We start from the raw sequence: 55,830 nt of genomic DNA, 5'->3' as shown, positions 1-55,830 counted from the left end.
ACGGTCGCTGTATCCCGTCGCCTCAATACAGTGGATGGTGAGATGATGGTGACGGTGGTGGGCGAAATCCCGATCGGCACTGCAGAACGTATCGCGTTGTCGGTGCGTGGTGAAAAAAAGCCAGCCGTCCAGCCGTGAGTCGTTAATCCTATGTTCATCCTGACGTTTCACTGTATTTGCATGCCAGGTTGGCTGCCGAGAGCATGAAATGTCTGGATCAGCATTTTCACTTGCAAAAATCTCTTATGTTTTTTATAGGTCAGGGCTTGTCGGCTCTGGCCTTGTTTTGTTCGCGGAACAAAGATGTCGGTCGCAGTTTTCGGCGTTTCTTGAACCCTGTCGCTCAACCCTGCTCGTCGTAACGGGAGCTGTATGTCGATACCACGTTTGAAGTCTTACCTATCCATAGTCGCCACGGTATTGGTGCTAGGTCAGGCCTTGCCCGCGCAAGCGGTCGAGTTGCCTGACTTCACCCAATTGGTTGAGCAAGCCTCGCCGGCCGTGGTGAACATCAGTACCACGCAAAAACTGCCGGAGCGCAAAGTCTCCAACCAGCAGATGCCGGACCTGGAAGGCCTGCCGCCGATGCTGCGCGAGTTCTTCGAGCGCGGCATGCCGCAACCGCGCGCCCCCCGTGGCGGTGGCGGTGGCCAGCGTGAGGCTCAGTCCCTGGGCTCGGGCTTCATCATCTCGTCGGATGGCTACATCCTTACCAACAACCACGTGATTGCAGACGCCGACGAAATTCTCGTGCGCCTGGCTGACCGTAGTGAGTTGAAAGCCAAGCTGGTGGGCACCGATCCACGTTCCGACGTGGCGCTGCTGAAAATCGAAGGCAAAGACCTGCCGGTGCTGAAGCTGGGTAAATCCCAGGACCTGAAGGCTGGGCAGTGGGTCGTTGCCATCGGTTCGCCGTTTGGTTTTGACCACACTGTGACCCAAGGTATCGTCAGCGCCATCGGCCGCAGTCTGCCGAACGAGAACTACGTGCCGTTCATCCAGACCGACGTGCCGATCAACCCGGGTAACTCGGGTGGTCCGCTGTTCAACCTGGCGGGTGAAGTGGTGGGGATCAACTCGCAGATCTACACCCGTTCCGGCGGATTCATGGGCGTGTCGTTCGCTATCCCGATCGACGTGGCGATGGACGTTTCCAACCAGCTGAAAAGCGGCGGCAAGGTTAGCCGTGGCTGGTTGGGTGTGGTGATCCAGGAAGTGAACAAAGACCTGGCGGAATCCTTCGGTCTCGACAAGCCGGCCGGTGCCCTGGTCGCGCAGATCCAGGACGACGGCCCTGCTGCCAAGGGCGGCCTGCATGTCGGCGACGTGATCCTGAGCATGAACGGCCAGCCGATCGTCATGTCGGCCGACCTGCCACACCTGGTGGGCGCACTCAAGGCCGGCAGCAAGGCCAAGCTGGAAGTGATCCGTGAAGGCAAGCGCCAGACCGTTGAACTGACGGTCGGTGCCATCCCTGAGGAGGGCGCAACCCTGGATGCCCTGGGCAACACCAAGCCAGGTGCCGAGCGTAGCAGCAACCGCCTGGGCATTGCCGTGGCTGAGTTGACCGCTGAGCAGAAGAAGACCTTCGACCTCAAGAGTGGCGTGGTGATCAAGGAAGTGCAGGACGGCCCTGCCTCTCTGATCGGCCTGCAGCCGGGTGACGTGATTACCCACCTGAATAACCAGGCCATCGACAGCACCAAGCAATTCACCGACATCGCCAAGGCGTTGCCGAAGAATCGTTCGGTGTCGATGCGAGTGCTGCGTCAGGGGCGTGCAAGCTTCATTACGTTCAAGCTCGCCGAGTAAGTCGGTAGAAACAAAAAGCCCCGCCTTCGTTGAATGAAGGCGGGGCTTTTTTGTGGGCGATGGAGTTAGCTCATCATCCCTTTGACCAGGCGTTCCTGTTCGATCAGCTCGCGTTGACGGGCGTCGATACGCGAAGACAATGGGAAGTTGTTGCCGGCGCGACGCTTGGCGAAATCCAACTGCTGGATGGCCTGCTGGAAATCCCCCACCAGCGCAAAGTACTCGGCGCGGGCTTGGTGCAGGCCGATAATGTTGCCGGACAAGCCGCGTGTCTCTGCGACCTGGTACCACACGTCAGGGTCGTCCGGACGAGATTTGAGCAAGCTGTCCAACGCCTTTTCCGCATCGGCGGTACGGTTCTGCTTGAGCAGAAGATCCACGCGTATCTGATTCAGCGGGTAGTTGCCCGGATACTGAGTCAGCATCTTGTCCGTACGTTGCTGGGCGTCAGGCAAGCGGCCGTTGTCAATGTCCAGCTGGATCTGCGCCAGGTTGTAAGTGATGTCGTTGGGTGTCTTCGCAAGCAGGGGCGCCAGGTTTTCCCGTGCCTGTTTGAACTGGGAGCCCTTGATCTGGGCAATGGCCAGGCCATAGCGCGCCACATCGTTCTTCGGGTTTTCGTCCAACTGCGCCTGGAAGCGTTTGGCGGCGAGGCCGGAGGTGTCTTCGTACTGCAGCTGCACCCGTGCGCGGATCAGTTGATAGCGCAGGCTGTCTTCCTTGCCGCCGGTTTTGGCTTGCTCGGCGCGGTTGCGGGTGTCGGCGATTCGCGATTCGGTCACCGGGTGCGTCAGCAGGAATTCCGGCGGCTTGGCGTCGAAGCGGTATTGACGCATCAGGCGTTCGAACATGGTCGGCATGGAGCGCGGATCGTAACCGGCTTTTTCGAGGTTGAGGATGCCGATGCGGTCAGCCTCTTGCTCGTTCTGACGCGAGAACCGGCGCTGTTCCTGGATCGCAGCCGCCTGAGTGCCAGCAATAGCGGCAATACCAGCGTCACCCGCGCCAGCTGCTGCGGCAATGATGCCGCCCAGCAGCGCGGCCATCATCGGGAGTTGCATGCGCTGTTGGGCTTCCACGCCACGGGCGAAGTGGCGTTGGGACAAGTGCGCCAATTCGTGCGCCAGTACCGAGGCATATTCCCCTTCGGTCTGGGCATTGAGGAACAGGCCGCCGTTGACCCCGACAATCCCGCCGGGCGCGGCGAAAGCGTTCAGTTGCGGGCTGTTGATCAGGATGAACTCCAGGCGCCGGTCGTTGACCTGGCTGGTCTCCACCAACTTGTAGACGCTGGTTTCGACGTAATCCTTGAGCTGCGGGTCGTTGAGTTGCGAGACCTGGCCCCGCAGGTACGCCAGCCAGGCGCGACCCAACTGGTATTCCTGTTGTGGCGAGACAATGGCAGAACTGGCGTCGCCGAGTGACGGCAGGTCGTCAGCGAAGCCTGGGGAGGCCAGCAGGCAAGCCAGCGTCAGCAGGGTGGGGCGCAAAAAAGTCATGCACAGAGCCTTTCGACAAAGAGCTTACTGTAGCCGGACACTGAGCTTCGGACCAGATATTCTAAGCATCCCCAATGCTTGCCCGGAGTAAACCATGACCGACGCTGTCGCCTTTGATGCCGAACTCGATGCCAGCGGCCTCAATTGCCCGTTACCCTTGCTCAAGGCCAAGCTGGAACTCAATCGTCTGGCCAGTGGCGCAGTGCTCAAGGTGATCGCCACGGACGCGGGCTCCCAGCGTGACTTCCGCACCTTTGCCAAGCTGGCCGGCCACACGCTGTTGCATGAAGAAGACGCCGCCGGTGTTTACCGTTACTGGTTGCGCAAGGCCTGAACCGTTCGCTCCACCACCCGAGGTTGATTGATGTTCAAAGTGTTACGAGACTGGATCCAGCGCTACTTCTCCGACGAGGAGGCCGTGGTACTGGCGGTCCTGCTGTTTCTGGCCTTCACGGCCGTGCTCACCTTGGGCGGCATGCTGGCGCCGGTATTGGCTGGGATGGTACTGGCGTATCTGATGCAAGGTTTGGTCACCACGCTGGAGCGTTTGCGCCTGCCGGGCGGAGCCGCCGTGGGGCTGGTATTCGCCTTGTTCATGGGGCTGCTGGTGCTGTTTATCGTGGTGGTATTACCGCTGTTGTGGCATCAGTTGATCACGCTGTTCAACGAGCTGCCGGGCATGCTCGCCAAGTGGCAATCGCTGTTGCTGCTGTTGCCGGAGCGCTACCCGCACCTGGTGTCGGACGAACAGGTGTTGCAGGCCATCGAAGCGGCGCGCGGCGAGATCGGAAAGTTCGGGCAATGGGCGCTGACCTTTTCCCTGTCCAGCCTGCCGCTGCTGGTCAATATCATGATCTACCTGGTGCTGGTGCCGATCCTGGTGTTCTTCTTCCTCAAGGACCGCGTCATGATCGGCCGCTGGGTACGTGGCTATCTGCCACGCGAGCGTGCACTGATTACCCGGGTGGCCGAGGAAATGAATCGGCAGATCGCCAACTACATTCGCGGCAAGGTCATCGAGATCATTATCTGCGGCGGCGTGACCTACATCGCCTTTATTGCCCTGGACCTGAACTACGCGGCCTTGCTGGCGTTGCTGGTAGGTATTTCGGTGGTGGTGCCGTATGTCGGCGCGGTGGTGGTGACTGTGCCGGTGGCGCTGATTGCGCTGTTCCAGTGGGGCTGGAGTGACCAGTTCATCTATTTGATGGCGGTGTACGGGATCATCCAGACGCTGGATGGCAACGTGCTGGTGCCGCTGCTGTTCTCGGAGGCCGTCAACCTGCACCCGGTGGCGATCATCTGCGCGGTGTTGTTATTCGGTGGGCTGTGGGGGTTCTGGGGGGTGTTCTTTGCGATCCCGCTGGCGACGCTGTTCAAGGCGGTGCTGGATGCGTGGCCACGGCAGGAGCCAGTGGTGGCGCCGTTGCTGTGATTTTTTGTGGTTGAGCGGGGCAAACCCGCTCACCACAAGAGCTCGCTGTGTTCAGCCTTTGCTCAGCGCCTGCGCTGCCGCCAGGACGGCATCCACATGCCCCGGCACCTTTACGCCACGCCATTCCTGACGCAACACACCCTCCTTGTCGATCAGGAAGGTGCTGCGATCCACGCCCAGGTATTCCTTGCCGTACAGCTTCTTCAACTTGATCACGTCGAACAGTTGGCAGACCGCCTCGTCCTTGTCGCTGATCAGCTCGAAGGGGAATGCCTGCTTGCCCTTGAAGTTCTCGTGAGACTTCACGCTGTCCCGCGACACGCCAAACACTTCGGTGTTAGCCGCTTTGAATGCTGCGTATTGGTCGCGAAAGCCCTGGCCTTCGGTGGTGCAGCCTGGCGTGCTGTCCTTCGGGTAGAAGTAGATCACCACTTGCTTGCCCTTGAGGGCAGCGAGGCTGAAGGTCTGGCCGCTGGTGGCCTGGGCTTCGAAATCGGCTACGGGTTTGTCGATGACTACCGCCATGAAAACTTCCTTACATTGGGTTCTGTGGGCGCCATGGCTCGATCAAGGCGTCGAGGTTCAGGGCATCGGCGAAATCCAGGAACTGGTCGCGCAGCCAGCTGATCTGCACGCCAGCCGGCAACGTCACGGTGAACGTTGCGTTCAGCATGGTGCCGCCGGTTTGCGGGGCCTGGTAGGTGTCGCAGGTCAGGTTCTCCAGCTCGACGTTGTGGTCGATGAAGAACTGGCACAGTTCGTTGACGATGTCCGAACGGTAGGCGGAACTGACATACGCTACATAAGGCAGGGCTTGGGGACGATTCTCCAGGGCGGCGCTGCGCACCACATTGACGGTGAAGTCGTGCTTTTTAGCCAGGCCTGGCAGGCCGGTCTCCAGGCGCGCCAGGGCATCCCAGGTGCCGGAGATCTGCAGGACCAACGCGCTGCACTCGCCATGGCGGGTGAGGCGGGAGGTCACGACGGCGCAGCGGTTTTCATGGCTGGCGCGGCACAGGACGTTGGTCAGCTCCATGGGGTTGGCGCCGAGGGCACTGATAACAAGGAATTGTTCGCGAACTGTGGGGGTGGACATGCAGCCTTCCTAAAACGATGAGCGGTCGATACTGTGCGGGCTGTATCGATCAAAGGATGAAGGGTAGCGAAAACCGTCGCCAAGGGATAGGAGGTGGCGTTTTCATTGCGTGATCGGCTCGATTTCATCGTGCTTCTGGGCAGGCTTTGGCCCAATGATGGCATTGCCCGTCGTTTAGTTGCGCCAGAACGCATCCTCAGGCGGTACTTCGCTTGTGCAAGCATCTTGGCGCCAGTACCATTACGGCTCTCTTTTTCCGGCAGGAGCGGTTGCATGATTGCGGGCAGTATGGTGGCACTGGTCACACCCATGGATGCACAAGGTCATCTCGACTGGGACAGCCTGGGCAAACTGGTGGACTTCCACCTGCAAGAAGGCACCAACGCCATCGTGGCGGTCGGCACCACCGGTGAATCGGCCACCCTCGATGTGGAAGAACATATCCAGGTGATCGAATTCGTGGTCAAGCGTGTCGCGGGCCGTATCGCCGTGATCGCCGGTACGGGCGCCAACTCGACGCGAGAAGCGATCGAGCTGACCAAAAACGCCAAGAAAGCCGGCGCCGATGCCTGCCTGCTGGTGACCCCGTACTACAACAAGCCGACCCAGGAAGGCTTGTACCAGCACTTCCGCGCGATTGCCGAAGCGGTCGATATTCCGCAGATCCTCTATAACGTGCCGGGTCGCACCGCGTGCGACATGCAGGCCGCGACCGTGATCCGCCTGTCCACCGTGCCGAACATCATCGGTATCAAGGAAGCCACTGGCGACCTGCAACGCGCCAAGGACATCCTGGCCGGCGTGAGCAGCGATTTTCTGGTGTATTCCGGTGACGACGCCACCGCTGTCGAGCTGATCCTGCTGGGCGGCAAGGGCAACATCTCCGTGACCGCCAACGTGGCCCCGCGGGCCATGAGCGAAATGTGCGCCGCCGCCATTGCCGGCGACGCCGTGACCGCCCGTGCGATCCACGAGAAGCTGATGCCGCTCAACAAGACACTGTTTATCGAATCCAACCCTATTCCCGTGAAATGGGCGCTGACTGAAATGGGCATGATGCCGGACGGTATCCGTCTGCCGCTCACCCGTCTCAGCGAAGCCTGTCACGAACCGCTGCGACAGGCCCTGCGCCAGTCCGGCGTCCTGGTTTAATTGAGGAAGCACTACGCATGAAGCGATTGGCCGGACTTTCCGCACTTGCCTTGATTATCTCCAGCACCAGTGGCTGCGGTTGGATCTGGGGCCCGGAAGGCTACTTCCGTGACCGCGGCAGCGATTACCTGGAAGCACACCCTACCAAACCTATGGAGCTGCCGCCGGGCGTCAACGTCGCCAAGCGACTTGACCCGTTGCTGCCGATTCCGCGCAATGTCGCCGACGACACCGCCAAGGGTGAGTACGTGGTGCCGCGTCCACAGCCGATCTCGGCCGTGGCGGATGCCAGCGACTACAGCCTGCAGAAGAGCGGTGACTCCCGCTGGATCGTGGCTCAGCGCCCACCTGCCGAAGTCTGGCCCGTGGCCGTGCAGTTCTTCCAGGACAACGGCTTCCGCATCGACGAGCAGCGCCCGCAGACCGGTGAATTCACCACCGCATGGCAGCAGGGCAGCGAACTGTCCGCTACCATGGCCAAGCGCCTGCAGGCCGGTGGTGTAGCCGCCGACAGCGAGGCCCGTGTGCGCGTGCGCATCGAGCCAGGCGTGCAGCGTAATACCAGTGAAGTCTATGTGGTCAGCGCCGAGCGTCCGGCCGGCAGCACCGCCAACGTTGATTTCACCAACCGTTCGGTCAACACCGGTGTCGACTCGGCACTGGTCGACGAGATGCTGGCCAGCATGAGCCGTATCTCCGAGAAGGGCGGTTCGGTTTCTCTGCTCGCCGCACGAGATTACGACACCCCAAGCCGCGTCAGCCTCACCGAAGATGGCAGCGGCAACGTGGTGTTGAACCTCGGTGAAGACCTCGACCGTGCCTGGGCCAGCGTTGGCCGTGCATTGGAACAGGGCCCTTGGCGTGTAGAAGACATCAACCGCAGTCTGGGCCTGTACTACATCAACGTGGCTGAAAAAGCCGAGCGCAAAGACGACGAGCCAGGTTTCTTCGGCAAGCTGTTCGGCAGCAAACCGACCAAGGAAGAGATCGAGACCCGCGCCGAGCGTTATCAGGTTCGTTTGAGCAAGGTAGGCGAAAGCGTGCAGGTCACCGTCGAGAAGAACATCAACACCGTTGCGCCCGCTGAAACAGCGCGCAAAGTGTTGGGCGTGATTCAAGACAACCTGGGCTGATCCGGTGCGTTTTGCCGTTCTCGGCAGCGGTAGCCAAGGGAACGGTACGCTGGTCGCCCACGACGACACGTACGTGCTGGTGGATTGTGGTTTCTCGTTACGGGAAACCGAGCGGCGCCTGCTGCGACTGGGGGTTCACCCCGCGCAGCTGAGCGCGATTCTGGTGACCCACGAACATGCCGACCACGTGCATGGCGTGGGTTTGCTGTCTCGGCGCTACAATCTCCCGGTGTACCTCAGTCGCGGTACCTTGCGCGGGATGCGCAAACCCATCGAACCTGCAGGTTTCCTGGCTGGTGGCGAGACACTGCAGATTGGTGCGTTGAGCATCAATGTGATTGCCGTAGCGCACGACGCCCAGGAGCCGACGCAGTACGTATTCAGTGACGGTGAGCGGCGTTTCGGCGTGCTCACCGACCTGGGTTCCTACTGCTCAAAGGTGCTGGATGGTTACCGTGACCTGGATGCATTGATGATCGAGTCCAACCACTGCCGAGACCTGCTGGCGCGTGGTCATTACCCGTACTTTCTCAAGCAACGGGTGGGCGGCGAGCTGGGGCATTTGAACAACCACCAGGCGGCGTACCTGGTGTATGAGTTGGGCTGGCAAGACTTGCAACACCTGGTCCTGGCCCACCTGAGCAGCAAGAACAACCTGCCGCAGCTGGCCCGGCAATGTTTTGTCGACACCCTCGGGTGCGACCCGGACTGGCTGCAACTGGCCGATCAAGATTCAGGGCTCGATTGGCGACACATCGCCTAGCCCACCATTTAGCAAGCGGAGCCCATCATGGAAAAACGTGAAGAACTCTACCGCGGCAAAGCCAAGTCGGTGTACAAGACCGACGACGCCAACCGCCTGATCCTGCTGTTTCGCAACGACACCTCGGCGTTCGACGGCAAGCGCATCGAACAACTTGATCGCAAAGGCATGGTGAACAACAAGTTCAACGCCTTCATCATGCAGAAACTCGAAGCGGCCGGCATTCCGACCCAATTCGACAAACTGCTGGGCGACAACGAGTGCCTGGTCAAGAAGCTCGACATGATCCCGGTTGAATGCGTCGTGCGTAACTACGCGGCCGGCAGCCTGGTCAAGCGTTTGGGCGTGGAAGAGGGCCTCAAGCTCAACCCTTACACCTTTGAACTGTTCCTGAAGGACGACGCCAAGGGCGACCCGTTCATCAACGAATCCCACGTCGTGGCATTCGGCTGGGGCACCGCTGAGCAACTGGCGCGCATGAAGGAGTTGTCCCTCAAGGTCAACGACGTGCTGAGCAAGCTGTTCGACGACGCTGGCCTGCTGCTGGTGGACTTCAAGCTCGAATTCGGGGTCTTCCACGACGGCTCCATCGTCCTGGGCGACGAATTCAGTCCTGATGGCTGCCGCCTGTGGGACAAAGACACCAAGAAGAAGATGGACAAGGACCGCTTCCGCCAGGGCCTCGGTGACGTCATCGAAGCCTACGAAGAAGTCGCCAACCGTCTGGGCGTACCGCTTTAATCGACGCAAGCATCTGATAGCACGGAAAAAAATCGCTTCGGCGCTTTGCTTTCCTGATCCACGCTGTTATGATGCGCGCCGTTGGAGAGATGCCAGAGTGGCCGAATGGGACGGATTCGAAATCCGTTGTACCTTCACCGGTACCTAGGGTTCGAATCCCTATCTCTCCGCCATATTTAAAAAGCCCCGAGCGCTTAACCGCCTCGGGGCTTTTTTGTGTTTGGGGGAATGCCTTCTCTTTCGCGCCCCCCAAGCACCCGCCAATATCCGTAAATCGCCAATTACGAGAAACGCGGTGACGCCTGGAGAGCCCAAATCCGTCGCAAAGGATAGAGGCGAGAAGGTTTCCGGCTGTCAGGGATTGAGTTATCGACGCTTCCCTTGCCGTCGGTTAATGGCTCCGAACGCCTTGATGCAGATCCCCGGTGCTGATCTCCGGGAATAGCGGTCATCGCTTACCCCCATTAAACGAAAAAGCCCGCCGAGTTCAACACCCAGCAGGCTTTTCAGTGACTACGTTCCCGGTCAGGCAGGCTGCGCTGCCAAGCTATTGCTCACATTCCGCCCCAGCACCAGCACCGTCACAAAACCCCCGCCTACCAATGCGGTCGCGAGGCTCAACAGCACGGCGCTGCCCATCTGGTCGACAATCCGTCCGCCGAAGAACGAGCCCAGCGCAATAATCACCTGGAACAACGCAACGAACAGCGGCATGCCACGCTCCACATCCTTGGGCGCTACGACAAACATCCAGATACTGGCGCAGGCCGGGAAGGCGCCGAAGGCGAAGCCCCAGAGTGCGATCAGCATGGCGGCGCCGGTCAGGCCGGTGGCGAAGTAGGGGAACAGGGCGGTGCTGGTGCCGATCATCAGCGCGACCAGCAGTAGGGTGTAGCGGACGCTGCGGTTGGCGGCGAAACCGGCAAAGATGTTACCTGCTACACCGGCCACGCCAAACATCAGCAGCAGCGAGCCGATGGTCGGACCATCGAAGCCGGAGCTGTTCTTGAAGAAAGGCGCGACGTAGGTGTACGCGGCAAAGTGCGCCAGACCGATCAGCAATACCGCGATCAAACCGACCCGAGCCCGTGGGTTGATGAACAACGCTGGCAGGTCGCTGACAAGAATGGGTTTTTCCGGCTTGAGGATGGGGAGCAGGAGGACCTGTGCCAGCAGCACCGGTAAGCCCAGCAACGCGGTGACCAGGAAAGTCATGCGCCAGCCCATCAAGCCACTTAGCCATGTGCCTACGGGCACGCCGAGTACGGTGGCCAGTGTCACGCCCATCATGATGATCGAGGTGGCCTTCGCGACATCCACGCCTTTGGGTGCCAGGCGGCCGCTGAGGGCGATGGCTGTGGCCCAGAAACCGCCGATGCTGATACCCAGCAATACGCGACCGAATAGCAGAAGGCTGAAATCACTGGCGAAGGCCACCACCATGTTGGCGATGATCATGATCAGCGTCAGGCCGATCAGCAGATAACGGCGGTCCATGGCGCCAATGATCACCGACAGCAGGGGCGCGGCGAGCGCGGCCATGATGCCGGGCAGGGTGACCATCAGGCCGGCGTGACCGGCACTGATGCCCAGGTCCGCAGCGACATCGTTGAGTACGCCCACTGGCAGAAACTCGCTGGTCACCAAGGCAAAGGCGCCCACGGCGACTGAGAGAATCGCCAGCCACTGCTGTTTGACGCTCTGTTGATTATGTTCGGGAAGGCCGCGAGGGGCCTGGCTGGCACTTGGCATAGTGTTGGGTTCCAGGGTGAACGTCGCCCGAAGCCAGGCGAGGGGGAGGGAATTAGGAAGCGATTATAGGAATCAGTGCTGAAAATCGAGCAGGCGCTCGTTTCGATAGTAATCATCAGTGCTATCGATGCGACGCTCTAGCACGCACTGCATGACCGATGCACCTTTCGCACGGACTTGCAAAACGTTGCCTACAGGCAGCGCATTGCAGTGGCTCCTGCAGTTTATTACGTTGTGATAGCGCACTCGATCAGGCGCTAACCACTGCAAAGGAATTGCATCATGAGCAAGAACACGAAAAAAACCTCCGGCAAGATAGCTACCCTGGCGGCCGACACCCTCAATAATCCAGACGCTTCGGTCATTGCCAAAAGCCTTGCCGCTTCAGCGTTGGCTCAGCGCAGTACCGAGAAGCAGACAAGCGCTGTGCTGGAGGAGAAGGCGGGGAAAGTGCTTCAAAGCGACCAGTACAGTGAGGCTGCAAAATCCCTTGCGGCCTCGGTTCTCTCTCAAGCCAATAAAGAACGGGGACGCTGAGTAAAAGGTTCCCTGTTGTTCTGGCTTGACCACTCCCTTCAGAGAGGCGTTCATCCACTTTTAGAAGCGTGCGCGCCGTGGTCAGCCAGGCGCGCTGTCAGGCTCTGAATAAACACGGTTTCCGCGCGGCTCATCTTCTGCTCTCGATTCCACAGTAGGTGAATGTCCACGTCCGTTATTCCCTCATCCGGCGGTAACCGCCAGAGCAGCCCGTTTTTCACATCATCCGCGACCACATGGATCGGCAGGCAGCCCAGGCCGAAGCCGGCGATCACCAATCGCCGCACTTCTTCCAGGCTTGAAGACGACGCCACAATCCGCCCACTGAACCCTTGCTGGTCGCGGAAAATCGTCAACGGTGAGAGCATCCCGCCAATCTGGTCGCTGGTAAAACTGACGAAGTTCTCCGATTGCAGGTCCCCCTCCGCCAAACCGATGCGCCCGAACAGCGGATGGTGTCGCCCACAAAAAAACGCATAACGCTGGCGCAGGAACAGGTGTTGTTCCAGACGTGGCTGTGGCCGACGGTTAAGGCTCAGGCCCAGCGTCGCGGTTTTTTCCAGGAGCGCGGCGACGATGTCCGAACTGCGCATCACCTCGACTTCCAGGTCTACCCGAGGGTGTTCACGATGAAAGTCCGCCAGGTATTCATCGAAGGTGTCCGAGTTGATCCGGCTGATCATCAGCAATCGCACTTTGCCGATCACTTCATCACCGGGTTTTTGCAGGGCGTTACTCATCTGCGACACCTGGCCATACATCTCGCCGGCGATGGCGAAGATCTGCTCACCGGCCTCCGTCAGCACAAAGCGTGGACCCCGGCGAACGATGAGTTGGCAATCGAGTTGTTCTTCCAGCCGCTTGAGTGCCTGGCTGATCGCCGGTTGGGTCAAGTGCAGACGGGCGGCGGCGCGGCTGATGCTCAGCTCCTGGCCGATCACGCGGAACGTGCGCAGCAGGTTCCAGTCCAGGCGGTCGTTGAGCAAAGGGTGAATGTCGCGGCGGGCGTCGGGCATGCTGCAGCTCGATAATAAGCAGGATTTATAATTGGAATAATAAATAGAAAATTGACTAATCATAGCCCCAAGACGATAAATCACCCTCAACAAGCGCCATCAGAGCGCATGCGTTCGACCTTTCTCCTGCCAAAAAAATAACCAAAGGAGCCAGCCCCATGAAGCCTTCCGCTTCGCCCCAGCCTCGCCGTGCTGCGGCCGCCGCTTTTATCGGCACCATGATCGAGTGGTACGACTTTTACATCTACGCCACCGCCGCGGCGCTGGTGTTTGGCCAACTGTTTTTCCCTTCTGACGACAAGCTCTTTAGCACCATGGCTGCGTTCGGCACCTTTGCCGTGGGTTTCTTTGCGCGGCCGTTGGGCGGCATTGTGTTCGGGCACATCGGTGACCGGATTGGCCGCAAAAAATCCCTGGTGATTACCCTGGTGATGATGGGCGTGGTCACCGTGTGTATCGGTCTGCTACCGACCTACGCGCAGATCGGTGCCGCTGCGCCAGTACTGCTGGTCCTGCTCCGCGTGGTGCAGGGTATTGCCGTCGGCGGTGAGTGGGGCGGCGCGGTGCTGATGGCGGGCGAGCATGCGCCCAAAGGCCGGCGCAACTTCTTTGCTTCCTTCGCGCAATTGGGCAGCCCGGCTGGGTTGATCCTGTCACTGTTGGCGTTCAGTGCGGTAACCCGCCTGCCGGAAGACGAGCTATTGAGCTGGGGCTGGCGCGTGCCGTTCCTGGCCAGTGCGTTGCTGTTGGTGGTCGGCCTGGCGATTCGCCTGGGCGTGAACGAGTCGCCGGAGTTTCTTGAAGACAAAGCCCTGGCGGAAAAAGCGCGGGCGATCAAGAAAGACCAGGCGCCCGTCATTGAAGTGCTGCGAACCGCCTGGCGTCCGCTGCTGCTGTGCATCGGTGCCAACACCCTGGGCATCGCTGGCGTGTATTTCACCAACACCTTCATGATCGCCTACAGCACTCAGCAACTGGGCCTGCCGCGCTCGTTGATTCTGGAGTGCCTGTTCTTTGTCGCGATCATCCAGTTCTGCGTCCAGCCGCTGGCTGCCTGGGTGGCGGAGAAGGTCGGTGCCACGCGTTTCCTGTGCGCGATGACCGTATTGGCCATGGCTTCGCCTTACCCCATGTTCGTCCTGGTCAGCAGCGGCCAGGCGCCTTTGATCATCCTCGGCATCGCCCTGGCAGTGGTGTGCATGGCGTCGTTTTATGCCGTGATCGCCGGCTTCGTCAGCGGCCTCTTTGAAACCCGCGTGCGTTACACCGCGATTTCCCTGGCGTACCAGGTGTGCGGCGCCCTGGCGGGTGGCCTTACGCCATTGATCGGAACCTGGCTGGCCCACGAATACCAAGGCCAATGGTGGCCAATGGCAGTGTTTTACAGCTTGATCGCGGCGGTCTCGCTGGTGTGTGTGCTGGCGTTGTCGCGCCGCCATGCCTCCGCGCACCGTCTTGAAATGGCCCATAGCGTTTGAGGGAGTGACAGTAATGTTGAAGATCAACGGCGAGCGCCTGTGGGCCAGCCTGATGGCCATGGCCGAGATTGGCGCGACGGCGCGCGGTGGCAGTTGCCGCCTGGCTTTGAGCGGCGAAGACCAAGCCGGTCGCGAACTGTTCAGCCACTGGTGCACGGCCGCCGGGTTGAGCCTGAGCGTGGATGCCATCGGCAATCTGTTCGCCCGCCGTGCCGGTACGGACAAGGACGCGGCACCGGTGATGATGGGCAGTCACCTCGACACACAACCCGAGGGCGGCCGCTTCGACGGTGTCTACGGTGTATTGGCGGGTCTGGAGGTGATTCGCAGCCTGGACGATCACGGGATCCAGACACGCAAACCACTGGAAATTGCGGTATGGACCAACGAGGAGGGCGCCCGTTTTACACCCGCCATGCTCGGTTCGGCGGTATTCACCGGCACCCTGGCGCTGGACAAGGCCCTGGCCACTGCCGACGTCGATGGTATCAGCGTGGCCGAGGCCTTGCGTGCAACTGGCTACAACGGTTCACGCCCATTGGGTGGCGCGGTGGATGCGTATTTCGAAGCGCATATCGAACAGGGCCCGATCCTTGAAGACAATGCCAAGAGCATCGGTGTGGTCACCGGTGGACAGGCAATTCGCTGGCTGGATGTGCGCGTCGAAGGTATGGCTGCCCACGCCGGCACTACGCCGATGCCGCTGCGTAAAGACGCGTTGTATGGCGCCGCACAAATGATCCAGGCGCTGGAGAAACTGGCGGCGGATTTTGCCCCGGAAGGCCTGACCACTGTAGGTGAATTAAGCATCGCCAAATCGTCGCGCAACACCATCCCTGGTCTGCTGAATTTCACCGTCGATTTGCGTCATCACCGCGACGACGATATCGACGCCATGGAACAACAGGTGCGCCGACAGTTGCAGGCCATCGCCGAGCAACGCGGACTGTCCGTGACCGTCAGCCCACACTGGATCAGCCCGGCCACGCCCTTCGACGCCGACTGCGTCACCTGCGTACAAGCCGCCGTGGATGGCCTGGGTTACAGCCAGCAACGCATCGTCAGCGGTGCCGGTCACGACGCCATCCACCTGGCGCGCTATTGCCCGACGGCGATGATCTTCATCCCTTGCGTCGGCGGCCTCAGTCACAACGAAGCCGAAGACGTGTTGCCCGAGGACGTGCGCCAGGGCACCGACGTATTGCTCAATGCCGTGTTGAAGCGCGCCGGCCAGGTTCAGTAAGGAGATTTTTCATGCGTACGTTTTTTCATCCCGAACAACTTCTGCATCATCCGCGCAGCTACTACTCCCGTGGCCAGATGCGTACGCCGCAGGAGGTCCCCGAGCGTGCCCGTCATCTGCTGTTGGCGGCACACACCTTGGGTTTTGATATCCAGCAGCCGCAGGACTACGGCCTCGATCCACTGCTGGCGGTACACGGTGCGCCTTACCTGGCATTTCTGCAGGAGGCCCACCAACGTTGGCAGGAAATCCCCGAAGACTGGGGCGACGAAGTCATGTCCAATATCTTCGTGCGCGAGCCCAACGCCCTGCGCGGCATCCTTGCCCAGGCTGCGCGCTACCTGGCGGATGGCAGTTGCCCGATCGGCGAACTGACGTGGCGCTCGGCCTACTGGTCGGCCCAGAGCGCCGTTGCTGCCGCCAAGGACATTCTTGAGGGCGCCCCGGCGGCCTACGCGCTCTGTCGTCCACCGGGACATCATGCTCGTTACGATGCAGCGGGGGGATTCTGTTACATCAACAACGCAGCGGTAGCAGCGCAGGCATTGCGCCAAGGTTTCCAGCGCGTCGCCGTGCTCGACACCGACATGCACCACGGCCAAGGCATCCAAGAGATTTTCTACGACCGTGACGACGTGCTTTACGTCTCGATTCACGGTGACCCCACCAATTTCTACCCTGGCGTTGCCGGCTTCGTCGAAGAGCGCGGTAACGCAGCAGGCCAAGGCTTCAACCTCAACCTGCCGATGCCCCACGGTGCCAGTGAGGCCGTGTTCTTCGAAAAACTGGAACTGGCTTTGGCGGCGGTGAAGAACTTCTCGGCAGAGGTGCTGGTGCTGTCACTGGGTTTCGATATCTACGAGCTGGACCCGCAGAGCAAAGTCGCAGTAACGCGCGAGGGGTTCGCGCGGTTGGGTGAGTGCATTCGCGGGTTGGGATTGCCCTGTGTGATCGTGCAGGAGGGTGGGTATCACCTGGAGACGCTGGATAGCAATGCGCAGGCGTTTTTTAATGGGCCGCAGGTTTGGCAGCGGCTTTAACCTGTTTGCACCGACTCGACGCCGGGGTGATTTACGGTAAGGGTTCACGGGGAGGCGGGTAGCAGGGGTATTACGACAAGCTGATCCCGGCATGCATGGCGCCCCATCGGCTCCCGTACGATAATGCCCACTACCTCGACCACATTGGCCCTCACGTGATCATCAACTTTGACCTCAACGACCTCCAAGCCTTTCGCGCCGTGGTAGACAAGGGCAGTTTTCGCGGTGCCGCCGAAGCCATCCGGATTTCGCAGCCGGCCCTCAGCCGGCGTATCGAAAAGCTTGAGACCGCCCTGGATGTGAAGCTGTTCGAACGCACCACGCGGCGCGTCAGCCTGACCATGGTCGGCCGTGCGTTCCTGCCTAAGGTCGAGCGCATGCTCGACGATCTCGATCTCGCGCTCATGGGCATCAGCAATGTCGCGTCCACACGCATGGGCAATGTCACCATCGCCTGCGTGCCGTCGACGGCGTACTACTTCATGCCCCACGTGATCTCCGAATTCCACAAGCTGTATCCAAAGATTCGCCTGCGGGTGCTGGATGCCAGTGCCGGTGAAGTGTGCAATGCCGTGGAAAGTGGCGAGGCAGATTTCGGCGTGAGTTTCAGCGGCAGCCTGGCCGATGACGTGGAGTTCGAACTGCTGCTGCAGGAGCGCTACGTGCTGGCCTGTCGCCGCGATCACCCACTGGCACAGCGCGACAGCGTGCCCTGGTCCGAGGCCTATGAACACGACTACATCACCGTGGACAAGACCTCCGGCAACCGCTTCCTGCTCGATCAGGCCTTGCGCGGCGTACGGGTGAAAAAGCCGAGTATCTGCGAGACGCACCACGTGACCACCATGATCGGGCTGGTGGAGGCGGGGCTGGGGGTGGCGATGGTGCCGTCGATTGCGATGCCGGCGGTCGAGCACCCGATTCTGGTGAGTGTGCCGCTGGTGGAGCCTCAGGTGATGCGCAATGTGGGGTTGATCAAACGCCGCGGGCGGACCTTGCCGCCAGCGGCGCTGGAGTTGGAGCGGTTGGTGCGGGAGATGCCGTTTCGGTCAGGGTGACACCGAGTCCAGGCCGGTGGCTTGTACCACCGGTTGCGCCTGGGGCGACGCCAGATACTGCAACAACGCCTTGGCCTGCTCCGGGTGTTCGGCGTTGAGCGGAATGCCCGCCGCGAAGCGCGTCACCGATTGCACGTCTTCCGGAATCTTGCCGACGTAGGTCACACCCGGCACCGGCAACAGTTCCGCGACCTGCTGCAAGCCCACCTCGTAGTCGCCCTTGGCCACCTGCTCGGCCACCGGCAGGCGTTCGATCATGGTGCCTTTGGCCGGCATGCCGAGCTTCTTGAACAGCTCCTTCTCGACATACACACCGCTGGCGCTGTCCGAGTAAGCCACGGATTTGGCCTTGCTCAGCACGGCTTTCAGCTCGGCGTCAGTACCGATCGCAGGTTTGACCGCGCCGGCCTTCACCACCAGGCCGATACGCGAGTCCGCCAGTTCCACACGGGAGGCCGGGTCGACCTTACCTTGTTTGATCAGCTCATCCAGGGCGTAACCGACCATGATCACCACGTCGGCGTGTTCGCCACGGGCCAGGCGGTTGGGAATCGCTTCCGGCGCCTTGCCCATGGACGGACCCAAAATGGTTTCGAGGCTGTCGCCGCTTTGCTTGGCGTACTGCGGGCCGAGCACTTTATACGCGGCGGTGAAGCCACCGGAGGTCATCACCTTGAGCTGTTCGGCCTGGACCGACAGCGACAGGACGCCAAGGGCCAGCGCCGATAGGGTTTTATACAACGTCTTCATTACGCCGCCCCCTGCATGACTTGTCCGCGAGCATTGGCGCGACGATACAACGCCAGGGTCGAGCACAGTGCACACGCTGCGGCGAACATCATCCAGTAGGCCGGCGAGGCTTTGTCTTCGGTGATGTGGATGAACCAGGTAGAGATCGCCGGGGTAAAACCACCGAAAATCGCGGTGGCCAGGCTGTAGGCCAGGGAGAAACCCGCCACGCGCACTTCCACCGGCATGATTTCGGTAAGCGCCGGGATCATTGCGCCGTTGTACAGGCCGTAGAGGAAGGAGAACCACAGCAGGGTTTCCAGCATATGGGCAAAGCTCGGTGCATTTACCACGTAGGACAGCGCTGGATAAGCGGTCAGAACCGTCAGCACGGTCATGGCGATCAGCACCGGCTTGCGGCCGAAACGGTCGCTGAGGGTGCCACCGATCGGCAGCCAGATAAAGTTCGACACTGCCACCAGCAGGGTCACTAACAGAGCGTCGGACGTGCTCAATTGCAGCACGGTCTTGCCGAAGGTCGGCGCATACACCGTGATCAGGTAGAACGCGGTAGTGGTCATGGCCACCATCAGCATGCCGCCGATGACCACTGTCCAGTTCTTCACCAGGGTCGCCAGCACTTCGCGCATGGTCGGGCGATGCTTGCGGTTGGCGAACTCTTCGGTTTCCTGCAGGCTGCGACGCAGGATGAAGATGAACGGAATGATCACGCAGCCGATGGCGAACGGAATGCGCCAGCCCCAATCCGCTACCACGGCGGGTTCCATCCACACGTTCAGGCCATAACCCAGCGCGGCGGCGACCACGATGGAGATCTGTTGGCTGCCCGATTGCCAGCTGGTGTAGAAGCCTTTGCGGCCGGGCGTGGCCATTTCGGACAGGTACACCGACACACCGCCCAGTTCAGCGCCGGCCGAGAATCCTTGCAACAGGCGACCGAGCAGCACCAGCAACGGCGCCCACAGGCCGATGGTGTGATAGCTGGGGACCAGCACGATCAGCAGCGTGCCGCTGGCCATGATCGACAGCGTCACGATCAACCCTTTGCGGCGACCGACGTCATCGATGTAGGCCCCCAGGATGATCGCGCCCAACGGACGCATCAGGAAGCCTGCACCGAACACGGCGAAGGTCATCATTAATGACGCAAACTCATTAGCGGCAGGGAAGAATGCGGCAGCGATGTAGGTGGCGTAAAAACCGAACAGGAAGAAGTCGAATTGTTCGAGGAAGTTGCCCGAAGTAACGCGGAATACCGCACCCACTTTCGAGCGGGCAGAGTCGGGTCGGGTAGGGCTAGTCATGGTTTTGTGTCTCCAGCGTTCTTTTTAAAGTGCTTGTTTCGCCTAAGACCGAGAATAGTGGCTGACACATTTAGAAATGATAAGTGACAAATTTGGATGCATTGATGTGTCTTCGCTATCAATCGGTAATAAATCAACAACGCATTCGCTGTTCTATGCTGAAGGTTTGACCAAGTCTTACGGACGGGAGGTGGCGATGACTGACCAACAGAAGCAGCGGGATGAGCGGGAGCGTGAGCAGGCCCGGCAGCGGGAGGAAGAAAAACCGCAGACCTGGAAGCATCCCGATGATGGGACAGAGCTCTCCGAGCGGGATCAGGAGCGTCCACTCAAGCCGTAGTCCCAGGTTAGATAGGGTCAAACTGTGGGAGCGGGCTTGCTGGCGAACGCTGTGCGTCAGTCAACCAATGTGTTGGCGGGCCCACCGCTTTCGCGAGCAAGCCCGCTCCCACATGTGTGATGTGCGCTATCGGGGTGGGAAACTATTTGACATATTTGATTTGTGATCACATATTGAGGCCATAAGAACGACAACACAGGTTTTGCCTCATGACAGATGGTCCGCTTCTCCTGCCCACCCTGCGCCAGGTGTCCCGCGATACCTTGCAAGACCAGGTCTACCGCCAGATCCGCGAAGCCTTGATGAGTGGCCGTTTCCAACCCGGCCAGAAGCTCACCATCCGCGGCCTTGCCGAAGCCCTCGGTTCCAGTCCCATGCCGGTGCGTGAAGCCCTGCAGCGCCTCAGCGCCGAAAACGCCTTTGAAGTCACCGAGACCTCCCGTCTGCGCGTCCGCTTGATGACGGTCGAACGCCTGCGGGAAATTCGCGATGCCCGGGTCGCCCTCGAAGGGCTGCTGGCGGAAAAAGCCGTGCTGCTCCTGCAAAAGGCCGACCTCGATGAAATCACTGACCTGTGCCAGCAAATGCAGCACGCCGCCGACGAAGTCGACGTGTCCCGCTACCTGTGGACCAACTTTGCCTTTCACCGGCGCATCTACGCCGTGGCCCAGGCCGAGTTGACCATGGCCGCCGTGGAAAACTTCTGGCTGCACATGGGCCCGTGCTTTGCGCTGGTCGCCCCGGATAAAGCTCACCTGCAACGCTCGATGGAGGCGCACACGCGCATTGTCGAAGCCCTGGCTGCCCGCGATGGCGGGGGGGCGCGCGCAGCGGTGACCGATGACATCATGCAGGCCGCCGACTCCCTCGCGCGCCTGCTCGTCAAGAACGACCGTTCGCGGTCGTCTGTTTCAGGAGGTAAACGTGCATGAGTGTCCTACAACGGCTGCAGCCCTATCCTGGGTTACGTGTGTTGATTTCCGGCGGGGCTGCCGGCATTGGTGAAGTGCTGGCGGCGGCGTATCTGGAAGCCGGTGCCCAGGTGCATGTGTGTGATGTGAGCGAGTCGGCCCTGGCGGTGTTTCGCGACAAATACCCAGGCACCGTCGCCACCCGCGCCGATGTCAGCGACGCCGCGCAGATCGAGGCGGTGTTCAAGGTGCAGCGCGAGCATTTCGGTGGCCTCGATGTGTTGGTCAACAACGCCGGGATCGCCGGGCCCACCGGCGGGATCGATGCGATCAGCGACGCCGAGTGGCAAGCCACCATCAACATCAATCTCACCGCGCAATACCGGTTTGCCCACCACGCAGTGCCGATGCTCAAGGAATCGTCCCACGGCCATCTGCTGCATATCGCCTCGGTGGCGGGGCGCTTGGGTTACGCGTGGCGCACGCCCTATGCGGCAACCAAATGGGCGATCGTCGGCTTGATGAAATCCCTGGCTTCGGAGCTGGGCGAGAGCGATATCCGCGTCAACGCCTTGCTGCCCGGCATCGTCGAAGGCCCGCGCATGGACGGCGTGATCCGTGCGCGTGCCGAACAGGTCGGCGTGCCCGAAGCCGAGATGCGCCAGGAATACCTCAACAAGATTTCCCTCAAGCGCATGGTCACCGCCGAAGACGTGGCAGCCATGGCCTTGTTTCTCTGTTCGCCCGCCGCACGCAACGTGACCGGCCAGGCGATCAGCGTCGACGGTAACGTCGAGTACCTGTAAGCCACGCAAGACCACATCGCGCAATACCCAGGATTTTTTTCATAAGAATAAAAGTCGGAGATTCGTCATGTCCAAAAATCGTCCTGTCATCATTACCTGCGCCGTTACCGGTGCGATTCATACACCGTCGATGTCGCCACATCTGCCGATCACCGCCCAGGAAATTGCCGACGCCGCCATCGGTGCCGCTGAAGCCGGCGCCGCGATTGTGCACCTGCATGCCCGTGATCCCAACGACGGTCGCCCCAGCCAGGACCCGGCACTGTTCGCCGAATTCCTGCCGCAGATCAAGGCCGCCAGCGACGTGGTAATCAACATCACCACCGGCGGTGCGCCGACCATGGGCGTGGAAGAGCGCCTGCAGCCGGTGATGCAGTTCAAGCCGGAATTGGCCTCGCTGAACATGGGCTCGATGAACTTCGGCCTTTACGAAATGCTCAACCGCTTCACCGACTTCAAGCACGATTGGGAGCGGCCGTACCTGGAAGAGAGTGACGACCGAATCTTCCGCAACACCTTCCGCGACATCACTCACATCCTCAATGCCTGCGCCGAAAACCGCACCCGTTTTGAGATTGAGTGCTACGACATCGGCCACCTCTACACCGCCGCGCATTTTATGGAGCGCGGCCTGCTCAAGCCGCCGTTGTTCATCCAGTCGGTGTTCGGCCTGCGCGGCGGTATCGGCGGGCACCCGGAAGACCTGGCGCACATGCGCCGTACCGCCGACCGTCTGTTTGGCAGCGACTACGTGTGGTCGATCCTCGGCGCCGGGCGTGGGCAGATTCCGCTGGCGACCATGGGCCTGTCCATGGGCAGCAACGCGCGAGTGGGGCTTGAGGATTCGCTGTGGGATGGCCCGGGCAAACTGGCGGCGTCGAATGCCGATCAGGTCCGGCGCATTCGTACGGTGATCGAAGCGCTGGGGCACCGCGTCGCCACACCGGATGAAGCGCGGGAAATCCTCGGGCTCAAAGGGCGCGACCAGGTCAATTTCTAACCCGACTAACCGCCGCGTCAAGGCGCGGCCTGCATCCCGCACAACAACAATAAGGGGATCACACCATGCGTATCGAAGTGCTTGTCGACGTCAAGACCACCCTGGGCGAAGGCCCGGTGTGGGACGTCGAGCAACAACGCTTGTATTGGATCGACAGCGCCGACGGCCGCATCCTGCGCTGCACCGACGACGGCCGCGAACTGCGCGCCTGGGAGGTGGGCCAGAAAATCGGCTCCATGGCCCTGCGCCAGGACGGTGAGTCGGCCATTGTCGCCCTGCAAAACGGCGTGCACACACTCGACCTCAAGAGCGGTGAACTCAACCTGGTCGCTGATCCGGAACCGCATCTGCCGGACAACCGCCTCAACGACGGCAAGGTCGACCGCCAGGGCCGCTTTATCTTCGGCTCCATGGACACCCAGGAAGACAACGCCAGCGCCAAGCTTTACCGCCTGGACGCCGACCTGAGCCTGCACACCCTGGACGAAGGCATCATCGTGTCCAACGGCCCGTGCTGGAGCCCGTCGGGTGACACCTTCTACTTCTGCGACACCTGGTCCGGCGAGATCTGGGCCTACGACTACGACCTCGCCACCGGCAACGTGAGCAACCGCCGCACCTTCGCCAAGGTCGATACCCGCGGCGGGGGCGCCGCCGATGGTTGCACCGTGGATGCCGAAGGCTGCCTATGGCAGGCGTTGGTCTATGCCGGGAAGCTGGTGCGCTATACCCCAGAAGGTGTTGTCGACCGCATCATCCAGATGCCGGTGAAAAAGGTCACCAGCCTGACTTTTGGCGGGCCGAACCTGGACACCCTGTTTGTGACCTCCATGGCCAAGCCGCCGTTGCCGCGTTTTCCGGCAGACGGCCAGCAGCGCGGAGCGCTGTTCGCCATTACCGGGCTGGGCGTGCAAGGAATAGCCGAGCGACGGTTCGCCAGCTAGCGCGTGTGTGTGACAAGGCATATTCCTTCGCAACCTTGTGTCAGTGCGCGCCCTCGCGCGCCTGGAGAGGCCCATGGCAACTATAAAAAAAGCGTCGCTGCGCAGCATTCACCGGCATTCCTGGGTATCGCTGCTGGTCTGCTGGATGATCTGGATCCTTAACGCCTACGACCGTGAGATCGTGTTGCGCCTGGGGCCGACCATCTCCAAGCATTTCGATTTATCCGCCGACCAGTGGGGTACCGTGGCCACGGTGGTCATGCTGGCCCTGGCGCTGCTGGATATCCCCGGTTCGATGTGGAGCGACCGATACGGTGGCGGCTGGAAACGTGCGCGCTTTCAGGTGCCGTTGGTGCTGGGCTACACCGCCATTTCGTTTTTGTCCGGCTTCAAGGCCTTGAGCGGCAACCTCGCCACCTTCATTGCCCTGCGCGTCGGCGTCAACCTCGGCGCCGGCTGGGGCGAACCGGTAGGGGTGAGCAATACCGCCGAATGGTGGCCGGTGGAGCGTCGCGGGTTTGCCTTGGGTGCGCACCACACCGGTTATCCGATCGGCGCGATGCTCAGCGGGATTGTTGCGAGTTTCGTCATCACCGTGTTCGGTGAGGAGAACTGGCGCTATGTGTTCTTCTTCGCCTTCGTGGTGGCGTTGCCGCTGATGATCTTCTGGGCGCGTTATTCCACCGCTGAACGCATCACCGCGTTGTACGTCGACATCGCCGCCAAAGGCATGACCCCACCGGACAACGCCCCGGCCAGTTCGGTAAAGGGTGAAGCCTGGCGGACCTTCGTCGCCACCTTGCGCAACCGCAATATCGCCCTTACGGCCGGTAATACGATGCTTACCCAAGTCGTGTACATGGGCGTCAACATCGTGCTGCCGGCCTACCTGTACAACATCGCCGGGCTGTCCCTGGCCGAGTCGGCGGGGATGAGTGTGGTGTTCACCCTCACCGGCATTCTCGGGCAACTGGTGTGGCCGTCGCTGTCGGACATCATCGGCCGACGCACCACCCTGATCATCTGCGGGCTATGGATGGCGGCGAGTGTGGGCGCGTTCTATTTCGCCAACACCCTGACATTGATCGTGGTCGTGCAACTGCTGTTCGGCCTGGTGGCCAATGCGGTGTGGCCGATCTACTACGCAGTGGCCTGTGACTCCGCCGAACCGTCGGCAACGTCGACCGCCAACGGCATCATCACCACCGCAATGTTCATCGGGGGCGGCCTGGCGCCCGTGCTGATGGGCAGCCTGATCGCCATGGGCGGCGGCTGGACCACGCTGCACGGCTACACCGTGTGTTTCTTTGTGATGGCCGGCTGCGCCCTGGGCGGCGCGCTGCTGCAACTGTTTTCCCATCGCCCCCAGGCCTTGGTTGTGCAACTCGACTCCTAGAACAACATCGATGCGTCCCCCAGCCCGGCTGGCGGGGCGCCAAGAGGAATTGCCGATGACTACCACCCCCTCCGCCCGTACACCGCAGGCGTTGAACAAACTGATGTTCGTCAAGCTGATGCCCTTGCTGATCATTGCCTACATCCTCAGCTTTCTGGACCGCACCAACATCGCCCTGGCCAAGCATCACCTGGACGTCGACCTGGGCATTTCCGCCGCAGCGTATGGCTTGGGCGCGGGGCTGTTTTTCCTGACCTATGCGCTGTCGGAAATCCCCAGCAACCTGATCATGCACAAGGTGGGCGCACGGTTCTGGATCGCGCGGATCATGGTGACCTGGGGCCTGATTTCAGCGGCCATGGCCTTTGTACAAGGCGAGACCTCGTTCTACGTGCTGCGCCTGTTGCTGGGCATTGCAGAGGCCGGCTTGTTTCCGGGTGTCATGCTCTACCTGACCTACTGGTTCAACCGTGAACAACGGGCGCGCGCCACCGGTTATTTCCTGCTCGGCGTGTGCTTCGCCAACATCATCGGCGGCCCGGTGGGCGCGGCCTTGATGCGCATGGACGGGATGCTTGGCTGGCACGGCTGGCAGTGGATGTTCATGCTGGAAGGCTTGCCGGCGGTGGCGTTTGCCTGGGTGGTCTGGCGCAAACTGCCGGACCGCCCGAGCAAGGCGCCGTGGCTGTCGGCCGAGGAAGCACGCGGGATCGAACAGCGCATCGCCCAGGAAACCGAGGAGGGCGCGGGCGAGGGCGGTCACTCGTTGAAAAACTGGCTGACCCCGCAAATCCTGCTGGCGATCTTTGTGTACTTCTGTCACCAGATCACTATCTATACCGTGATCTTTTTCCTGCCGAGCATTATCAGCAAATACGGCGAACTGAGCACCATGAGCGTCGGCCTGCTGACCTCGTTGCCGTGGATCGCGGCGGCACTCGGTGCCTTGCTGATTCCGCGTTTTGCCACCACGCCCGGACGTTGCCGGCGGTTGTTGGTCACGGGGTTATTGACCATGGCGTTGGGCCTGGGCATTGCGTCGGTGTCGGGGCCGGTGTTCAGCCTGCTCGGGTTTTGCCTGTCGGCGGTGATGTTCTTCGTGGTGCAGTCGATCATTTTTCTGTACCCGGCTTCACGCCTCAAAGGCGTTGCGCTGGCGGGCGGGCTGGGTTTCGTCAACGCGTGCGGACTGCTCGGTGGGTTTGTCGGGCCCTCGGTGATGGGGGTGATCGAGCAAAGCACCGGCAACGCGATGAATGGCTTGAAAGTGATTGCGCTGGTGTTGGTGGTCGCAGCGCTGGCGGCATTGCGTTTGCGCATGGGGCATGAGCCTGAGCGTGGCGCACAGGCCAGCGAAGCGTCCTACACGTAGACGCCGGCTACGGGGCTTTCTACACTGCGGCTTGTCTTGGGAAATGGGCAGGCGCCGATGAATCGCAATGAATTACGCAAGGCCGACATCAACCTGATGGTGGTGTTCGAAGCGCTGATGCTGGAGCGCAACGTGACGCGTGTGGCGGAGAAGCTGTTTCTCGGCCAGCCGACCATCAGTTCGGCCCTCAATCGTTTGCGCACGTTGTTCAACGACCCGCTGTTCATTCGCGTCGGCCACCGCATGGAGCCCACGGCGCGGGCCGAGGAAATCATCCAGCATCTGTCGCCGGCGCTGGATTCGTTGTCCTCGGCCCTGAGCCTGACCCACGACTTCGACCCGTCCATCAGCACCATGACCTTTCGCATCGGCCTGTCCGATGACGTCGAGTTCGGCCTGTTACCGCCGCTGCTGCGCTCGCTGCGCCAGGAAGCGCCGCAAGTCGTGTTCGTGGTGCAACATGTGGACTACTGGCGCATTCCCGACCTGCTGGCCTCCGGTGATATCACCGTGGGCATCACCCAGACCCGTGGCCTTCCGGCGAACGCCAAGCGCAAGCTGCTGCGCCATATCCGCCCGCGCATCTTGCGTGCCGATGCCTCGGAAACACCGCTGACCCTCGATGAATATTGCTCACGCCCCCATGTGCTGGTGTCCCACACCGCCAACGTGGCGGGGTTCGCCGATGAGTGGCTGGCGGAAATCGGCCGCAAGCGTCAGGTGGTGTTGTCGGTGCCGCAATACAGCGCATTGCCGGCTTTGCTCGCCGGTACCGACCTGATCGCCAGCTTGCCGGACTACACCGCCGAGGCCATGGCCGTGTCGGGCCACCTGTTCTGTGAGCCGTTCCCGTTCGAGACGCCGACCCTGGATTTGTCCATGGTCTGGCTCAGCCATGTGGACACCGACCCTGCCGAGCGTTGGGTACGCTCGCGACTGGAAGCGTTCATGAGTGATCGAGGTTTGGCGACCAAGGCCTGACTCCGTGGTATATCTAGGTATCTTCCTACAAAAAACTCGGAGCCCTCCATGCCACACCTGCACCTGGAATACACCGCCAACCTGACCGGCCTTGCCGTCGAGAAAACCCTGTTGCGGCTCAACAATGTGCTGATGGGGTCCGGCCAGTTCGGTTCCGAGTTCGATATCAAAAGCCGTGCAGTCAAGGTCGAGACGTTCCAAGTGGGCACGTCCCTCGACCCACGCGGTTTTATCGCGGTGAAGCTATCGCTGCTCAGCGGGCGGTCGCCGCAGGTCAAGCAGCAGCTGTCGCAAAGCCTGCTGGCGGCACTGCAGGATCTGGGCGATTGGCCGGAAGGTGTGCAGGTTCAACTGAGTGTCCAGTTGGTAGACATGGATCGCGATTCCTACAGTAAAGTCGCCATCGGCTGACCCACCGCACGCTTCAAAGTAAACCCTGATCCGCGCAGACTTTGACCACCTGTTCCCTGAACCAGGTATTGGCACTGTCCTGTTCACTGGTTTCGTTCCACTGCATTTCCAGCGTGAACCCCGGCAAGCCGTTCGGCGCTTCGCAATGGCCGAACACTGTGGCCGGTGCCAACAGTTTTTGCACGCGACGGGGCAGTGTGACGATGAAGTCGGTGCCCGTGATCATTTTCAGCGCCGCGCTGTAGCTGTTGGCGCGGGCGATCACTTGGCGCTTGTGGGCCTGACGCGCGAGCCAGCCGTCGATCATGTTGGTATCGGAGGTCCACGGCGTGGGAAACACGTGGCGTCGTTCAACGAAGGAATGCAGGCTGAAGGCCGGCTCCCGCGGTGCCGAGCGTTTGTCGAATACGCACACCAGGTCGTCTTCCAGCAGCATCTGGGTGCGGAAGTCTTTGTGGGCACGGTGGAAGTTGGGGCCGAAGCAGATCACCAGGTCGAGGCGACCTTCACGCAAGGCGTCGGCGGGGATGTCGGTTTCCAGCTTCTGCACATTGACGATCACCGGCAGGTCGGCGTGATCGAAGTTCTTCAGCAGGCGCGGCAGGATCAATTGCTCGAAATATTCCGGTGCGCACACGTTAAAGGTCACGGCCTTCTGCGTCGGATCGAAGGCCTGGCCACCGGCGTGGCACAGGTTGATGCTTTCGAGGATTTTCTGCACATGGCCGTACATGGTGGTGGCCTTGTACGTCGGCCGCATGCCGGCCCGCGTGTTGATAAACAGCTCGTCTTCAAAACTGGTGCGCAGCTTCTTCAGGCTGTAGCTCACGGTGGACTGGCTGACAAACAGCGTTTCAGACACCTCGGTAACGCTGCTCTGGTCATAGACGGCGATAAACACCATCAAGTCCTGCATATCGAGCTTTCTGAGCAAGTTACTGTTTAGCATCGGTTTCGTCCGTAAACCCGTTGTACCGAACTCAGTACAAGACAGCATAAAAGCTTAACGGAACGAGCGTGCCAATAGAATGCTCTGTAGGACGTTTCTATGTTTGGGGTGAGACAAATATTGTTTGCAACACGACCTCAACGGATATGTCGCGCGTAATGCCTTGGGTTGAAACGCGTGACGATCAACAGCATCAGCACGATCACCGCCGTCAGCGACCACCAGGCCCATTCGAAGCTGCCCAGTTGGTCACGAATGATCCCGGCGATCAGTGGCGACACCCCGGCAATCAAGTAGCCGATGCCCTGCACAAACGCGGTGAGGCCACCGGCGCGGCGCGGGTTGTCCAGGTGGTCGAGGGACAGGATCAGGCTCATCGGGAACAAGCCGCCGATGCCCAGGCCGAGCAGGCAAGGCCACAGCAGGCTCAGGTGTTGCGGGCTCAGAATCAGGCCGCAGAAACCGAGGATGATCAGCACCAGCAGCACCGCCACCACGCCGCGTTTATCCTGGCGACGGTTGGCGATGGCGGGGGTGACCAGACCGGACACGACTTCCATGGCCGTCAGGAAACCCAGCAGCAAGCCGGCGTTCTGCTCGCTCCACCCTTGCTCCACGTAGTAGGGCGCCAGCCAGGCGAGTACGCAGGTGTAGGACGCGGTGCCGAGGCCGAAAAACACCGCCAGCAACCACGCGCGCCCGTTACCGAAAAATGACGCCTGAGGCCCGACGCCGGTTTGGGGCAGTGGCGGCAACGCTGAGCGCTGGGCGTACCAAAACACCAAGGCCAACAGTGCCAGCACGGCCCAAATCGCCAGGCCGATGCGCCAGCTGCCGGTCTGCACCTGCACGAACGGTGCAAACGATGCCGCCAGCGCCGCGCCCCCCATGATAGCGGTGACGTAAAGGCCCATGAACAGCGAGACGTTGTCACTGAACCGCGACTTGATCAGCGCCGGCATCAGCGCCTGGATCATCGCGATCCCCACGCCGGCGGCGACGGCGCTGACAATCAACTCCAGCGCCGAATCCAGGAACAGCCGCGACAACGTCGCCACGCCAATTACCACCAGCGACACCCCGATGCTGCGGTGCTCGCCGAAGCGCTTGGCCAGGCCCATGCCAAAGAACATTGCCAAGCCCATGGCCATCACCGGCAACATGGTGAGTAGGGCTGCGCTGCTGAAACTTAATGGCACGTCGCCGCGAATCGAGGACAACAGGGGGCCGACAGCGGCCATCGACGGGCGTAGGTTAAGGGCGACCAGTACGACGCTGATCATCAGCCAGGCGGCGGTAATGGGTTTTGTTTGAACGGTTTCCATGGGACGGCCTTGAAAGAACAAGGGGGAATCAGGCCATGGGTGGGAGGAGGGGGCAAATGAGAAAGTCGCAGAGGCTATTGAAAAATTGCAGGTGACGGATTCACCGCTGATCAAAAAGCGGGCTTGCTCGCGAAAGCGGTGATTCAGCCAATGCATTCATCGACTGACGCACCGCTTCGCGAACAAGCCCGCTCCCACAGGGGATCTTCGGTGTTAGTTGGATCTGATCACGTGCTTGATCTCTTGAAACGCTGCCAGGCCCCAGGGCCCCAACTCGCGACCAATGCTGCTCTGCTTGTAGCCGCCCCACGCGGTGTGCGGGAAGATGACTTGCGGTGCATTGATCCACACCAGCCCGGCCTGCAAGGCATTCGCCACACGCTCGGCGGTTTCCGTGCTGGCGCTGACCACACTCGCCACCAGGCCGAAATCGCTGTCATTGGCCAGGGCGATGGCCTCGGCTTCGCAGGTAAAACGTCGTACGCAGAGCACCGGGCCAAAGATCTCTTCGTTCCACAACGCGCTGTCCAGCGGTACGTCGGTGAACACGGTCGGGCGAATGAAAAAACCTTTCGGCAGATCCACCGGGCGGTCGCCGCCGCACAGCAGGCGTGCGCCAGCTTCAACGCCGCGCTGGATATGCCCCCGCACACGCTGATAGTGCACGCGATTGATCAGCGCGCCCATTTCCACGTCATCGGCAAAGGGGTCAGCCACGCGAATGCCTTCGGCCCGCGCCTGCAGACGTCGAAGGAACTCATCCGCCAGGCTGTCGGCTACCAACACACGACTGGTGGCCGAACACATCTGCCCTGCGTTGAAGAAGCCACCGCCGCAGGCCAGCTCCACCGCCAGGTCGAGGTCGGCATCGGCCAACACCAGCAGGGAGGATTTGCCGCCCAGTTCCAGGCTCACACCCTTGATGGTTTCGGCGGCGCGCTGCATCACCTGCACGCCGACGGCGTTGCTGCCCGTGAAGGAAATCTTCGCCACGCGGCGATCCGCCGCCAGCGGCGCGCCGACGTCCAGGCCCGTGCCGCACACCAGGTTGAATACCCCGGTCGGCAAGCCGGCCTCGGCAATGATCCGCGCCAGTTGCAACTCCGCCAACGGCGTGACTTCCGAAGGCTTGAGCACCACGCAGCAGCCGGCCGCCAGCGCCGGGGCGAGTTTCCAGGCAGTGGTCACCATCGGGAAATTCCACGGCACGATCAGCCCCACCACGCCGCATGGCTCACGGCGCAGGCGGGCGCTGAAGTCAGTGCTGGGCAGCTCCACCGGGCGATCCTGGCTGGCATCCATCGCCTCGGCCACGCTGGCGTAGTAGTCGAAGGTGGCGATCACATCGTCCACATCAATCGCGGCTTCAAACAGCGGTTTGCCGTTATTGCTCGACTGCAGGTGCATCAGGTGTTCGCGCTGCTCGCCCACGCCTTGGGCGATCGTGCGTAACAGCGCGGCGCGATCGCGGCCGGTGCTTTTCGACCAGGCGCTGAAGGCGGCGCTGGCGGCCTCGACCGCCTCAGACACCGCGTTCGCGTCGCCAATACTGACATGGGCCAGGACGGCCTCAGTCGCGGGGTTGATCACCTCAAGCGAGGCATGCCCGGCACGCCATGCCCCATTGATATACACACCGTTCAATACCGCGTTCATACCGTCACCGCCTTCATCCACAGCCCCTGGTTGATTTCAATCAACGTCGGCCCTTGGCGATCAGCTGCGGCGCGTAATGCCACGCGTAGCGACTCAACACCTTGAATGCTTTCGGCGGCGCAACCCAGTGCCTTGGCCGCACCGATAAAGTCCGGCGTGTAGATGTCCACGCCGACCGGCTCGATGGCGCGGTTGACCATGTATTTCTTGATCTCTTCATAGCCGTGGTTATTCCACAGCAACACGATCACCGGCGTGCGCGCCTCCACGGCACTGGCCAGTTCCGGCAGGGTGAATTGCAGGCCGCCGTCGCCGATCAGGCACACCACTGGCTGCCCATCGCCACGCCCCAGCCAGGCGCCGATGGCGGCGGGCAGGGCGTAGCCCAAGGTGCCGTAGCCGGTGGACGCGTTGAACCAGCGGCGCGGGTGATCGAGGTTCAGGGTCAGGTTGCCGCTGTACACCGGCTGGGTGGAGTCGCCGACCAGTACGGCATTGGGCAGCGTTTCCAGGACGGTGTTGAGGAACAGGGTTTGCGCGCGGGTGGCGGTGTCCCAGGTGGGTGTCAGTTCAGCCCACAAGTGGGCGACACGTTGAGCGCCCCACGCGCTGTTACGCGCTGGCAAGGGTTCGCTGCCCAACTCGGTCAACAGCGCTTGCGCGGCGATTTGCGCATCGGCCACCAGTGCTACTTGCGGCGGGTAGTTGCGCACGGTCTGGTCGGGGTCGATGTCGACGCGCAACAGGGCGCCGGGGATCTCGAAACCACCGGCGAAGGTCACGTCGTAGTCGGTTTCCGCCAGCTCGGTACCGATGGCCAATACCACGTCCGCTTCGGCCACCAACGCGCGGGTGGCCACCAGGGTCTGGGTCGAGCCGATCAGCAGCGGATGGCTGGAGGGCAGCAGGCCTTTGGCGTTGATGGTCAGGGCCACCGGCGCGCCGAGTACCTCGGCCAGTCGGGTCAGTTCCGGGGCGGCGTCGATGGCGCCACCACCGGCCAGGATCAAGGGTTTCTTGGCCGCCGCGAGCAGCTGGCTCATGTGCTTGACCGCTGAAGGCGCCGCACCGGCTCGGGCCACGCTGACCAGTTCACTGCCCAGCAGTGCGTCGGCATTTTCTACCAGCACATCCAGCGGGATTTCGATGTGCACCGGGCGCGGCCGTCCGGCCTGGAACAACGCAAACGCCCGCGCCAACACGCCCGGCAATTGCGCCGCTGACATCAAGGTATGGGAGAACGCCGCCACGCCGGCCATCATCGCGCTCTGGTTCGGCAACTCATGCAGCTTGCCGCGTCCGCCACCCAATTGGCTGCGCGACTGCACGCTGGAAATCACCAGCATCGGGATCGAGTCGGCATAGGCCTGGCCCATGGCGGTGGTGATATTGGTCATGCCGGGGCCGGTGATGATGAAGCACACGCCGGGTTTGCCGCGGGTGCGTGCATAACCGTCGGCCATGAAGCCGGCGCCCTGTTCGTGGCGCGGGGTGACGTGACGGATGCTGGAGCGGGCCAGGCCGCGATACAGCTCCACGGTGTGCACGCCGGGGATGCCAAACACCTGGTCCACGCCGTAGCCTTCCAGGAGCTTGACCAATACTTCGCCGCAGGTCGCCATACATGTCGCTCTTATTGTTGAGGTAAGGCGTTATTGGACCGGCTGGGCCGTAGCGGCAACAATCGATAAAAAGTCATACTAGCCATGTCCTCACGTCATGGCTCCATTCCTATGAAACGCCTCCCGCCGCTGCCCGCGCTGCACACCTTCTGGGTCACGGCCCAGTGCTGCAACTTCACCCGCGCCGCCGAGCAGTTGCACATCACCCAAGGCGCGGTGAGCCGGCAGATCGCGGGGCTGGAAAGCCATCTGGGCTACGCACTGTTCCAACGCCAGGCGCGGGGCTTGAGGCTGACCGAAGAGGGGCGCGAGTGGTCACTGCGCGCACAGCAGGTGTTTGGCCTGCTCGGCGAGGCGGTGGAGCAGATCGGCAGTCGCCGCCAGACCCTGCAACTCAAGGCTTCCACGTGTGTGATGCGCTGGCTACTGCCACGCCTTATGCAATGGCAGAAGGAACGCCCGGACGTGCCGGTGGAACTCACCACGACCGTGGCCTACACGGTGGACTTTCGCCGCGAACAATTCGATGCGGCGGTGATCTATGCGCCCATCGCCGAGCAATCGGCCGAGGCGCGGCATCTGTTCGATGAACAACTCACACCGGTGTGCGCACCGGCACTGCTCAATGGCGTGTGCACACCGGCAGATTTGCAGCAACAGGTCTTGCTGCACCCCACGCGGGATGAACGCGACTGGGCGTTGTGGCTGAAGGCGGCGAATACACGGCTGGGCAATCTGAGCCAGGGGCATCATTTTGAAACGCTGGACCTGGCGATGACGGTGGCGTCCCAGGGTTCCGGTGTGGCGATTGGCGACAGTGCGTTGATTGGCGAGGATGTGAAGGCGGGGCGGTTGGTGATGCCGTTTGAACTGCGGGTGCCGACGGGGATGGGGTATTACCTGGTGTATCCGCCGGGGACGAAGCCTTCCGCCGGGCTTGAAGCCCTGATGGATTGGTTGGTCAGCCAAGCGCAACTCTCGCAACACTGAAGATCAAACGGTGGGAGCAGGCAAACCAGCTCCCACCGTTTTAAACCGCGTTGGGTCAGTAGCCCACGGTGAAACGCTGGCGGGAGTGCTTTGGCGATTCCACTTCGTCGATCAAGGCGATGGCATAGTCGGCAAAGCTGATCCAGCTGCGGCCTTCACTGCTCACCAACAGTTCATCCTGGCCCAGACGGAAGGTGCCGGTGCGTTCGGTCTCAACGAACTCCGCCGACGGCGACAGGAAGGTCCAATCCAGTTCCTTCTCCTGACGCAGCGCATCGAGAAACGCAGCCCCCGCACTGGCTTCGGCTTTGTACTCAGCCGGGAAACCTTCGCTGTCGATCACCCGACCGCCACCCGGCAGCAGCAGTGAACCGGCACCGCCCACCACCAGCAGGCGTTTCACCCCGGCTTTCTTCACCGGCCCGATCACGGCGCTGGCGGGCAGGGTGGCGAAGTGCGCTGCACTGATCACCACATCGCTGCCGCTCACGGCCTGCTGCAGGGCGTGTGCATCCAGCGCATCCACTTGCTTGGCGATCACGCCAGGGCGCTCCGCCAGCGTGTCGGTGTGACGTGCGATCGCCACAACGCTATGCCCGCGGCGCAAGGCTTCTTCCAGCAGTTGGCTACCGGCACGGCCGGTGGCACCAATGATTGCAATCTTGCTCATGACGTTCTCCAGTACGTTAGGGTTTAAACACCCTTCACCACTTCATTTCGCCCTTGGCGACTTTGGCGCTCAGTTCCAGCGAGCTTTCGTCGGCGAGGGTGGGGTAACGCTTTTTCATGGCCGCGATCAGGGCGGCAGAATCCTTGGCCTTGGCGGTCTCGGTGTCGAAGGCTTTGATGTAGTCGGCGGTAAAGGCCACGGAAGCGAGTGTCGGCGTGCCCAGGTAATGGCCTGGCACCACCGTGCGCGGCTTCAGCTGTTCGATGCGTTGCAGGGTGGCGAGCCAATCTTTGTGGGACTGCGCGCTCTGGGTGTCGGCCATCCACAGGTGAATGTTTTCGGCGACAACCACACCACCGACCACGGCCTTGATCGACGGGATCCAGACAAAGCTGCGGTCTGGCTGCGGGCCCTCCAGGCCGATCACCTCAAGCTGTTGGCCTTCCAGGCTCAGGCTGGAGCCTTCGAGTGCCTGCGGCACGATGGTTTTGGCGGGCTTGTCGGCGCCCATTTTCGGGCCCCAGAACTCAAGCTTGCCGGCCACGGTGGCCTTGATGTGGTCGACCACCGGTTGCGGGGCCAGCACCTTGGCGTCAGGGAAGGCAGCGGTGAGCGTGTCGAGGCCGAAGTAGTAGTCCGGGTCGCCATGGCTGATGTAGATAGTGGTCAGGTGTTTGCCGCTGGCGCGGATCTTCTGCACCAGTTGCTCGGCCTGACCTTTGCCGAATTGGGCGTCCACCAGGATCGCGTCTTTGGCACCGCTGACCAGCACCGAGCTGACCGGGAAGATCGCGGCTTCGCCTGGGTTGTACACGTCCAGACTCAGGTCGGCCGCTGCCGCATGGGCGGCGAAGGCCAGGGCGGCGGTGGCCAGGGTCAAGCGCTTGAAGGTTGAGAACATCGGGCAGCTCCAGCATCGTTAAAGGATGCACAGAGCTTAGTTGCACAAAACCAGACTAAAAATGCGATGCTGGGACATAGTTTGTTTCTGAAATCGGGCAGATCATGGATCGTCTTCAAGCAATGCGTGTGTTTGTCACCGTGGTGGACTTGGGCAGCCAGTCCGCTGCAGCCGATCATCTGGACCTGTCACGGCCGGTAGTGTCGCGTTACCTGGCCGAGTTGGAAGACTGGGTCGGTGCACGTTTGCTGCACCGCACCACGCGCAAGCTCAGCCTTACGGCGGCCGGCAGTGAAACCCTGCCACGCTGTCGGCAATTGCTGGAACTGTGCGGCGATATGCAGGCCGCCGTCAGCGAACCCGACGACGCCCCCCGTGGCCTGCTGCGTCTGAGTGTGAGTACGTCTTTCGGCCAGGCGCAATTGGCTGAGGCCATTGCCGAGTACGTCAAGCGCTACCCGCTGGTGACAGTCGACCTGCAGATGCTCGATCGTACGGTGAACCTGGTGGATGAGCGCATCGACCTGGCCATCCGTACCAGCAATGACCTGGATCCCAACTTGATTGCCCGGCGCCTGACGGTGTGCCGCTCAGTGGTGTGTGCTTCGCCGGCCTACCTGCTTTCGCATCCGGCCCCGCAGAAAGTCGAAGACCTGGCCGCGCACAATTGCCTCACCCATTCCTATTTCGGCAAAAGCCTGTGGCATTTCGAAGAGCGGGGCGAGCATGTCTCGGTGCCGATCAACGGCAATATCACCTCCAACGAGGCCAGCACGCTGTTGCGTGTGACGTTGGCCGGGGCTGGGGTATCGATGTTGCCCACTTACCAGGCGGGCGATTACATCCGTCGTGGCGAACTGGTGCGCTTGTTGCCCGAGGCCGAGCCGCGGCAGATGAACATCTACGCGGTGTACGCCTCGCGCAAGCACATGCCCTCGGCGTTGCGCAGCCTGTTGGATTTCCTGGTGCTGCGGTTCCCGGAGGAACCGGCGTGGGATGTGGCTCTTTAGCTCGACATAACCCTGTTGAATGTCGCCCGATAATGGCAACTCGGCGGGGTTGACCTATGCTTTAGACAGCACCCTGTAGATCCGCAGAGGTCTGTGCCATGAGCATTAAAACCAGGAAGTACCTGATGATTTTCACCCTGTGCGCCCTTGCCAGCGCACTCTACGGAGCCGCCGCCTACCGCGTGGAGCAGACCCGTATGCAGCCGACCTTTGCGATCAGCTGCCATCAGGATCAATGCGTTCCGCGTACCGGCAGTTTCAGTGCCTTGCGCTAGCAGTGAGGCTATGTAGAGTTTCCACAGATATCGGTTTCCAACCTTAGCTGTGTGGCGCTTCGGCCTTCAGCTGTTCGCGAAACGCCTTGGGCGAGAACCCGACCCGTCGGCGAAACAGCCGAGAGAAGTTGGTCGGATCGGAAAAGCCCAGCACCTCTGACATTTCATTGATGGTCATGCTGGTGTAAGTCAGCAGGCGCTTGGCTTCCAGCAATTGGCGGTCATGCATGATCTGCAGCGCAGGTTGCCCACCCAACTCCCGGCACGTCCCGTTCAAGTGTGAGACCGAGATCCCCAGTTTGTGGGCCAGGTCTTCGATCTTCGGGTGTTCGCGGTAATGCTGCTCGACCAACTGGGTAAAACGCCGGAAGTATTCACGCCCCCTCGGCGCCCGCGGGTGACGACGCTGGATGGCCTGGCGGCTGATCCACACCAGCAACACGCTGACCAACGCGTGCATCATCATGTCCCGTGCCGGTTGTTCATCGGCGTATTCGTCCTGCAAGCGGGCGAACAGGCTATTGAGGTAATCACTGTCTTTGCCTGCCGGGTAGCTGCCGAGTGTCTGCAAACCATCAACTGTTGTGCCCAGCTGTGCTTGCAGGTGGCTGACCAACGGCGCCGACAGTGTCACTACGTAGCCTTCAACGTCTTCGGGAAAGCGGAAGCCGTGTACACACAGTGGCGGCAATACCTGCAAGGTCGCCTCATTCAGCGTGGTGCGCTGACCTTCGATTTCCAACTGTGCCTGGCCTTTGTGCACGTACAGCAATTGGCAAAGATCCGCGTGCCGGTGGGGTTGGATTTCCCACTGGTATTCCCGACTGCGCCGGGAAATGGTTTCGCAGTGCAACAAATCGGGGGTGGGCCATTGCTGGTGTTCCCCGTAAAGCTTGAAGACCGGAATTGCGGTTTTGGTCATGGTTTCAACCCGATACTCGGCAGAGTGGTGCGGTAATCGCCCCGATTGGCAAAAAGCGCAGGCTTTGGCTCAGTTTTCACCTTCTTATGCCGCTCACTCAAGTGAAAAATGTCAGCAACAAGACCAATGACAACTCTTTCACCCGATCCGTTCGGGTGGAAATTGCGGGCCATAAAAATAATGAAAACGCTGAAAACCCAAGTCGCTATTATCGGCGCCGGTCCTTCCGGATTGCTGCTCGGTCAACTGCTCCATGAAGCGGGGATCGAAACCCTTATCCTAGAGCGCCAGAGCGCCGATTACGTGCAAGGCCGCATCCGTGCCGGGGTGCTGGAACAAGGCATGGTCGACCTGCTGCGGCAGGCAGGCGTCAGCCGGCGCATGGACAGCGAAGGCCTGGTGCATGACGGTTTTGAGTTGGCACTGAACGGCCAGCTGACGCACATCGACCTCAAGGGCTTGACCGGCGGCCAGTCGGTGATGATCTACGGCCAGACCGAAGTCACCCGCGACCTGATGGCCGCCCGTACCGCCGCAGGCGCCACCACCCTGTATGAAGCGCGCAACGTGCTGCCCCATGGCCTCAAAAGTGATCGACCCTGGCTGACCTTCGAACATCAGGGCGAAGCCTTTCGCCTGGAGTGTGACTACATTGCCGGTTGCGACGGTTACCACGGCGTCGCGCGCCAGTCGATCCCGGCTGAATCGCTCAAGGTCTTCGAACGGGTCTATCCCTTCGGTTGGCTGGGCATCCTCGCCGACACACCACCGGTACACGCTGAATTGGTGTACGCCAAGCACTCGCGCGGTTTTGCGCTGTGCAGCATGCGTTCGCCGACGCGCAGTCGCTATTACCTGCAAGTGCCGGTGGAGGAACCGATTGATGAATGGTCCGACGCACGCTTCTGGGACGAACTGAAAACCCGCCTGCCCAGCCATCTCGCCGAACAGTTGGTGACGGGCCCGTCGATCGAAAAAAGCATCGCGCCGCTGCGCAGTTTTGTTGTGGAGCCGATGCAGTACGGACGCCTGTTCCTGCTCGGCGACGCGGCGCATATCGTGCCGCCCACCGGGGCCAAGGGTTTGAACCTGGCGGCCAGTGATGTGAGTACGCTGTACCGGATTCTGCTCAAGGTCTACGGCGAAGGGCGCGTGGATCTGCTGGAGCGTTATTCCGCCATCTGCCTGCGGCGGGTGTGGAAGGCCGAACGGTTTTCCTGGTGGATGACCTCGATGTTGCATCAGTTTCCCGAGGCCGACGGTTTCACCCAGCGCATCGCCGAGAGTGAGCTTGAGTACTTCATCCACTCCGAGGCAGGTCGCAAAACCATCGCAGAAAATTACGTCGGACTTCCTTACGAAGCTATCGAATAGCCTGCTATCGTATCGAGCATTCCCGTGGGCCGCCTTTTCCCGCGGGCCCTGCTCGAAGGTCTTGCCGTGACGCACCTCAATCAGCCTGCTCCGCCACTGCCCGCTGTGCGCAGCATCCTCGCCTCACTGATGATGGCGATCTTCCTGGGGGCTTTGGACCAGACCATTGTCGCCGTGTCCATGCCTGCTATTTCCGCGCAGTTCCACGACGTCAACCTGCTGGCCTGGGTCATCTCGGGCTACATGGTGGCGATGACCGTGGCGGTGCCGATCTACGGCAAGCTCGGCGACCTGTACGGGCGGCGGCCGATGATGCTGATCGGCATGGGCCTGTTCACCCTGGCCTCGCTGTTCTGTGGCATGGCGCAAAGCATGGAGCAACTGGTGCTGGCGCGGATCCTCCAGGGCATCGGCGCCGGCGGCATGATCTCGGTGAGCCAGGCGATCATCGGCGACATCATCGCGCCCCGTGAGCGTGGCCGCTACCAGGGCTATTTCAGCAGCATGTACGCGGTCGCCAGCGTGGCCGGGCCGGTGCTCGGCGGCTACATGACCGAGTACCTGTCGTGGCGCTGGGTGTTCCTGATCAACCTGCCCTTGGGCGCCGGCGCCTGGTACGTGGCCCATCGCACGCTGGTGGGGCTGCCGGTGCCGCAGCGCAAGCCGATCATCGATTACCTCGGCACTGTTCTGATGATCATCGGCTTGACCGCCTTACTGTTGGGTATCACCGAAATCGGTCAGGGTCATCATTGGCGTGACGACGAAGTGCTGGGGCTGTTGATGATTGCTCTGGTGGCGTTGACGGTGTTTGTCTGGCACGAGCGCCGGGCGCGGGAGCCGTTGTTGCCGATGCATTTGTTCGCCAACCGCAGTGCGGTGTTGTGCTGGTGTACGATCTTTTTCACCAGCTTCCAGGCGATTTCCCTGACGGTGTTGATGCCGCTGCGTTATCAGACGGTGACCGGCTCCGGCGCTGACAGCGCGGCCCTGCACTTGCTGCCATTGGCCATGGGCCTGCCAATGGGTGCCTATTTTGCCGGGCGCATGACCTCGGTGACCGGGCGCTATAAACCGATGATCCTCAGCGGTGCATTGCTGAGCCCGTTTGCGATCCTCGGCATGGCCCTGAGCGCGCCCCAGGCGGTGGGGCTGACGGCCGTGTTCATGCTGCTGTGTGGGATCGCGGCCGGCATGCAGTTTCCGACTTCGCTGGTCGGCACGCAAAACTCGGTGGAACAGCGCGACATCGGCGTGGCCACCAGCACCACCAACTTGTTCCGTTCCCTGGGCGGAGCAGTCGGGGTGGCGTGCATGTCGGCACTGTTGCTGGCGCTGTTGCAGGATTCCAGTTTTGCTCACCTGGCCAGCGGCGCGCGGGTGGCCGAGGGCAGTTCCGGCAACGTGCTGCTCGACGGCCTCAATGCCGCCCCTGGCCCGGCGCAGGATGCCTTGCGCGGGGAGTTGGCGGTGACGTTCCGGCATTTGTTGATGGTGAGTGCGGCGGTATCCCTGTTGGGGTTGGCGGCGGCGATTGCGATGCCGAATCGGGTGCTGCGTGGCCGTGACGACAAGGCAAAATAACGGACACCCTGAAGATTCAAAGGCGGGCGCTGGTTTGCCTGCGATGGTGGTGGGGCAGTTAGTACCTCTGTAACTGATGAACCGCCATCGCAGGCAAGCCAGCTCCCACAATGGATAGCATTGCTAATCCTTATTACGGACTGTAATACCCGACCGCCACCATGAAATGCCCGGCCTTGCGCATATACGCATGCTTGTTCTCGACCTTGTCGGTGACCGGATTTTTCCAGCGGTATGTGTATTCGCCCTGGTGCTGCTCGGCCATCAACTTGAGGATCGGCTCACCCACCGGCTTGCCGTCCGGGTCCTTGATCTTGCTGAAGTCGGTGTTGACCAGGCGCAGGTTGGTGCCATGGGCCACATAGCGCTGGGTATCGAGGTCCACCACGAACACATAGAGGTCATCCTGCAGGAAACCGCCCTGCAGTGAGTTGATCGCCTTGAGCGTGCCGGTTTCATCCTTGAGCAAGGCCGTCGCGGCCTTGTCGCGCAGGGCCCGGGCCTGTTCCGGCGTGGCCCTTGGCAGGTAATAACCTACCGCGAGGATGCGTTCGCCCACGCGCTGATAGAACACATGCTTGTGTTCAACCTTGCCATCGTTCCAATTCTGCCAGCGATAGTCGGCCTGCTGGATGCCCTGATCTTCCGACACCTTGAGCGCATCCTTGAAGGATTGGCGCAAATCCGGCCCCAGCACTTCGGACACATCACGGCCGATCAAGGCGGAGGAGGGGCCACCGCTGGCCAGCAGCACGCCTTGGGTGTCGACCACGAACACATAGCGGTCGTGGTCGATGAATTCGCCCTGTCGGCTGAAGGCGGCAAACGCTTTGTCGCCATTGCTGTGGTAGTAGGCCAAGGCTTTTTCCAGCAGCGCCTTGGCCGCCTTGGCGTCTTCATCCTGAGTCGTTGTGGCGTGCACCTGGCTGAAACACAACAGCAGCAGCCAGGTGAGTCGGAACAATACCTTCATTACCCGTCCCTCGTTCTTGTTGATGTGACAAGAGCGTAGACGGTCGCGGGCGACTCAGAAGGGTTTGGTCGGCAGGTACTTGCCGTCCAGGGTGATTACCGCGCGGGAGCCGCCGTCCGGGTCCTCGACCTTCTTGATGTCCAGCTTGAAGTTGATTGCACTGATGATGCCGTCGCCAAATTGCTCATGCACCAGTGCCTTGAGGGTGGAGCCGTAGACCTGGAGCATTTCGTAGAAGCGGTACATCGTCGGGTCCGTTGGCACGCCGCCGGGAAAGCTGCCGCGCAGGGGCACGCTTTGCAGCAGTCGGCTGGCATCCTGGTCCAGGCCGAGCTTGTCGCAGACCACGTTTGCAGCCTCCTTGGGCAGCGGGTGCTGGCCGAGCAGGGCGGCGGTGACGAACGCCAAGCTCAGCCCGGTGCCGTCGGTGAGGTCCTGCCAGGACAGGTTCTTGCGTGCCTTCAGGTCGATAACGGTATCGGCCAGGGCCAGGCGTGGGGTTTGCGAGAAGTTGGATTGCAACATGGTGAGGTCCTCTGGGTTGGAAAAGGGGGATCAGGCAGCGTGAGTGGGCTGGCCGAGCAGCGAAACGAAGTGCCCGCTGCGGCTGTCCAGGGCGTCGATGGCGCCGGTTTCGATGTCGTACACCCAGCCGTGCAACCTCAGCCGGCCTTGTTCCAGGCCCAGGGCGACGCAAGGGTGGGTTTTGAGATTGGCCAATTGGGCGATCACGTTTTCACGCACCAGTGAATCCAGGCGGGCGGCGTCCGATGCGTGCTGGCGGGCGGCGTTGATCACCTTGGCCGACTCGGCATGGCGCAGCCAATTGGCCACGGCGGGCAGGTGGTCCAGGCATTTGCAGGTGGAGATGGCAGTCATCGCGCCGCAGTCGGAATGGCCGCAGATCACAATGTCACTGACCCCCAGTACCGCCACCGCGTATTCGACGGTGGCCGATACGCCGCCTGGCTCCGGGCCGTAGGACGGCACGATATTGCCCGCATTGCGGATCACGAACAGGTCGCCCGGTTCCTGCTGGGTCAGCAGCTCGGGGACGACGCGGCTGTCAGAGCAGGACACAAACAGCGTGCCGGGGGTTTGGGTGGTGGCCAGGTGCTTGAACAAGTCGCTGCGTTGGCCAAAGGCTTCGGCCTGGAATTTACGGAAGCCGTCGATGAGATGTTGCATGGGAGGTTCTCCTTGCGTCGCTGATGGGGGCAAGGATGGAAGTTTTAAGTTATAGCGTCCAAGACCGGTTTATGATGCTTGCTATTGGTCATGCCTATAGTTGGGGGCTTCGATGCTGCTGCGCCATATCCGTTACCTGCTGGCGGTGGCCGAACACCGCAACTTCACCCGCGCCGCCGAGGCGCTGCATGTGTCACAGCCGACCTTGTCGCAGCAGATCAAGCAGTTGGAAGACACCCTGGGTGCACCGCTGCTGGACCGCTCCGGGCGCAGTGTCCGCCTGACCGATGCCGGCGAGGCCTATGTCCGTTTTGCGCGACTGGCCTTGCAGGACCTGCAGGCCGGCACCCGTGCCATGCATGACGTGCAGGACTTGAGCCGGGGCAACCTGCGCCTGGCGATGACGCCGACGTTTACCGCCTACCTGGTCGGGCCGTTGCTGGCCCAGTTCAACCAGCGGCATCCGGGGATTACGGTCAGCATCGAGGAGTTGACCCAGGACCGCATGGAAACCGCCCTGGCGGAAGACGCGCTGGATATCGGCATTGGTTTTACCGGCGAGCATCTGCCGGACATCGAGTGCGAAGGGCTGTTTGTGGAAACGCTGAGTGGGGTGGTCGGCGCAAACCATCCGGGGTTGGACAGCCGGCAGTGGCTGACGCAACCACTGGTGTTGTTGAACCAGGGCTTTGCGACCCGGCGCTACATCGATGACTACTGTCGTACCCAAGGGATAAACCCTGTGATTGCAATGGAGGCCAACTCCATCAGCGCGATCATCGAAATCGTGCGCAGCACGGCGCTGGCGACCCTCCTGCCCAGCGCAATCGCCCAGGCCCAGCCAGGGTTAAACGCGGTGGCAATCAGCCCGGCGTTGCCCCAACGCACCGTGGCACTGCTGAGCCGCAAGGGCGCCTATCGCAGTGCCGCGTGCCGTGCGTTTGTGGCATTGATCAAGGCGTGGCCAGCCACTGGCTGACGATAGCGTCATAGGCTCCCGTGGCCTGGCTCAGGTGCAGCCATTGGTCGACGTAGTTTTTCCAGGCCACATCATCACGCGGCAACAAGAAGGCTTTTTCGCTGTACTGCATCTGCCGCTCGGGGTTGACCGCACACAGCCCTGGCTTGAGCTTTTGCTGGTAACGCGCCTCGCTGGCGTCGGTGATCATCACATCGGCCTTGCCCGCCAGCAGTTCGTCGAAGATGGTCACGTTGTCATGCAGGCGGATCTGCGCCTGGCCCAAGTGGGCGCGGGCGAACACTTCATTGGTGCCGCCGGCCGGTTCGATCACGCGTACCTGGGGCTGGTTGATCTGGTCGACGGTCTGGTAACGCTGCACGTCGGCACAGCGGACCAACGGGATCTTGCCGTCGACGCCCAGGGATTGGCTGAAGAAGGCTTTTTTCTGGCGCTCCAGCGACACCGAAATCCCGCCCACGGCAATGTCACAGCGCTGGGCCAGAAAGTCCGGCATCAGGGTTTTCCAGGTGGTGGGCACCCATTGGATTTTTGCGTTGAGGCTCTTGGCCAGGGACTCGGCCATGGTGATGTCGATGCCTTCATAGCTGCCATCGGCGCGCAGCGAGGTGTAGGGCTTGTAGTCGCCGGTGGTACACACGGTCAGCGTGCCGCGCTGCAACACCTGGTCAAGGTGCGAAGGCGTGGTGTCCGCCAGGGCGCTGGTTGCCAAACTTGCCAGTACACAGAGGGCGAAAGGCGCTTTCATGCGGTCGAGTCCTTGGGGCTTGGGCGGGGGGCTCATTATTTCCAGCGTTGGGCGACGTGGCAAGGTGTGGCGAATGTTTAGCCAAGTTGCAACCAAACTCCGTCAACCCTGAATTTAATCACCTGTGCAGGCGTGTGACGCTGGCGGTTATCTCTAGCACTGTGATTCCCGCATGGACGGCTCCTCCGACACACACACCGCGACACTGCCGTCCGATCTCGCGTTCTGGGCCTTGTTCCACTGCCGACACGCACGCCCACCAGATACCGCGTTCCTACGTTGATCCATCCCCTCGATGGCGCGCACCTGCGCGCCTGCCGGACCCCTACGTATGAGAATGCCCATGAGTGTTTTTGCCTGCCTGCACGAAGCCCAATCCTTCCTTGAACAAAACCCGGACATCGAGATGTTCGAGCTGTTTATCCTCGACAACAATGGCGTGCCACGCGGCAAGTTGCTGCACCGCGATGAGTTGCTGGCGGTATACGAAAGTGGCCGGCCTTTGCCCAGCACCATCCTTGGCCTGACCATCAATGGCGACGACGTGGAAAACTCCGGTCTGGTGTGGGAGGTGGGCGATATCGACTGCCGCGCCTACCCGATCAGCGGCAGTTTGCAGCGCATGCCGTGGCGCCTGATTCCGACGGCGGCCGTGCAAGTCAGCATGCACCTGACTGAAGGCCTGCCCGCCACCGTCGCCGATCCCCGGCATTTGCTGGCCAAGGTGATCGACGCGCTCAAGGCCGACGGTTATTACCCGGTGATGGCGGCGGAGCTGGAGTTCTATCTGCTCGACCAGAAGCCCGACAGCAACGGCCGCCCGCAACCGGCGCGGGATGTGGACGGCGGCCGCCCACGTTCGACCCAGGTTTACGGCCTGCGCGAATTGGAGCAGATCGAACCCTTCCTCGCCGACCTCTACAGCGCCTGCAAACTGCAGGGCATCCCGGCGCGCACGGCGATTTCCGAGTACGCGCCGGGCCAGGTGGAAATTACCCTTGAGCACCGCTCCGACGCGCTGCAAGCCATGGACGAAGCTGTGCGCTACAAGCGCCTGGTCAAAGGCGTGGCGCATCAACACGGGATGACCGCCTGCTTCATGGCCAAGCCGTTCGACGGCCTGGCCGGCACCGGCATGCACATGCACGTGAGCCTGGCGGATGCCCAGGGCAATAACCTGTTCGCCAGCGAAGCCACCGATGGCACGCCGCTGTTGCGCCAGGCGGTGGGCGGCATGCTCAGCACCTTGCTCGATTCACTGCTGATGTTTTGCCCCAACGCCAACTCCTACCGCCGCTTCCAGACCAACAGCTATGCGCCGCTGGCCGCCACCTGGGGCGTCGACAACCGCACCGTCAGCCTGCGCGTGCCGGGCGGGCCGGCGAACTCCCGGCATATCGAACACCGTATCTGCGGCGCCGACGCCAACCCCTATCTGGCTGCTGCTGCGATTCTGGCCGGTATCCATCGCGGCATCCGCGAACAGCGCGACCCCGGCGCTCCAGTAGAAGGCAACGGCTACGCCCAGGCCACAGCGTTGCTGCCTACCGACTGGCTCACCACGTTACGCGCCCTGGAAGGTTCGAGCTGGGCGCGAGAAGCATTTGGCACTGAATTCCTGGACGTGTACCTGGCGGTCAAGCGCGCTGAATACCGCCAGTTCATGGGCGAGGTGGGAGCGCAGGACTGGCGTTGGTATCTGCATCAGGCGTGATCGGGCTGCGGTGGTGAATGCTTCGACCTTTTTTTGACATCGCAGTGGTTAAGCTGCGAATCAAGGTCGTTCACTACCGTTTCAGCCACATGAGCCTGCGATGTCGCCACAACCACCATCCTCCATCGAGATTGAATACGCCGAACGCTGTGACCGCGAGCACGCCAGGGTCTGCGGCGATACACGCCCGCCAAGGCTGCGGCAGCGACTGGCATCGTGGCGCGACGAGTGGCTGGTGCGCCACGCGCTGAAAGTCGCCGGTGAGCCTGGGTTGGTGCTGGACCTGGCCTGTGGCTCGGGACGCTTCTGGCCGGTGCTGGCCGAACACATCAACCGGGTGATCCTGGCGTCCGACAACTCCCAGAGCATGCTCGACCACGCCCGCACCCACCACCCGGCGTCCCTACTCAAGCGGGTCAAGACCTTCCACGGCTCGGCGTTTACCATCGGGTTGTCGGCAAATGCGGTGGATTGCATTTTCTGCCTGGAATTGTTTCGCCATGTGCCCAGCAGCGAAGGGCGATTGGCCCTGCTGCGCGAGTTCCACCGGGTCAGCCGTGACACGGTGATTGTCTCGGTCAATTCCCGTACCGCCGTAGAGGACGAGTTCCGCCAGGCGGGTTTCAAGGTCCTGCATCACCAGGAATTCATGCCGGGCTCAAGCCTGTGGCGGGTTTACGTGTTGCGTAAGAGAGGATAACTCCCGCCTGTCGGACTATTCTTCATCTCTTGTCTGAGTTTTCATGGTCGCCTGTGCACTGCGGATGCTCGCTAGCCCCTTTCGCGATATATACTGCGCGCCATTCTTCAAGGGAGAGCCGTGTGGCCATCGATATTCACTGGATCTGCGACAACGATAGCCTCGGCCAGCATTGCGCCGAATGGCAGCAGTTGCCATTCGTCGCCCTCGACACCGAATTCATGCGGGTCGATACCTTTTATCCCATTGCCGGGCTGATCCAGATTGGTGATGGCGTAAGCGCTTACCTGATCGATCCCCTGACCATCGACAACTGGCAACCCTTGGCCGCCTTGCTGGAGAACCCGGCGGTGATCAAGGTGGTGCATGCCTGCAGTGAAGACCTGGAAGTGTTGCTGCGCTTGACCGGCAGCCTGCCAGTGCCGTTGTTCGACACTCAATTGGCCGCCGCCTATCTGAACCTCGGTTTCTCCATGGGCTACTCGCGCCTGGTGCAAGCCGTGCTGGATATCGAGCTGCCCAAGGGCGAGACCCGTTCGGACTGGCTGCAGCGGCCATTGTCGGAGACGCAAGTCAGCTATGCCGCCGAAGACGCGGTGCACTTGGCCGAGGTCTACACGCGTTTGCGCCCGCAGCTGTCGGACGACAAGTACGCCTGGGTGTTGGAAGACGGTGCGGAGTTGGTCGCCAACCTGCGCCGCGAAGTCGACCCGTACGAGGTGTACCGCGACGCCAAGCTGGCGTGGAAACTGTCACGCGCCCAGCTCGCCGTGCTGCGTGAACTGTGCGCCTGGCGCGAGCAGCAGGCCCGCGCCCGTGACCTGCCGCGCAACCGCATCATTCGTGAGCACTCGTTATGGCCGCTGGCCAAATCCCAGCCGGATAACCTCGCCGCCCTGGGCAAGATCGAAGACATGCACCCGCGTACCGTGCGTCAGGACGGCCAGTTCCTACTCGACCTGATCAAGCGTGCCGGCAGCGTACCGATGGACCAATGGCCGCCCGCCGTTGCCGAACCGTTGCCGGTGGATGCCGCTGCACTGATCAAGCAACTGCGCGCCATTGGCCAGGCTGAAGCCGAACGCCTGGAGATGGCGCCGGAACTGATGCTACGCAAGAAAACCCTCGAAGCCCTGGTCAAAAGTGGCTACCCCGATGGTCCTTATCAATTGCCAGACTCGTTGCGTGGCTGGCGCCGCGAGTTGATGGGCCAGGCGCTGCTCGACAGCCTGGCCTCCGCCGGAGAACAGCCTTGAAACGTATCTGCTCCATCTACCGCAGCCCTAAACGCGCCGGCATGTACCTTTATGTCCTGAAAAGCGACGCCCTTGAGCGTGTGCCTGAAGGCCTGCTCAGCGTGTTCGGCAAGCCGGTACACGCGTTCAACCTGGTGCTTACGCCTGAGCGCAAGCTGCAACAGGAAGACATCGTGCAGGTGCTGGAAAACCTCGACAAGCAGGGTTACCACCTGCAAATGCCGCCCCCCGAGGACGAGTACATCGAACACTTGCCCGAAGAGCTGCTGCGCCGCAACGACCCGATGTGATCGACCGGTGCTCCGTCCGGGGCACTTGCTTCAATGGAATCGTATAAGTGGGCGGTGGCCGTAAGGATGCGGGCGGCCGTCCGTACTGTTTTTGAAAGGTTTTATGCATGCGTGTTCTGATTGCTGAACAGGATCACCCGCTCTACGCCCAATTGCTCGGCGAAGCGGCACCGGACCTTGAAGTGCTGACCAGCGGCGACTCGGCCGAACTGTCGCGCCTGGCCGCCGATTGCCCGGTCTGGCTGGGCCAGCCGGACCTGTTGGCGACGCTGCTGCGCCAAGGCCATCGCCCGCAATGGCTGCAATCGACCTGGGCCGGCATCACGCCGTTGCTGGCTGAAGGCTTGCCCCGTGACTATCGCCTGACCCGTGCAGTCGGCATCTTTGGCCAGGTCATGGCCGAGTTTGTCCTCACCTACATGCTCGGCCATGAGCGCGAGGTCTTGGCGCGGCTGGTCAGCCAGGTCGAGCGCAAATGGGACAACCGCATGGGCCAGAGCCTGGCGGGGCGCAAGGCGCTGATCGTCGGTACCGGCGATATCGGCCAACGTGTGGCCGAGTTCCTGGTGCCGTTCGGCGTGAAGCTGTACGGCATCGCCAGCACCGCACGCGAGCAGGCGCCGTTTATCGAAGTGGCCGGGCTCGACCAGTTGGGCCGGATGGTGGGGGAGGTGGACTACGTGATCAACCTGCTGCCCAACACGCCAAGTACCCATGATCTGTACGACGCGGCGCTGTTCAAGCAATTCAAGCCGACCGGCTTGTTCATCAACGTCGGGCGCGGGGTGGCGGTGGTGGATGCCGACCTGGTCGAGGCGTTGAAAGAGGGCCATTTGGCGGGCGCGGTGATCGACGTCTGCCGTCAGGAGCCGTTGCCGCAGCGCCATCCGTTCTGGACCGCTTGGGGGCTGTTGCTGACTGGCCATAGCTCGGCGCCGACGTCGCCGGAGTTGATGGTCGAGCTGTTTGTGCAAAACCTGCGGGCGTATCAGGCCAAGCAAGCGCTGCGCGGGGAAGTGGATTTCGAGCGCGGTTACTGACGGCAGCGCCCGCCCGCCGGGCGCACTCGTTTACCTTGGGTCATGTACATACCGTCTGACAGTCAAGATGGAACCTTTTTTCAAGGGGCTCCACGCAGAGATGGCAAAGAACGCTGACGCGCGCACTTTGTAGGACATCTTCTTGACTAAGGACAGCTAACAACATGACCACTCTGAATTCGCCCGTTGTTTATACCCAGCCATTGGCGCTTCCCAATAGCGCCGCCCCGCCCGTTGCCTTGCAGCGCCAAGGGGGGACAGCGGCAACCGACGCCCCTGTACCCAAGCCTTCATCGGCATTGCAGAAAGCGTTGGGAGACCGCTGTAACCAGCTTGCCCTGGCGCAATCACTCCAGCGTCTTATTCAAGACCTCACTCAGCAGCTCGTTCCCGATGAGTCGGCATCCAAGGCCCGGACGCGGATGGAAACGGCGCTGGCGTCGCATCTTAAAAGTACAACACTGTTTGTGTGCGAAGACTCCTCGTGGCCAGGCCCGACTCTGCCTGAGAACCGCATGGTCAGCCTTGAGGACTACCTGCTTGGCTGCGGCCTGCAGGTGCCGAAAACCCTCGAAGCGCTGGTAACGCTGAAAGATTCGAGCGTCCTGCAGGCGCAGGTCCATCCCCTGGGCAACCTCAGTGGCGCGCTGTCCTGGCCGCAGCCCATGGACAGCAACGACCAGGAGACTGTGCTTGCCCTGCTTCAAAGCAACGCCAGCGGTTTGCCTGGCCTGCCATTGGCGGAGCGTGAGAAGGGCGCCCTGGGGTATTTGATGAGCGGCAGCGCGGTGTCCGAGGCAAACTTGAAAACGCCTATCGTCGCGATGGAAAAACTGCTCGGTTCACCCAAGGCCCAGGCCCTGGGGCAGGCGATCCAGTCGAGGCTGGAGGGTATCCCGACGGGTGTGGCCAACAACGACTATGTGTTGACCGCCATCCATCTGGGTCTTGACCCCGAAAGTCAGGCTGATCCGGCTCGCAACAGCGTCGCCGGGTATGATCTGGCGCGCAGCCAGCATTGGGGGCAACCGGCTGCGGTGGTCATTGAGGGGTTGGGTAAACACCTGGTTGAAAAAGGCCGGGCCAACGCACAAACCGCCCCTCTGGCGGCCTATCTGTTGTTGGCCAGGACGGCACCTGAGTATCTGGTCAAAGACATTCCGGCGAGTGTGACCTATGGCAGCGTGCTCTGGGCTCAACTGGCGATGGCAGTGGCCAGGATCGAAGCGCAAACCCCGGGCCGAACACTGGGCATGGGGTACGCCGAGATTTTGCTGGGCGCCGAGACGCTCCCTGTCGACGAAGAGCTCTGCCAACAGATCGACTATCAGGCACTCAAGGACTGGGGCACCGTCAATGGACTGCTCATCGATACCGAAGAGGCACCCTCGGCGAGTGCCATGGAGCGTGTGAGGACTGCATTCAACAGTCACCTGAGTTCACTGAAGAACACCAGCGACGCGCTGCAAACCGCAATCCCCAGTCGTTCAGCGATGGGCATTGCGCAACTTCAAGCGGCATTCCCCGAGCTGGACCCCCGATTGTTCGAAGTGAAGAATATTCAGAAGGCAAGGTTAAAGGAAGGGCGGCCCGGCGTTTATCCCGGCATGCGTTCGATGCTGGATGTCGTCATGGAAGGGGGAGCGCTGGGGCCTGAAGATCATTGGGTATCCAATGACAAACGCCTCCCCGTCGATAAGTTCTGTAATCTGTATCGGGCCGGCAAACTAGGGGTCGCCACCCCGTTCAAGACAGCCTACGACAGCGCTATACAAGCGCAAGGCGAGGGCCAGCAAGGCCTGGTCAGGCACCTGATTTCGACATTGCCCTTGGAAGACCGCAAGAACCTGGAGTTCGGCAAGCTGGAGTTCTTCCACACCCACCAATACAAAATTGCCGGTGATTTATTGACCCCGCCTGCTCTGCACGTCCGAGGGCATACGCTGGAGGTGAAAGCGACGCAAACTAATGGTCAGGTGGATATTTATCTGATCGATACGCGCCAAGGCTCTATTGAAAAACAGAACTTCCTGAAACGTCGCCGCACTGAACCCTATACCGCCGACAAAATGGAAGAGCGCGACGCTAACATCCTCTCTCGTACCGCGCTGTTTGAACCTGGCAACGATAAGCCCGCCCGGCGGTTCCTGGCCCAGCCTGAAGGTACGCAGCCGCCTGACAGCTTCAACTCCGAGCGCAGTCATGCTATCGCCGACGTATTCGTGAAGTCCCTCGACCTGAAGAACGATGACCTGTTGAACGAGGCCAGGGGCATGACCTCGTTTGACCAGGACAGTGCCCGGAATGAGGCGATTGCTGAGTTTTTTCGCAGCCTGATCCCATTGCGTTCGGCCATCGTCAACTTTAAACATGGCAATGTCGGCCAGGGCCTCTTCGACCTGGCCCTAGACGTCGTGGGCTTGGTCACCTTAGGCGCGGGCAAGGCTGCGCAGGCAGGCAAGGTGCTGGGCAAAGGGCTTTCAACGGCGAGTCAGGCGGCCAAGGCTGCGAGGTTTATCGGCGCAAAGGTCGTTGAGGCATTTAACCCCTTGAGTGGCATCGGCGAGCTGCTGGTGGGGGGCGGCAGGATGGCGGTTGGCGGTGGCCGTTATCTGGTCCGCCAGTTCAATGTGCTCAGGGGCACGGCCGGCGGTTATGACCTGCTCAAGGCCGTTAGCAAGCAGCATGGGGACGCGGCCATCGGGGTCTTCAAGGTGGCGGGCGAGAATGTTGAGGGCGTTGCCGTGCAGCACAGGCGCAAATGGTACGCCCTGGATACGCAAACCATGCGCCCCTACGACCGACCTATTCACGACTTCGCTCCCGGGGTCCGCGCGGTGGATGGCAAGATTACCCACTTGCCGACCGTACCCGAGGGCGAACTGAGCAATGGGATGTTTCGTCAATTCAGCGTGCCTCGGTCAAGAATTACCGGGCTCTCACGCAACAGTCAGGGCGTATATGTCGCTGCTGACGGCCACCTGTCGCATATCCGCCATACCGACGGCAGTGGCCAAACCGCCCTTTACGAAGTACGGCAAGTGGCGCGTACAGCCGACGGAAAAGTACAGGCCCGGGTCTATCACAACAACCGACAAACCGGGTTGCTGGTCGAGCATGTCCAGGGTGATCAATGGCGACGCTTGGGACTCCAGGGCGGTGCTCCAACGTCGATCAAGGCAGACTGCGGGCCGGTGATTGGCAGAGGGGGCGAGGGCGTCGTCTACGCCAGTCTTGATGGGAAGCGCGCCTATAAGGATTTAGGACCGACGCGATACACGCCCTCGGATAACATCGAATTATCCGACGTTCAATATTTGAATAAATACTACGGCGATGGGTTTGCACGCACAGTCGTCGAGGACGGTCGCAGGTATCTGGTCATGGGCAGGATCGAAGGGTTGGACCTTGCGCACATCAACAAGAACAGTTTACCGCCTGAAGCCCGCTCACTGCTGGCAGATACGTTCGCAGAGATGGAGGCGAAGGATATTTACCACAACGATTTACAGTTGAAAAACTTCATGTACAGCGCGAACGACAATAAAATTTACCCGGTGGATATGGACGCGTTGTCCTCTGAGTTCATGGTCTCGTTCTTGATGCAGGACTATGAAAGGAAGAAGCAGAGGTTACTCAAGCAATATGCGGCACTTGTCGCTAAAGCGCCGTGAGCCATTGGATCCAATAACCCCTCAGTGAGTTGCCATCGCCTGGCAACTCACTGTCAGCTCCATCGGCCTCAGAGGCTGAAATCGCCCTCGCAAACCAGCTCGCTCAACGGCTTGCGCGGGCTGGGTGTTTCGCGACCTTGCAGGTATTCAGGCAGGGTCGACTTATCGCCCAGCTTGCCCACGGCCACGGCGGCATGCAGCGCATAACCTTGCGGGATTTTCAGCTCTTTGCGGGTCAGTTCCTGATCGAAACCGGCCATGCCGTGGGTGTGCCAGCCGCTCAGACTGGCCTGCAGCGCCAGATGGCCCCAGGCCGAGCCCGTGTCGAAGGTGTGCCACAGGGCCGGGGTTTCTTCGCTGGCGCCGGGGGCAGTGAAGTCGGTTTTCGAGGCGATGATCACCAGGGCCGACGCGTGTTGCGCCCAGCCACGGTTGAATTCATTCAGCAAACCCAGAAAACGCTCCCAATCCGGCGTGTCGCGGCGGGCGTAGAGAAAGCGCCATGGCTGCGAGTTGTAGGCGGACGGCGCCCAGCGCGCGGCTTCGAAGAAACTCAGCAGGGTTTCCTGGGAGATGCTCTCGCCGGTGAAGGCACGGGGCGACCAGCGGTCGGTGAATTGGGTGTGGATCGGATAGTCGGCAACACGTGTCATGGAGCAGTTCCTGATCGTCAATTCGGCGCTCAAAGCTACTGCGCGGCCACTAGACTGACAAGTGTTGTGACACCGCCAGTCGTAAGCGCTTGGCCCCAGAGGCCTTGGGCACTAGACTGGCGGCCTTTTCACCCACCGATACCGATGCAGAGCCATGGCCGCCAAAGTCGAACCTTTCTGGATACGCAAAACCCTTGAGCACCTCGACCAGGAGGAGTGGGAGTCGTTGTGCGACGGCTGTGGCCTGTGCTGCCTGCAAAAGCTCGAGGACGAAGACGACAACAGCGTCTATTACACGCGGATCGCCTGCAAACTGCTCGACCTGAAAACCTGCCAATGCACCGACTACCCCAACCGTCGTGCATCGGTGCCTGACTGCATCCAGCTCACGCCGGGTCAGGCCGACCAGTTCAAATGGTTGCCGCCCACCTGTGGTTATCGCCTGGTCAGCGAACGCAAGGACCTGCCACTGTGGCACCACCTGGTCTGCGGCGACCGCGATGCCGTGCACCACGAACGCATTTCCCAGTCCGGGCGCATGCTCAGCGAAGGCAGCGTGCCGGAGGATGACTGGGAGGACTACCTGATTTTCCGCGCGGGCTGAGAAGGAGTGTGTATGAGGGGGGCAATCAAGTTGGCAGCATCTATGGTGTTGCTGACGCTGAGCACGTCTGCATGGTGCGCAAAGAAAGTCGACCTGGATTATCACGTCAAACTCTTACCCCTGAGTGATCAGGCCGAAGTGCGGGTGAGCCTGTCCAAGGGTTCGGCGGTGCGCAGTTTGAACTTCGACCTTGGCTCCGACGGTGACTACAGCGATTTCAAGGCTGACGGCCAGTGGAGCATCACCGAACATCGCGGCCTATGGCAACCCAGCGCCGACAAAGCCAGCCTGACCTACCGCGTACGCCTCACCCATGCGCGCAAGGCCGGTATCTATGAAGCGCGGATGACGCCGAGCTGGGCGCTGTTTCGCGGTGAAGACCTGGTGCCGACCGCGCGCCTCGATCAGCAGGACGGCGTTGAATTGGTCTCACGCCTGGTCTTCGAACTGCCGGCCGGCTGGAAAAGCATCGAAACCGCCTGGCCGCGCATCGGCAAGAACACATTCCGTATCGACAACGTCTCCCGCCTGTTCGACCGGCCCACCGGCTGGATGCTCGCCGGCAACCTCGGTAGCCGCCGTGTGCGTTTGGGCGAGACGGAAGTGACCGTGGCTTCGCCCAAGGGCCAGGCCATGCGCCGGATGGATGTGTTGACGTTGCTGACATTCGTTTGGCCCCAAGTGGAGGCGGCTTTCCCACGGCATCCGACCAAGCTGCTGGTGGTGGGCGCCAGCGACCCGATGCGCCGTGGCGCGTTCTCGG

55 protein-coding genes and 1 tRNA gene (2 of these 56 only partly in view) are annotated in these 55,830 nt (G+C 61.3%); 37 read left to right on the top strand and 19 right to left on the bottom strand.

Going from position 1 to position 55,830, the window contains the following annotated elements:
- Together AB4O08_RS05350 and AB4O08_RS05345 are read left to right on the top strand one after the other, a co-directional pair.
- On the top strand, positions 1-138 hold the end of the coding sequence (locus AB4O08_RS05350) for a MucB/RseB C-terminal domain-containing protein (RefSeq protein ID WP_460114740.1). Its footprint begins 825 nt before the window's first position; the window shows 138 of its 963 coding nt (coding positions 826-963); its start codon lies off the left edge, out of view; the stop codon is at positions 136-138.
- 234 nt (positions 139-372) lie between these two features.
- Complete coding sequence (locus AB4O08_RS05345) at positions 373-1,812, top strand: DegQ family serine endoprotease (RefSeq protein ID WP_010212202.1); 1,440 nt, start codon at positions 373-375, stop codon at positions 1,810-1,812.
- A gap of 65 nt (positions 1,813-1,877) precedes the next feature.
- Here AB4O08_RS05345 and AB4O08_RS05340 read toward each other — a convergent pair whose 3' ends face one another.
- The gene (locus AB4O08_RS05340) at positions 1,878-3,311 is read right to left on the bottom strand and encodes a M48 family metalloprotease (RefSeq protein ID WP_010212199.1); all 1,434 of its coding nucleotides are present in this window, start codon (positions 3,309-3,311) and stop codon (positions 1,878-1,880) included.
- A 94-nt stretch (positions 3,312-3,405) separates the two neighbouring features.
- Here AB4O08_RS05340 and AB4O08_RS05335 point away from each other — a divergent pair, with 94 nt between their 5' ends.
- Together AB4O08_RS05335 and AB4O08_RS05330 are read left to right on the top strand one after the other, a co-directional pair.
- Positions 3,406-3,645 (top strand): sulfurtransferase TusA family protein, encoded by a 240-nt coding sequence (locus AB4O08_RS05335; protein ID WP_010212198.1) that lies wholly within the window; start codon positions 3,406-3,408, stop codon positions 3,643-3,645.
- A 30-nt stretch (positions 3,646-3,675) separates the two neighbouring features.
- Positions 3,676-4,746, top strand: a complete 1,071-nt coding sequence (locus AB4O08_RS05330; protein ID WP_010212197.1) for an AI-2E family transporter — start codon at positions 3,676-3,678, stop codon at positions 4,744-4,746.
- 51 nt (positions 4,747-4,797) lie between these two features.
- On the opposite strand, the gene AB4O08_RS05325 is transcribed toward AB4O08_RS05330, so the two are convergent.
- The gene (locus AB4O08_RS05325; RefSeq protein WP_010212196.1) at positions 4,798-5,271 is read right to left on the bottom strand and encodes a peroxiredoxin; all 474 of its coding nucleotides are present in this window, start codon (positions 5,269-5,271) and stop codon (positions 4,798-4,800) included.
- Between the two features lie 10 nt (positions 5,272-5,281).
- Positions 5,282-5,842, bottom strand: coding sequence for a glycine cleavage system transcriptional repressor (locus AB4O08_RS05320; protein ID WP_003172487.1), 561 nt, complete (start codon positions 5,840-5,842; stop codon positions 5,282-5,284).
- A 273-nt stretch (positions 5,843-6,115) separates the two neighbouring features.
- Between AB4O08_RS05320 and dapA the strand changes: the two genes are divergently transcribed.
- The 5 genes from dapA to AB4O08_RS05295 all read left to right on the top strand — a co-directional run bounded on the left by dapA (position 6,116) and on the right by AB4O08_RS05295 (position 9,804).
- Complete coding sequence (dapA, locus tag AB4O08_RS05315) at positions 6,116-6,994, top strand: 4-hydroxy-tetrahydrodipicolinate synthase (protein ID WP_010212195.1); 879 nt, start codon at positions 6,116-6,118, stop codon at positions 6,992-6,994.
- Positions 6,995-7,011: 17 nt separating this feature from the next.
- Positions 7,012-8,127: an outer membrane protein assembly factor BamC gene (bamC, locus tag AB4O08_RS05310; RefSeq protein WP_460114739.1), complete on the top strand. Its 1,116-nt coding sequence runs from the start codon at positions 7,012-7,014 to the stop codon at positions 8,125-8,127.
- Positions 8,128-8,131: 4 nt separating this feature from the next.
- Positions 8,132-8,890 (top strand): MBL fold metallo-hydrolase, encoded by a 759-nt coding sequence (locus AB4O08_RS05305; RefSeq protein WP_021491032.1) that lies wholly within the window; start codon positions 8,132-8,134, stop codon positions 8,888-8,890.
- Between the two features lie 27 nt (positions 8,891-8,917).
- Complete coding sequence (purC, locus tag AB4O08_RS05300) at positions 8,918-9,631, top strand: phosphoribosylaminoimidazolesuccinocarboxamide synthase (protein ID WP_010212191.1); 714 nt, start codon at positions 8,918-8,920, stop codon at positions 9,629-9,631.
- A gap of 83 nt (positions 9,632-9,714) precedes the next feature.
- Positions 9,715-9,804 (top strand) — tRNA-Ser (locus AB4O08_RS05295).
- Between the two features lie 352 nt (positions 9,805-10,156).
- Here the strand turns inward: AB4O08_RS05295 and AB4O08_RS05290 are convergent.
- Positions 10,157-11,383, bottom strand: coding sequence for an MFS transporter (locus AB4O08_RS05290; RefSeq protein ID WP_460114738.1), 1,227 nt, complete (start codon positions 11,381-11,383; stop codon positions 10,157-10,159).
- 282 nt (positions 11,384-11,665) lie between these two features.
- Here AB4O08_RS05290 and AB4O08_RS05285 point away from each other — a divergent pair, with 282 nt between their 5' ends.
- Positions 11,666-11,920 carry a hypothetical protein gene (locus AB4O08_RS05285; RefSeq protein ID WP_021491030.1) on the top strand — a complete coding sequence of 85 codons (255 nt, stop codon included), beginning with the start codon at positions 11,666-11,668 and terminating at the stop codon, positions 11,918-11,920.
- 50 nt (positions 11,921-11,970) lie between these two features.
- Here AB4O08_RS05285 and AB4O08_RS05280 read toward each other — a convergent pair whose 3' ends face one another.
- On the bottom strand, positions 11,971-12,936 hold the full coding sequence (locus tag AB4O08_RS05280; protein ID WP_010212188.1) for a LysR family transcriptional regulator: 966 nt from the start codon (positions 12,934-12,936) through the stop codon (positions 11,971-11,973).
- A 158-nt stretch (positions 12,937-13,094) separates the two neighbouring features.
- On the opposite strand from AB4O08_RS05280, the gene AB4O08_RS05275 reads away from it, so the two are divergent.
- The 4 genes from AB4O08_RS05275 to AB4O08_RS05260 all read left to right on the top strand — a co-directional run bounded on the left by AB4O08_RS05275 (position 13,095) and on the right by AB4O08_RS05260 (position 17,755).
- Positions 13,095-14,414 carry an MFS transporter gene (locus AB4O08_RS05275; protein ID WP_010212187.1) on the top strand — a complete coding sequence of 440 codons (1,320 nt, stop codon included), beginning with the start codon at positions 13,095-13,097 and terminating at the stop codon, positions 14,412-14,414.
- 13 nt (positions 14,415-14,427) lie between these two features.
- The gene (locus tag AB4O08_RS05270; RefSeq protein WP_137206435.1) at positions 14,428-15,657 is read left to right on the top strand and encodes a Zn-dependent hydrolase; all 1,230 of its coding nucleotides are present in this window, start codon (positions 14,428-14,430) and stop codon (positions 15,655-15,657) included.
- 11 nt (positions 15,658-15,668) lie between these two features.
- The gene (locus AB4O08_RS05265) at positions 15,669-16,697 is read left to right on the top strand and encodes a histone deacetylase family protein (protein WP_042570715.1); all 1,029 of its coding nucleotides are present in this window, start codon (positions 15,669-15,671) and stop codon (positions 16,695-16,697) included.
- 155 nt (positions 16,698-16,852) lie between these two features.
- Positions 16,853-17,755 carry a LysR family transcriptional regulator gene (locus AB4O08_RS05260; protein ID WP_010212183.1) on the top strand — a complete coding sequence of 301 codons (903 nt, stop codon included), beginning with the start codon at positions 16,853-16,855 and terminating at the stop codon, positions 17,753-17,755.
- Here AB4O08_RS05260 and AB4O08_RS05255 read toward each other — a convergent pair.
- Positions 17,747-18,505, bottom strand: coding sequence for a substrate-binding domain-containing protein (locus tag AB4O08_RS05255; protein ID WP_042570716.1), 759 nt, complete (start codon positions 18,503-18,505; stop codon positions 17,747-17,749). The two genes, AB4O08_RS05260 and AB4O08_RS05255, sit on opposite strands and share 9 nt — an antisense overlap.
- Positions 18,505-19,809 carry an MFS transporter gene (gene tcuC / locus AB4O08_RS05250; RefSeq protein ID WP_021491026.1) on the bottom strand — a complete coding sequence of 435 codons (1,305 nt, stop codon included), beginning with the start codon at positions 19,807-19,809 and terminating at the stop codon, positions 18,505-18,507. The genes AB4O08_RS05255 and tcuC overlap by 1 nt, the downstream gene beginning before the upstream one ends.
- 196 nt (positions 19,810-20,005) lie before the next feature.
- Here tcuC and AB4O08_RS05245 point away from each other — a divergent pair, with 196 nt between their 5' ends.
- The 9 genes from AB4O08_RS05245 to AB4O08_RS05205 all read left to right on the top strand — a co-directional run bounded on the left by AB4O08_RS05245 (position 20,006) and on the right by AB4O08_RS05205 (position 27,970).
- Positions 20,006-20,149, top strand: a complete 144-nt coding sequence (locus AB4O08_RS05245; RefSeq protein ID WP_181195556.1) for a hypothetical protein — start codon at positions 20,006-20,008, stop codon at positions 20,147-20,149.
- A 209-nt stretch (positions 20,150-20,358) separates the two neighbouring features.
- Positions 20,359-21,081, top strand: coding sequence for a GntR family transcriptional regulator (locus tag AB4O08_RS05240; protein WP_010212177.1), 723 nt, complete (start codon positions 20,359-20,361; stop codon positions 21,079-21,081).
- Entirely contained in the window at positions 21,078-21,866 is a 789-nt protein-coding gene (locus AB4O08_RS05235) for an SDR family oxidoreductase (RefSeq protein ID WP_010212176.1), read from the top strand. Before AB4O08_RS05240 ends, AB4O08_RS05235 begins: the two co-directional genes overlap by 4 nt.
- A gap of 67 nt (positions 21,867-21,933) precedes the next feature.
- Positions 21,934-22,866 carry a beta-keto acid cleavage family enzyme gene (locus tag AB4O08_RS05230; protein WP_021491024.1) on the top strand — a complete coding sequence of 311 codons (933 nt, stop codon included), beginning with the start codon at positions 21,934-21,936 and terminating at the stop codon, positions 22,864-22,866.
- A gap of 65 nt (positions 22,867-22,931) precedes the next feature.
- Positions 22,932-23,810 carry an SMP-30/gluconolactonase/LRE family protein gene (locus tag AB4O08_RS05225; protein WP_431480119.1) on the top strand — a complete coding sequence of 293 codons (879 nt, stop codon included), beginning with the start codon at positions 22,932-22,934 and terminating at the stop codon, positions 23,808-23,810.
- A gap of 73 nt (positions 23,811-23,883) precedes the next feature.
- The gene (locus tag AB4O08_RS05220; RefSeq protein ID WP_021491022.1) at positions 23,884-25,206 is read left to right on the top strand and encodes an MFS transporter; all 1,323 of its coding nucleotides are present in this window, start codon (positions 23,884-23,886) and stop codon (positions 25,204-25,206) included.
- Positions 25,207-25,261: 55 nt separating this feature from the next.
- Complete coding sequence (locus tag AB4O08_RS05215; protein ID WP_010212170.1) at positions 25,262-26,578, top strand: MFS transporter; 1,317 nt, start codon at positions 25,262-25,264, stop codon at positions 26,576-26,578.
- Positions 26,579-26,635: 57 nt separating this feature from the next.
- Positions 26,636-27,559 (top strand): LysR substrate-binding domain-containing protein, encoded by a 924-nt coding sequence (locus AB4O08_RS05210; RefSeq protein ID WP_010212169.1) that lies wholly within the window; start codon positions 26,636-26,638, stop codon positions 27,557-27,559.
- A gap of 48 nt (positions 27,560-27,607) precedes the next feature.
- Complete coding sequence (locus tag AB4O08_RS05205) at positions 27,608-27,970, top strand: 5-carboxymethyl-2-hydroxymuconate Delta-isomerase (RefSeq protein ID WP_010212167.1); 363 nt, start codon at positions 27,608-27,610, stop codon at positions 27,968-27,970.
- Between the two features lie 13 nt (positions 27,971-27,983).
- Here the strand turns inward: AB4O08_RS05205 and AB4O08_RS05200 are convergent, their stop codons facing one another.
- The 4 genes from AB4O08_RS05200 to AB4O08_RS05185 form a co-directional block, all read right to left on the bottom strand.
- Entirely contained in the window at positions 27,984-28,919 is a 936-nt protein-coding gene (locus tag AB4O08_RS05200; protein WP_021491021.1) for a LysR family transcriptional regulator, read from the bottom strand.
- Between the two features lie 137 nt (positions 28,920-29,056).
- On the bottom strand, positions 29,057-30,244 hold the full coding sequence (locus AB4O08_RS05195) for a cyanate transporter (protein WP_460114737.1): 1,188 nt from the start codon (positions 30,242-30,244) through the stop codon (positions 29,057-29,059).
- A 213-nt stretch (positions 30,245-30,457) separates the two neighbouring features.
- Positions 30,458-31,900: an aldehyde dehydrogenase family protein gene (locus tag AB4O08_RS05190; protein ID WP_045791205.1), complete on the bottom strand. Its 1,443-nt coding sequence runs from the start codon at positions 31,898-31,900 to the stop codon at positions 30,458-30,460.
- Positions 31,897-33,522 carry a 5-guanidino-2-oxopentanoate decarboxylase gene (locus tag AB4O08_RS05185; RefSeq protein ID WP_460114736.1) on the bottom strand — a complete coding sequence of 542 codons (1,626 nt, stop codon included), beginning with the start codon at positions 33,520-33,522 and terminating at the stop codon, positions 31,897-31,899. The genes AB4O08_RS05190 and AB4O08_RS05185 overlap by 4 nt, the downstream gene beginning before the upstream one ends.
- Before the next feature lie 111 nt (positions 33,523-33,633).
- Here AB4O08_RS05185 and AB4O08_RS05180 point away from each other — a divergent pair, with 111 nt between their 5' ends.
- The gene (locus AB4O08_RS05180) at positions 33,634-34,512 is read left to right on the top strand and encodes a LysR substrate-binding domain-containing protein (protein ID WP_010212161.1); all 879 of its coding nucleotides are present in this window, start codon (positions 33,634-33,636) and stop codon (positions 34,510-34,512) included.
- A gap of 55 nt (positions 34,513-34,567) precedes the next feature.
- On the opposite strand, the gene AB4O08_RS05175 is transcribed toward AB4O08_RS05180, so the two are convergent.
- A complete protein-coding gene (locus AB4O08_RS05175; RefSeq protein WP_010212160.1) occupies positions 34,568-35,182 on the bottom strand; it encodes an NAD(P)-dependent oxidoreductase in 615 nt (204 codons plus the stop codon).
- A gap of 34 nt (positions 35,183-35,216) precedes the next feature.
- On the bottom strand, positions 35,217-36,083 hold the full coding sequence (locus tag AB4O08_RS05170; protein WP_010212157.1) for an MBL fold metallo-hydrolase: 867 nt from the start codon (positions 36,081-36,083) through the stop codon (positions 35,217-35,219).
- Positions 36,084-36,187: 104 nt separating this feature from the next.
- Between AB4O08_RS05170 and AB4O08_RS05165 the strand changes: the two genes are divergently transcribed.
- Positions 36,188-37,093: a LysR family transcriptional regulator gene (locus AB4O08_RS05165; protein ID WP_042570722.1), complete on the top strand. Its 906-nt coding sequence runs from the start codon at positions 36,188-36,190 to the stop codon at positions 37,091-37,093.
- Between the two features lie 98 nt (positions 37,094-37,191).
- A complete protein-coding gene (locus tag AB4O08_RS05160; RefSeq protein ID WP_197079250.1) occupies positions 37,192-37,368 on the top strand; it encodes a hypothetical protein in 177 nt (58 codons plus the stop codon).
- 43 nt (positions 37,369-37,411) lie between these two features.
- Here the strand turns inward: AB4O08_RS05160 and AB4O08_RS05155 are convergent, their stop codons facing one another.
- Entirely contained in the window at positions 37,412-38,290 is an 879-nt protein-coding gene (locus AB4O08_RS05155) for a helix-turn-helix domain-containing protein (protein ID WP_010212151.1), read from the bottom strand.
- A gap of 189 nt (positions 38,291-38,479) precedes the next feature.
- Here AB4O08_RS05155 and pobA point away from each other — a divergent pair, with 189 nt between their 5' ends.
- Both pobA and AB4O08_RS05145 read left to right on the top strand, forming a co-directional pair.
- On the top strand, positions 38,480-39,664 hold the full coding sequence (gene pobA, locus AB4O08_RS05150; RefSeq protein WP_460114860.1) for a 4-hydroxybenzoate 3-monooxygenase: 1,185 nt from the start codon (positions 38,480-38,482) through the stop codon (positions 39,662-39,664).
- Positions 39,665-39,730: 66 nt separating this feature from the next.
- Positions 39,731-41,248, top strand: coding sequence for an MDR family MFS transporter (locus AB4O08_RS05145; RefSeq protein WP_044288111.1), 1,518 nt, complete (start codon positions 39,731-39,733; stop codon positions 41,246-41,248).
- 133 nt (positions 41,249-41,381) lie between these two features.
- Here AB4O08_RS05145 and AB4O08_RS05140 read toward each other — a convergent pair whose 3' ends face one another.
- The 3 genes from AB4O08_RS05140 to AB4O08_RS05130 are packed head-to-tail and all read right to left on the bottom strand — an operon-like array spanning position 41,382 to position 43,409.
- Positions 41,382-42,221, bottom strand: coding sequence for a cache domain-containing protein (locus AB4O08_RS05140; protein ID WP_010212147.1), 840 nt, complete (start codon positions 42,219-42,221; stop codon positions 41,382-41,384).
- 54 nt (positions 42,222-42,275) lie between these two features.
- On the bottom strand, positions 42,276-42,746 hold the full coding sequence (gene cynS / locus AB4O08_RS05135) for a cyanase (protein WP_187516994.1): 471 nt from the start codon (positions 42,744-42,746) through the stop codon (positions 42,276-42,278).
- Positions 42,747-42,776: 30 nt separating this feature from the next.
- A complete protein-coding gene (locus tag AB4O08_RS05130) occupies positions 42,777-43,409 on the bottom strand; it encodes a carbonic anhydrase (RefSeq protein ID WP_010212144.1) in 633 nt (210 codons plus the stop codon).
- A 112-nt stretch (positions 43,410-43,521) separates the two neighbouring features.
- On the opposite strand from AB4O08_RS05130, the gene cynR reads away from it, so the two are divergent.
- The gene (gene cynR, locus AB4O08_RS05125; RefSeq protein WP_044286824.1) at positions 43,522-44,388 is read left to right on the top strand and encodes a transcriptional regulator CynR; all 867 of its coding nucleotides are present in this window, start codon (positions 43,522-43,524) and stop codon (positions 44,386-44,388) included.
- Here the strand turns inward: cynR and AB4O08_RS05120 are convergent.
- Positions 44,363-45,136: a transporter substrate-binding domain-containing protein gene (locus tag AB4O08_RS05120; RefSeq protein ID WP_010212140.1), complete on the bottom strand. Its 774-nt coding sequence runs from the start codon at positions 45,134-45,136 to the stop codon at positions 44,363-44,365. The genes cynR and AB4O08_RS05120 overlap by 26 nt on opposite strands.
- Positions 45,137-45,479: 343 nt before the next feature.
- On the opposite strand from AB4O08_RS05120, the gene AB4O08_RS05115 reads away from it, so the two are divergent.
- The 6 genes from AB4O08_RS05115 (at position 45,480) to AB4O08_RS05090 (ending at position 53,810) form a co-directional block, all read left to right on the top strand.
- Entirely contained in the window at positions 45,480-46,850 is a 1,371-nt protein-coding gene (locus AB4O08_RS05115; RefSeq protein WP_460114735.1) for a glutamine synthetase family protein, read from the top strand.
- A 100-nt stretch (positions 46,851-46,950) separates the two neighbouring features.
- Positions 46,951-47,550, top strand: coding sequence for a class I SAM-dependent methyltransferase (locus AB4O08_RS05110; protein ID WP_010212136.1), 600 nt, complete (start codon positions 46,951-46,953; stop codon positions 47,548-47,550).
- A gap of 122 nt (positions 47,551-47,672) precedes the next feature.
- A complete protein-coding gene (gene rnd / locus AB4O08_RS05105; protein WP_010212135.1) occupies positions 47,673-48,806 on the top strand; it encodes a ribonuclease D in 1,134 nt (377 codons plus the stop codon).
- The gene (locus AB4O08_RS05100; protein ID WP_010212133.1) at positions 48,803-49,096 is read left to right on the top strand and encodes a YcgL domain-containing protein; all 294 of its coding nucleotides are present in this window, start codon (positions 48,803-48,805) and stop codon (positions 49,094-49,096) included. Before rnd ends, AB4O08_RS05100 begins: the two co-directional genes overlap by 4 nt.
- Before the next feature lie 107 nt (positions 49,097-49,203).
- On the top strand, positions 49,204-50,136 hold the full coding sequence (locus AB4O08_RS05095) for a D-2-hydroxyacid dehydrogenase (protein ID WP_010212132.1): 933 nt from the start codon (positions 49,204-49,206) through the stop codon (positions 50,134-50,136).
- Positions 50,137-50,300: 164 nt separating this feature from the next.
- Positions 50,301-53,810, top strand: a complete 3,510-nt coding sequence (locus AB4O08_RS05090) for an OspG family effector kinase (protein ID WP_021491008.1) — start codon at positions 50,301-50,303, stop codon at positions 53,808-53,810.
- Between the two features lie 68 nt (positions 53,811-53,878).
- On the opposite strand, the gene AB4O08_RS05085 is transcribed toward AB4O08_RS05090, so the two are convergent.
- The gene (locus AB4O08_RS05085; protein WP_010212129.1) at positions 53,879-54,463 is read right to left on the bottom strand and encodes a nitroreductase family protein; all 585 of its coding nucleotides are present in this window, start codon (positions 54,461-54,463) and stop codon (positions 53,879-53,881) included.
- A 154-nt stretch (positions 54,464-54,617) separates the two neighbouring features.
- Here AB4O08_RS05085 and AB4O08_RS05080 point away from each other — a divergent pair, with 154 nt between their 5' ends.
- Together AB4O08_RS05080 and AB4O08_RS05075 are read left to right on the top strand one after the other, a co-directional pair.
- Entirely contained in the window at positions 54,618-55,067 is a 450-nt protein-coding gene (locus AB4O08_RS05080; RefSeq protein ID WP_003172524.1) for a YcgN family cysteine cluster protein, read from the top strand.
- A 12-nt stretch (positions 55,068-55,079) separates the two neighbouring features.
- On the top strand, positions 55,080-55,830 hold the 5' portion of the coding sequence (locus tag AB4O08_RS05075) for a hypothetical protein (RefSeq protein ID WP_029529208.1). 470 nt of this gene lie beyond the right edge of the window; the window shows 751 of its 1,221 coding nt (coding positions 1-751); it begins with the start codon at positions 55,080-55,082; its stop codon lies beyond the right edge, outside the window.

Source organism: Pseudomonas sp. H3_E07 (assembly GCF_054668895.1).
This window is presented reverse-complemented; position numbering and strand designations above follow the sequence as displayed.

Coding starts and splice junctions, on each gene's coding strand:
- AB4O08_RS05345 (WP_010212202.1), top strand. CDS start 373: ATGTCGATACCACGTTTGAAGTCTTACCTATCCATAGTCGCCACGGTA.
- AB4O08_RS05340 (WP_010212199.1), bottom strand. CDS start 3,311: ATGACTTTTTTGCGCCCCACCCTGCTGACGCTGGCTTGCCTGCTGGCC.
- AB4O08_RS05335 (WP_010212198.1), top strand. CDS start 3,406: ATGACCGACGCTGTCGCCTTTGATGCCGAACTCGATGCCAGCGGCCTC.
- AB4O08_RS05330 (WP_010212197.1), top strand. CDS start 3,676: ATGTTCAAAGTGTTACGAGACTGGATCCAGCGCTACTTCTCCGACGAG.
- AB4O08_RS05325 (WP_010212196.1), bottom strand. CDS start 5,271: ATGGCGGTAGTCATCGACAAACCCGTAGCCGATTTCGAAGCCCAGGCC.
- AB4O08_RS05320 (WP_003172487.1), bottom strand. CDS start 5,842: ATGTCCACCCCCACAGTTCGCGAACAATTCCTTGTTATCAGTGCCCTC.
- dapA (WP_010212195.1), top strand. CDS start 6,116: ATGATTGCGGGCAGTATGGTGGCACTGGTCACACCCATGGATGCACAA.
- bamC (WP_460114739.1), top strand. CDS start 7,012: ATGAAGCGATTGGCCGGACTTTCCGCACTTGCCTTGATTATCTCCAGC.
- purC (WP_010212191.1), top strand. CDS start 8,918: ATGGAAAAACGTGAAGAACTCTACCGCGGCAAAGCCAAGTCGGTGTAC.
- AB4O08_RS05290 (WP_460114738.1), bottom strand. CDS start 11,383: ATGCCAAGTGCCAGCCAGGCCCCTCGCGGCCTTCCCGAACATAATCAA.
- AB4O08_RS05285 (WP_021491030.1), top strand. CDS start 11,666: ATGAGCAAGAACACGAAAAAAACCTCCGGCAAGATAGCTACCCTGGCG.
- AB4O08_RS05280 (WP_010212188.1), bottom strand. CDS start 12,936: ATGCCCGACGCCCGCCGCGACATTCACCCTTTGCTCAACGACCGCCTG.
- AB4O08_RS05275 (WP_010212187.1), top strand. CDS start 13,095: ATGAAGCCTTCCGCTTCGCCCCAGCCTCGCCGTGCTGCGGCCGCCGCT.
- AB4O08_RS05270 (WP_137206435.1), top strand. CDS start 14,428: ATGTTGAAGATCAACGGCGAGCGCCTGTGGGCCAGCCTGATGGCCATG.
- AB4O08_RS05265 (WP_042570715.1), top strand. CDS start 15,669: ATGCGTACGTTTTTTCATCCCGAACAACTTCTGCATCATCCGCGCAGC.
- AB4O08_RS05255 (WP_042570716.1), bottom strand. CDS start 18,505: ATGAAGACGTTGTATAAAACCCTATCGGCGCTGGCCCTTGGCGTCCTG.
- tcuC (WP_021491026.1), bottom strand. CDS start 19,809: ATGACTAGCCCTACCCGACCCGACTCTGCCCGCTCGAAAGTGGGTGCG.
- AB4O08_RS05245 (WP_181195556.1), top strand. CDS start 20,006: ATGACTGACCAACAGAAGCAGCGGGATGAGCGGGAGCGTGAGCAGGCC.
- AB4O08_RS05240 (WP_010212177.1), top strand. CDS start 20,359: ATGACAGATGGTCCGCTTCTCCTGCCCACCCTGCGCCAGGTGTCCCGC.
- AB4O08_RS05235 (WP_010212176.1), top strand. CDS start 21,078: ATGAGTGTCCTACAACGGCTGCAGCCCTATCCTGGGTTACGTGTGTTG.
- AB4O08_RS05230 (WP_021491024.1), top strand. CDS start 21,934: ATGTCCAAAAATCGTCCTGTCATCATTACCTGCGCCGTTACCGGTGCG.
- AB4O08_RS05225 (WP_431480119.1), top strand. CDS start 22,932: ATGCGTATCGAAGTGCTTGTCGACGTCAAGACCACCCTGGGCGAAGGC.
- AB4O08_RS05220 (WP_021491022.1), top strand. CDS start 23,884: ATGGCAACTATAAAAAAAGCGTCGCTGCGCAGCATTCACCGGCATTCC.
- AB4O08_RS05215 (WP_010212170.1), top strand. CDS start 25,262: ATGACTACCACCCCCTCCGCCCGTACACCGCAGGCGTTGAACAAACTG.
- AB4O08_RS05210 (WP_010212169.1), top strand. CDS start 26,636: ATGAATCGCAATGAATTACGCAAGGCCGACATCAACCTGATGGTGGTG.
- AB4O08_RS05205 (WP_010212167.1), top strand. CDS start 27,608: ATGCCACACCTGCACCTGGAATACACCGCCAACCTGACCGGCCTTGCC.
- AB4O08_RS05200 (WP_021491021.1), bottom strand. CDS start 28,919: ATGCTAAACAGTAACTTGCTCAGAAAGCTCGATATGCAGGACTTGATG.
- AB4O08_RS05195 (WP_460114737.1), bottom strand. CDS start 30,244: ATGGAAACCGTTCAAACAAAACCCATTACCGCCGCCTGGCTGATGATC.
- AB4O08_RS05190 (WP_045791205.1), bottom strand. CDS start 31,900: ATGAACGCGGTATTGAACGGTGTGTATATCAATGGGGCATGGCGTGCC.
- AB4O08_RS05185 (WP_460114736.1), bottom strand. CDS start 33,522: ATGGCGACCTGCGGCGAAGTATTGGTCAAGCTCCTGGAAGGCTACGGC.
- AB4O08_RS05180 (WP_010212161.1), top strand. CDS start 33,634: ATGAAACGCCTCCCGCCGCTGCCCGCGCTGCACACCTTCTGGGTCACG.
- AB4O08_RS05175 (WP_010212160.1), bottom strand. CDS start 35,182: ATGAGCAAGATTGCAATCATTGGTGCCACCGGCCGTGCCGGTAGCCAA.
- AB4O08_RS05170 (WP_010212157.1), bottom strand. CDS start 36,083: ATGTTCTCAACCTTCAAGCGCTTGACCCTGGCCACCGCCGCCCTGGCC.
- AB4O08_RS05165 (WP_042570722.1), top strand. CDS start 36,188: ATGGATCGTCTTCAAGCAATGCGTGTGTTTGTCACCGTGGTGGACTTG.
- AB4O08_RS05160 (WP_197079250.1), top strand. CDS start 37,192: ATGAGCATTAAAACCAGGAAGTACCTGATGATTTTCACCCTGTGCGCC.
- AB4O08_RS05155 (WP_010212151.1), bottom strand. CDS start 38,290: ATGACCAAAACCGCAATTCCGGTCTTCAAGCTTTACGGGGAACACCAG.
- AB4O08_RS05140 (WP_010212147.1), bottom strand. CDS start 42,221: ATGAAGGTATTGTTCCGACTCACCTGGCTGCTGCTGTTGTGTTTCAGC.
- cynS (WP_187516994.1), bottom strand. CDS start 42,746: ATGTTGCAATCCAACTTCTCGCAAACCCCACGCCTGGCCCTGGCCGAT.
- AB4O08_RS05130 (WP_010212144.1), bottom strand. CDS start 43,409: ATGCAACATCTCATCGACGGCTTCCGTAAATTCCAGGCCGAAGCCTTT.
- cynR (WP_044286824.1), top strand. CDS start 43,522: ATGCTGCTGCGCCATATCCGTTACCTGCTGGCGGTGGCCGAACACCGC.
- AB4O08_RS05120 (WP_010212140.1), bottom strand. CDS start 45,136: ATGAAAGCGCCTTTCGCCCTCTGTGTACTGGCAAGTTTGGCAACCAGC.
- AB4O08_RS05115 (WP_460114735.1), top strand. CDS start 45,480: ATGAGTGTTTTTGCCTGCCTGCACGAAGCCCAATCCTTCCTTGAACAA.
- AB4O08_RS05110 (WP_010212136.1), top strand. CDS start 46,951: ATGTCGCCACAACCACCATCCTCCATCGAGATTGAATACGCCGAACGC.
- AB4O08_RS05095 (WP_010212132.1), top strand. CDS start 49,204: ATGCGTGTTCTGATTGCTGAACAGGATCACCCGCTCTACGCCCAATTG.
- AB4O08_RS05090 (WP_021491008.1), top strand. CDS start 50,301: ATGACCACTCTGAATTCGCCCGTTGTTTATACCCAGCCATTGGCGCTT.
- AB4O08_RS05085 (WP_010212129.1), bottom strand. CDS start 54,463: ATGACACGTGTTGCCGACTATCCGATCCACACCCAATTCACCGACCGC.
- AB4O08_RS05080 (WP_003172524.1), top strand. CDS start 54,618: ATGGCCGCCAAAGTCGAACCTTTCTGGATACGCAAAACCCTTGAGCAC.